General features: G+C 37.6%; 48 protein-coding genes and 1 tRNA gene (1 of these 49 running past the window's edge). 39 read left to right on the top strand and 10 right to left on the bottom strand.

The genetic code is table 11. The features are described from left to right. From H3T44_RS04080 to panB, 17 genes are all read left to right on the top strand, one after another. Positions 1-10: the 3' portion of an NAD(P)H-dependent oxidoreductase subunit E gene (locus H3T44_RS04080; protein WP_198196215.1), read on the top strand. Its footprint begins 626 nt before the window's first position; 10 of the gene's 636 nt are visible here — the last part of the coding sequence; its start codon lies beyond the left edge, outside the window; it ends in the stop codon at positions 8-10. Further along, positions 4-1,326: an NADH-quinone oxidoreductase subunit NuoF gene (gene nuoF / locus H3T44_RS04075; protein ID WP_155580338.1), complete on the top strand. Its 1,323-nt coding sequence runs from the start codon at positions 4-6 to the stop codon at positions 1,324-1,326. Before H3T44_RS04080 ends, nuoF begins: the two co-directional genes overlap by 7 nt. 9 nt (positions 1,327-1,335) lie before the next feature. Then, positions 1,336-3,399, top strand: coding sequence for an NADH-quinone oxidoreductase subunit NuoG (nuoG, locus tag H3T44_RS04070; RefSeq protein WP_198196214.1), 2,064 nt, complete (start codon positions 1,336-1,338; stop codon positions 3,397-3,399). Between the two features lie 4 nt (positions 3,400-3,403). Further along, positions 3,404-4,429, top strand: coding sequence for an NADH-quinone oxidoreductase subunit NuoH (nuoH, locus tag H3T44_RS04065; RefSeq protein WP_155565363.1), 1,026 nt, complete (start codon positions 3,404-3,406; stop codon positions 4,427-4,429). Then, positions 4,429-4,917 carry an NADH-quinone oxidoreductase subunit NuoI gene (gene nuoI / locus H3T44_RS04060; protein ID WP_110438946.1) on the top strand — a complete coding sequence of 163 codons (489 nt, stop codon included), beginning with the start codon at positions 4,429-4,431 and terminating at the stop codon, positions 4,915-4,917. Before nuoH ends, nuoI begins: the two co-directional genes overlap by 1 nt. Before the next feature lie 76 nt (positions 4,918-4,993). Continuing rightward, positions 4,994-5,728: an NADH-quinone oxidoreductase subunit J gene (locus H3T44_RS04055; RefSeq protein WP_198196212.1), complete on the top strand. Its 735-nt coding sequence runs from the start codon at positions 4,994-4,996 to the stop codon at positions 5,726-5,728. Further along, positions 5,725-6,045 (top strand): NADH-quinone oxidoreductase subunit NuoK, encoded by a 321-nt coding sequence (gene nuoK, locus H3T44_RS04050; protein WP_122123503.1) that lies wholly within the window; start codon positions 5,725-5,727, stop codon positions 6,043-6,045. The genes H3T44_RS04055 and nuoK overlap by 4 nt, the downstream gene beginning before the upstream one ends. 4 nt (positions 6,046-6,049) lie before the next feature. After that, positions 6,050-7,987 (top strand): NADH-quinone oxidoreductase subunit L, encoded by a 1,938-nt coding sequence (gene nuoL, locus H3T44_RS04045; RefSeq protein WP_122123504.1) that lies wholly within the window; start codon positions 6,050-6,052, stop codon positions 7,985-7,987. 26 nt (positions 7,988-8,013) lie between these two features. Beyond that, positions 8,014-9,438: an NADH-quinone oxidoreductase subunit NuoN gene (gene nuoN, locus H3T44_RS04040; RefSeq protein ID WP_198196210.1), complete on the top strand. Its 1,425-nt coding sequence runs from the start codon at positions 8,014-8,016 to the stop codon at positions 9,436-9,438. A gap of 18 nt (positions 9,439-9,456) precedes the next feature. After that, entirely contained in the window at positions 9,457-10,212 is a 756-nt protein-coding gene (locus H3T44_RS04035) for a biotin--[acetyl-CoA-carboxylase] ligase (protein ID WP_198196208.1), read from the top strand. Between the two features lie 3 nt (positions 10,213-10,215). Further along, a complete protein-coding gene (locus H3T44_RS04030; protein ID WP_122123507.1) occupies positions 10,216-10,986 on the top strand; it encodes a type III pantothenate kinase in 771 nt (256 codons plus the stop codon). A gap of 23 nt (positions 10,987-11,009) precedes the next feature. Next, on the top strand, positions 11,010-12,653 hold the full coding sequence (locus tag H3T44_RS04025) for a ribonuclease J (RefSeq protein WP_110438953.1): 1,644 nt from the start codon (positions 11,010-11,012) through the stop codon (positions 12,651-12,653). 71 nt (positions 12,654-12,724) lie between these two features. Further along, complete coding sequence (gene proS / locus H3T44_RS04020) at positions 12,725-14,047, top strand: proline--tRNA ligase (protein ID WP_198196207.1); 1,323 nt, start codon at positions 12,725-12,727, stop codon at positions 14,045-14,047. Between the two features lie 7 nt (positions 14,048-14,054). Further along, positions 14,055-15,314, top strand: coding sequence for a lipoprotein-releasing ABC transporter permease subunit (locus H3T44_RS04015; RefSeq protein ID WP_198196205.1), 1,260 nt, complete (start codon positions 14,055-14,057; stop codon positions 15,312-15,314). After that, complete coding sequence (locus H3T44_RS04010) at positions 15,307-15,996, top strand: ABC transporter ATP-binding protein (RefSeq protein WP_198196203.1); 690 nt, start codon at positions 15,307-15,309, stop codon at positions 15,994-15,996. The genes H3T44_RS04015 and H3T44_RS04010 overlap by 8 nt, the downstream gene beginning before the upstream one ends. Positions 15,997-16,012: 16 nt before the next feature. Beyond that, complete coding sequence (dnaE, locus tag H3T44_RS04005; protein WP_198196201.1) at positions 16,013-19,444, top strand: DNA polymerase III subunit alpha; 3,432 nt, start codon at positions 16,013-16,015, stop codon at positions 19,442-19,444. A 128-nt stretch (positions 19,445-19,572) separates the two neighbouring features. Then, positions 19,573-20,385, top strand: coding sequence for a 3-methyl-2-oxobutanoate hydroxymethyltransferase (gene panB, locus H3T44_RS04000; protein WP_198196199.1), 813 nt, complete (start codon positions 19,573-19,575; stop codon positions 20,383-20,385). 76 nt (positions 20,386-20,461) lie between these two features. On the opposite strand, the gene htpG is transcribed toward panB, so the two are convergent. Both htpG and H3T44_RS03990 read right to left on the bottom strand, forming a co-directional pair. Continuing rightward, positions 20,462-22,303: a molecular chaperone HtpG gene (htpG, locus tag H3T44_RS03995; protein ID WP_198196197.1), complete on the bottom strand. Its 1,842-nt coding sequence runs from the start codon at positions 22,301-22,303 to the stop codon at positions 20,462-20,464. Between the two features lie 113 nt (positions 22,304-22,416). After that, entirely contained in the window at positions 22,417-23,271 is an 855-nt protein-coding gene (locus H3T44_RS03990) for an N-formylglutamate amidohydrolase (RefSeq protein WP_198196195.1), read from the bottom strand. A 122-nt stretch (positions 23,272-23,393) separates the two neighbouring features. Here H3T44_RS03990 and H3T44_RS03985 point away from each other — a divergent pair. The 11 genes from H3T44_RS03985 (at position 23,394) to parC (ending at position 34,468) form a co-directional block, all read left to right on the top strand. Next, a tRNA-Val gene (locus H3T44_RS03985) sits at positions 23,394-23,468 on the top strand. Between the two features lie 131 nt (positions 23,469-23,599). Next, complete coding sequence (locus tag H3T44_RS03980; RefSeq protein ID WP_198196193.1) at positions 23,600-24,211, top strand: fumarylacetoacetate hydrolase family protein; 612 nt, start codon at positions 23,600-23,602, stop codon at positions 24,209-24,211. 69 nt (positions 24,212-24,280) lie between these two features. Beyond that, positions 24,281-25,282 (top strand): lytic transglycosylase domain-containing protein, encoded by a 1,002-nt coding sequence (locus H3T44_RS03975; protein WP_198196191.1) that lies wholly within the window; start codon positions 24,281-24,283, stop codon positions 25,280-25,282. Between the two features lie 68 nt (positions 25,283-25,350). Further along, positions 25,351-26,223 (top strand): SPOR domain-containing protein, encoded by an 873-nt coding sequence (locus H3T44_RS03970; protein WP_198196190.1) that lies wholly within the window; start codon positions 25,351-25,353, stop codon positions 26,221-26,223. A gap of 8 nt (positions 26,224-26,231) precedes the next feature. Beyond that, positions 26,232-27,470 (top strand): D-alanyl-D-alanine carboxypeptidase family protein, encoded by a 1,239-nt coding sequence (locus H3T44_RS03965; protein ID WP_198196188.1) that lies wholly within the window; start codon positions 26,232-26,234, stop codon positions 27,468-27,470. 20 nt (positions 27,471-27,490) lie between these two features. Next, positions 27,491-28,156: a dTMP kinase gene (gene tmk, locus H3T44_RS03960; protein WP_198196186.1), complete on the top strand. Its 666-nt coding sequence runs from the start codon at positions 27,491-27,493 to the stop codon at positions 28,154-28,156. Next, positions 28,137-29,090, top strand: a complete 954-nt coding sequence (locus H3T44_RS03955) for an AAA family ATPase (protein WP_198196184.1) — start codon at positions 28,137-28,139, stop codon at positions 29,088-29,090. Before tmk ends, H3T44_RS03955 begins: the two co-directional genes overlap by 20 nt. Then, positions 29,087-30,628 (top strand): methionine--tRNA ligase, encoded by a 1,542-nt coding sequence (gene metG, locus H3T44_RS03950; RefSeq protein WP_155569188.1) that lies wholly within the window; start codon positions 29,087-29,089, stop codon positions 30,626-30,628. The genes H3T44_RS03955 and metG overlap by 4 nt, the downstream gene beginning before the upstream one ends. Beyond that, complete coding sequence (locus H3T44_RS03945; RefSeq protein ID WP_198196181.1) at positions 30,628-31,419, top strand: TatD family hydrolase; 792 nt, start codon at positions 30,628-30,630, stop codon at positions 31,417-31,419. Before metG ends, H3T44_RS03945 begins: the two co-directional genes overlap by 1 nt. Before the next feature lie 14 nt (positions 31,420-31,433). Next, entirely contained in the window at positions 31,434-32,225 is a 792-nt protein-coding gene (locus H3T44_RS03940; RefSeq protein WP_155568049.1) for an MBL fold metallo-hydrolase, read from the top strand. 38 nt (positions 32,226-32,263) lie between these two features. After that, on the top strand, positions 32,264-34,468 hold the full coding sequence (parC, locus tag H3T44_RS03935) for a DNA topoisomerase IV subunit A (RefSeq protein ID WP_198196179.1): 2,205 nt from the start codon (positions 32,264-32,266) through the stop codon (positions 34,466-34,468). A gap of 87 nt (positions 34,469-34,555) precedes the next feature. On the opposite strand, the gene hemB is transcribed toward parC, so the two are convergent. Then, on the bottom strand, positions 34,556-35,548 hold the full coding sequence (gene hemB / locus H3T44_RS03930; protein ID WP_198196177.1) for a porphobilinogen synthase: 993 nt from the start codon (positions 35,546-35,548) through the stop codon (positions 34,556-34,558). Positions 35,549-35,563: 15 nt separating this feature from the next. Then, positions 35,564-37,015: an APC family permease gene (locus tag H3T44_RS03925; RefSeq protein ID WP_198196173.1), complete on the bottom strand. Its 1,452-nt coding sequence runs from the start codon at positions 37,013-37,015 to the stop codon at positions 35,564-35,566. 182 nt (positions 37,016-37,197) lie between these two features. On the opposite strand from H3T44_RS03925, the gene glyA reads away from it, so the two are divergent. From glyA to H3T44_RS03895, 6 genes are all read left to right on the top strand, one after another. Next, positions 37,198-38,490: a serine hydroxymethyltransferase gene (gene glyA / locus H3T44_RS03920; RefSeq protein WP_198196171.1), complete on the top strand. Its 1,293-nt coding sequence runs from the start codon at positions 37,198-37,200 to the stop codon at positions 38,488-38,490. A gap of 14 nt (positions 38,491-38,504) precedes the next feature. Further along, entirely contained in the window at positions 38,505-39,743 is a 1,239-nt protein-coding gene (locus tag H3T44_RS03915) for a glycosyltransferase family 4 protein (RefSeq protein ID WP_198196169.1), read from the top strand. Next, entirely contained in the window at positions 39,736-40,851 is a 1,116-nt protein-coding gene (locus H3T44_RS03910) for a glycosyltransferase family 4 protein (protein WP_198196162.1), read from the top strand. The genes H3T44_RS03915 and H3T44_RS03910 overlap by 8 nt, the downstream gene beginning before the upstream one ends. Next, positions 40,848-41,774, top strand: a complete 927-nt coding sequence (locus H3T44_RS03905) for a mitochondrial fission ELM1 family protein (RefSeq protein WP_198196160.1) — start codon at positions 40,848-40,850, stop codon at positions 41,772-41,774. The genes H3T44_RS03910 and H3T44_RS03905 overlap by 4 nt, the downstream gene beginning before the upstream one ends. Before the next feature lie 153 nt (positions 41,775-41,927). Continuing rightward, positions 41,928-43,142, top strand: coding sequence for an NO-inducible flavohemoprotein (hmpA, locus tag H3T44_RS03900; protein ID WP_198196158.1), 1,215 nt, complete (start codon positions 41,928-41,930; stop codon positions 43,140-43,142). A gap of 91 nt (positions 43,143-43,233) precedes the next feature. Then, positions 43,234-44,040, top strand: coding sequence for a DUF3108 domain-containing protein (locus H3T44_RS03895; RefSeq protein WP_198196156.1), 807 nt, complete (start codon positions 43,234-43,236; stop codon positions 44,038-44,040). On the opposite strand, the gene H3T44_RS03890 is transcribed toward H3T44_RS03895, so the two are convergent. Then, positions 44,041-44,727 carry an HAD family hydrolase gene (locus tag H3T44_RS03890; protein WP_198196154.1) on the bottom strand — a complete coding sequence of 229 codons (687 nt, stop codon included), beginning with the start codon at positions 44,725-44,727 and terminating at the stop codon, positions 44,041-44,043. 89 nt (positions 44,728-44,816) lie between these two features. On the opposite strand from H3T44_RS03890, the gene glmU reads away from it, so the two are divergent. The 3 genes from glmU (at position 44,817) to H3T44_RS03875 (ending at position 49,495) form a co-directional block, all read left to right on the top strand. Then, on the top strand, positions 44,817-46,136 hold the full coding sequence (gene glmU / locus H3T44_RS03885) for a bifunctional UDP-N-acetylglucosamine diphosphorylase/glucosamine-1-phosphate N-acetyltransferase GlmU (protein ID WP_198196152.1): 1,320 nt from the start codon (positions 44,817-44,819) through the stop codon (positions 46,134-46,136). Between the two features lie 16 nt (positions 46,137-46,152). Next, positions 46,153-47,976 carry a glutamine--fructose-6-phosphate transaminase (isomerizing) gene (glmS, locus tag H3T44_RS03880; protein ID WP_198196150.1) on the top strand — a complete coding sequence of 608 codons (1,824 nt, stop codon included), beginning with the start codon at positions 46,153-46,155 and terminating at the stop codon, positions 47,974-47,976. Between the two features lie 235 nt (positions 47,977-48,211). Continuing rightward, positions 48,212-49,495, top strand: coding sequence for an aromatic amino acid transport family protein (locus H3T44_RS03875; RefSeq protein WP_198196148.1), 1,284 nt, complete (start codon positions 48,212-48,214; stop codon positions 49,493-49,495). 48 nt (positions 49,496-49,543) lie between these two features. On the opposite strand, the gene H3T44_RS03870 is transcribed toward H3T44_RS03875, so the two are convergent. Together H3T44_RS03870 and H3T44_RS03865 are read right to left on the bottom strand one after the other, a co-directional pair. Then, on the bottom strand, positions 49,544-50,953 hold the full coding sequence (locus H3T44_RS03870) for a sugar porter family MFS transporter (RefSeq protein ID WP_198184969.1): 1,410 nt from the start codon (positions 50,951-50,953) through the stop codon (positions 49,544-49,546). 89 nt (positions 50,954-51,042) lie between these two features. Continuing rightward, positions 51,043-51,885: an undecaprenyl-diphosphate phosphatase gene (locus tag H3T44_RS03865; protein ID WP_155566763.1), complete on the bottom strand. Its 843-nt coding sequence runs from the start codon at positions 51,883-51,885 to the stop codon at positions 51,043-51,045. A 237-nt stretch (positions 51,886-52,122) separates the two neighbouring features. Here H3T44_RS03865 and H3T44_RS03860 point away from each other — a divergent pair, with 237 nt between their 5' ends. Then, the gene (locus H3T44_RS03860; protein WP_196424695.1) at positions 52,123-52,584 is read left to right on the top strand and encodes an MlaD family protein; all 462 of its coding nucleotides are present in this window, start codon (positions 52,123-52,125) and stop codon (positions 52,582-52,584) included. Between the two features lie 44 nt (positions 52,585-52,628). Here the strand turns inward: H3T44_RS03860 and surE are convergent, their stop codons facing one another. From surE to H3T44_RS03845, 3 genes are all read right to left on the bottom strand, one after another. Next, entirely contained in the window at positions 52,629-53,393 is a 765-nt protein-coding gene (gene surE / locus H3T44_RS03855) for a 5'/3'-nucleotidase SurE (protein WP_198196146.1), read from the bottom strand. 102 nt (positions 53,394-53,495) lie between these two features. After that, complete coding sequence (locus tag H3T44_RS03850; protein ID WP_198196144.1) at positions 53,496-55,223, bottom strand: ShlB/FhaC/HecB family hemolysin secretion/activation protein; 1,728 nt, start codon at positions 55,221-55,223, stop codon at positions 53,496-53,498. 21 nt (positions 55,224-55,244) lie between these two features. Further along, positions 55,245-55,862: an invasion associated locus B family protein gene (locus H3T44_RS03845; RefSeq protein WP_110438987.1), complete on the bottom strand. Its 618-nt coding sequence runs from the start codon at positions 55,860-55,862 to the stop codon at positions 55,245-55,247. 314 nt (positions 55,863-56,176) lie between these two features. Between H3T44_RS03845 and H3T44_RS03840 the strand changes: the two genes are divergently transcribed. After that, positions 56,177-57,671 (top strand): filamentous hemagglutinin N-terminal domain-containing protein (locus tag H3T44_RS03840; RefSeq protein WP_198196142.1); only part of this gene is annotated, 1,495 nt, incomplete at its 3' end.

Here is a 57,671-nt window from a genome sequence, read left to right as displayed (position 1 = left end):
ACGATGCTAGAATCTAAAGACCGTATTTATGTCAATTTGCATGGTCAGGATGACTGGAAATTGGCTGGTGCTCGTAAACGGGGTGATTGGGATAATACCAAGGCTATTTTAGCTTTGGGACGTGAAAAAATCGTCAAAGAGGTAATAGATTCAGGGTTAAGGGGGCGTGGTGGCGCAGGTTTCTCTACAGGTCTAAAATGGTCGTTTATGCCCAAAGGGGATGGTCCCTTACCTCATTATCTGGTAATTAATGGGGATGAATCAGAGCCTGGCACTTGCAAGGACAGGGAAGTTTTACGTCATGAGCCTCATAAAATTGTTGAAGGTGCGTTGCTTGCCTCTTTTGCGATAGGCGCGCATGTTGCCTACATATATATTCGTGGTGAATATTACCATGAAGCCAACAGACTGCAAGTTGCCATTGACGAGGCATATGAAGCGGGATTGATCGGTAAAAATGCCTGTGGTAGTGGTTGGGATTTTGATTTTTATATTCATCGCGGTGCAGGCGCATATATTTGTGGTGAGGAAACAGCCCAGCTTGAAAGTCTCGAAGGCAAAAAGGGGCAGCCGCGTCTGAAGCCACCTTTCCCAGCGGGTAAGGGATTATATGGTTGTCCGACCACGATCAATAATGTTGAAAGCATTTCGGTAACCCCTACAATAATGCGTAGAGGAGCCGCTTGGTTTTCAAGTATAGGGCGTAAAAACAATACTGGTCCAAAACTAATGGCGATTTCGGGTCATATTCAAACCCCCTGTGTATTTGAAGAGGCATTGGGATTGCCCTTGAAGGAAATTATTGAATGTCATGGCGGGGGTGTACGTGGTGGATGGGATAACCTTTTAGCTGTTATTCCGGGTGGTACGTCAATGCCCATGCTGAACAAGGAAGTGTGTGATACCGTTATAATGGATTTTGACGGTATGCGTGAAGTTGGGTCCGGGTTGGGAACGGCTGGCATAGTTGTGATGGATAAGTCAACGGATCTTATTAGGGCGATTACACGTATTTCTCAGTTCTATAAACATGAAAGCTGTGGTCAGTGCACTCCATGTCGGGAAGGATCCAATTGGGTACTGAAGGTCATGAAGAGAATGACAGAGGGACGTGCAGAAATAGAAGAAATAGATATGTTGATGGATGTAACGAAACAGATTGAAAACACAACAATCTGTGCAATGGGTATGTCTGTTGCCTGGCCTGTGCAAGCATTAATTCGTAATTTTCGTCCAATGATGGAACAAAGAATTATGGATTATAAGAAAACCCATGGTGGTGCTGTTCAGGTCCAGGTGCCTGTTGGAACGCCGGTATTGGGTTAGGAAGGAATTATGGTAAAAGTTATCGTTGATGGTATTCCTGTGGATGTTCCCAATGGTTCTTCAGTATTACAGGCCTGTGAGGCAGCAGGAAAGGAAATCCCTCGCTTTTGTTATCATGAAAAACTTTCTGTGGCTGGAAACTGCAGAATGTGTATGGTTGAGATAACCGGTTCTCGTAAACCTTTGGTTTCATCATGCTCACAGCCAGTAATGAATGGAATGCAGGTTTTGACTGACACAGAAATGGTCAGGGCAGCGCGTCGCAGTACGATGGAATTGTTATTAATCAATCATCCCTTGGATTGTCCTATTTGCGACCAGGGTGGTGAATGTGATTTACAGGACCAGGCAGTAGGTTATGGACGTGAATGTTCACGATTCAGGGATGAAAAAAGGGCAGTTACTGATAAGTATCTCGGACCGTTGGTTCGCACTGTCATGACACGTTGCATTCAATGTACACGTTGTATTCGTTTTATGAATGAAATCGCTGGTACGGCAGAGCTTGGCGGAATCAACCGGGGTACCAATCTAGAAATCACCCCCTTTCTTGAAGAGGGTATCAATACAGAACTTTCAGGAAATCTTATTGATGTTTGCCCTGTTGGGGCTTTAACGGCCAAACCAACCGCGTTCCGTTACCGTTCGTGGGAACTGAAAAATACTGATTCAATTGATGTGATGGATTCTGTGGGAACGAATATAACTTTACAAGTGCGAGGAAGTGAGGTTTTGAGAATTCTCCCCCGTCAAAATGATGATGTTAATGAAAGTTGGCTTGCTGATAAGGGTCGTTTCTCTCTGGATGGTTTGAAACGGCGGCGTCTGGATCGACCATGGATAAGGAAAGAAGGCAAACTTGTCGAAACTTCATGGAATGAGGTGGTCCAGGTTGTTTCCCAAAAATTAAAATCTACGAAAAAAGAGCGTATAGGCGTCATTGCAGGGGATTTATGTGATGCAGAAAGCATGTTCACATTAAAAAATTTGATGAACGATCTTGGAGTCAGCAATTTAGATTGTCGTCAAGATGGGGCATATTACGATACCTCTTATCGTGGACATTATGTTTTCAATAGTACAATTGCAGGAATTGAGCAGGCTGATGCTTTATTGATGATAGGTGCTTTTCCACGTCAAGAGGCACCTGTGTTGAATGCCCGTATTCGTAAAAGATGGTTGTCTCTTACCGAACAATTCCCAATTGCATTTATAGGTGAACTTATTGATGATCCTACGTATAAAATTGAGAATTTAGGAGAGAATCCAACTTTAATTGATTCATTGTTACGAAATGAGCTTGCCTTTAACGAAATTTTGAATAATGCGAAACGCCCAATGATTATTATTGGACACGGGGCATTGGTTCGTGAAGATGCAAAATTAATATTTGAAAAAACCTTGGCTTTGGCTCATAAAATTGGTGCCGTAACCGAAAATTGGAATGGATTCAATGTCCTTCATCATGCAGCCGCTCGTGTTGCGGGTCTGGATATGGAATTTTATCCTAAATCGGATTCACAAGATGCACGCTCGATGGTTACGGGTGGCACAGATCTTTTGTGGTTGCTTGATGCAGATGAAATTGATCTTTCAAAATTGGCTGCCGATTGCTTTGTGATTTATCAGGGACATCATGGAGATCAGTCTGCCAAACGTGCTGATATTATTTTACCTGGAGCCGCTTATACAGAAAAATCAGGTATTTATGTTAATACTGAAGGCAGAATTCAGCAGGGTAACAGGGCGATTTTACCTCCTGGAAATGCCAAGGAAGATTGGAAAATTATTTCAGAAATTGCCCAATCAATGAATATTGATCTTCCTTATTCCAATTTATATGAGTTAAGAACTTGCCTGGCACAGGCCTATCCTGTATTTAAGGAAAAGGGAGTAGTTAGAAACCAGATGTGTTCTTCCATAAATATTTCAGAAAAAAACTTTGAAAAACAATCTTTTAGGGCGATTATTTCAGATTATTTCTTAACGAATTCAATCAGTCGAGCCAGCCTTACAATGCATGAATGTTCAAAAACACGTGGTGCCAATTCATCGGCAAAAGCTGCGGAGTGATATCATGGAACATTTCTTTATTCATACATTACTCGGATCAGTTATCCTGATTATATTAAAAACACTGGCACTATTGGTTCCAGTGCTTGTCGGTGTCGCTTATCTGACTTGGTTGGAACGTAAAGTTTTGGCTGCAATTATGCTTCGTAAAGGTCCAAATGTTGTTGGTCCTTTCGGTTTGCTGCAACCCTTTGCCGATGCGGTTAAAATGATTTTTAAGGAAACGATCATTCCTGCCAAGGCAAATCGGGTCTTGTTTTTTGTCGCGCCAATTCTAGTCTTTACATTGTCCCTATTCGCATGGGCGGTAATTCCCGTGAATGATGGTTGGGCTGTTGCAAATCTTAATATTGGTATCCTTTACCTATTGGCGATTTCCTCCTTGGGTGTTTACGGAACTTTGTTGGCCGGCTGGGCTTCGAATTCGAAATACTCTTTATTGGGGGCCATGCGTGCCACGGCACAGATGATATCATATGAAGTCTCAATTGGACTTGTTATCGTTTCCGTTCTGTTGCTTGTTGGTAGTGCAAATATGAACGATATTGTCCTGGCACAAAAACATGTCTGGTTTTTCCTGCCAATGTTTCCCATGTTCATTATTTTCTTTATTTCATGTTTAGCTGAAACCAATCGTCCACCTTTTGATTTTTCAGTTGGTGAAAGTGAACTGGTGGCAGGTTTTTTTGTGGAATATTCCTCAATGGCCTTCGGATTATTTTTTCTGGCTGAATATGGCAACATGATTTTGATGTCTGCAATTACCAGCATCATATTTTTAGGTGGATGGTTGCCACCCTTTGATTGTGTGCCGTTTACCTGGATACCTGCACCTTTCTGGATGATAATTAAAGTTTTATTTTGTCTATTCTGTTTTATATGGGTAAGAAGCGCGTTTCCAAGATACCGTTATGATCAGTTAATGCGATTAGGCTGGAAAATATTCTTACCCTTTTCATTAATATGGGTTGTGCTTACCGCTGCGTTTGTAATGGTAACCGGCGTAGGGATATATGGAGGAGCTGGTTAATGGGTTTTATTGATAGAACCGCACGGTCTTTTTTATTATCAGAATTGTTGACTGGACTTGGAATAACACTACGTTATTTCTTCAAACCGAAGGCAACAATCAATTATCCTTATGAAAAAAGTCCTCTTTCACCACGGTTTAGAGGGGAGCATGCCTTGCGTCGTTATGCCAATGGAGAAGAGCGTTGCATTGCGTGCAAATTGTGTGAGGCAACGTGTCCGGCTGAAGCAATTACCATTGAGGCTGAAGAGCGGAATGATGGTTCGAGAAGAACTACCCGGTATGATATAGATATGACAAAATGCATCTATTGCGGGTTATGTCAGGAAGCATGTCCTGTTGACGCGATTGTTCAAGGACCCAATTACGAATTCGCCACTGAAACCCGGGAAGAGTTGATGTACGACAAAAGCAAATTATTGTCTAATGGGGATCAATGGGAAAGTGCCTTGGCATTGAGACTGGAGCAGGATGCTCCATATCGGTGAGGCAGGAAACATTTAAAATGAATAAATTAATTTATATATCGGGTCTTATAAAGATCTTTGATCAGGAATTAGGATAATGACACCGATTATTCTTTTCTATATTTTCGCAATAATTTTGCTACTATCAGCATCGATGGTTGTTTTTGCTCGAAATTCAGTTCATGCAGCCCTATTTCTAATTCTTGCATTCTGTAATGCCGCTGGATTATTCATGCTGGCCGGTGCCGAATTTTTGGCTATACTTTTGATAGCCATATATGCTGGTGCAGTCATGGTTCTGTTTATGTTTATTGTAATGACAATGCAAATAGAGCTGGTCCAGTTAAAGGAAGGAATGCAACGTTACATGCCTGTGGGTTGTATCATTGCTTTTATTCTTGTCGTTGAATTTATTATGATTGCCATCCATTGGCATGTTGATCCTGAATTGATAGGCAAGGGTCAAAATTCTGCGTTGCATGATATTTCGAATACCAAAGCATTGGGGGATATTTTATATACGCATTATGTTTTGTTATTCCAGATTTGTGGATTAATCCTGCTTGTTGCAATGATCGGTGCAATTGTCTTGACCCTGCATAAAAATCCTAAAAACCGTAGACAGAACATTATGCGCCAACATATGCGCGAACCTAGCCAAACTCTGGAAATTCGTGATGTGCCCTTGAATAAAAGCATTCAGGATATTGGCGGTTTCCTTCGTCCCAAAGAGACTTATTATGGTGTTGCACAAGAGGATTCCTTCGGTCCAAAACCTGGTGATAAAACCGATATTACTGAAAAAAGACAACAAAGGGAGCAAATGAAATGAATATTTTAAATTCTGTGGGGCTTGCTCCCTATATGATTGTCAGTGGTATTTTATTTTCAATTGGTCTGTTTGGTGTTTTTGCCAATCGGAAGAATTTAATTGTTATATTGATGTCTATTGAATTGATGCTTTTATCTGCAAATCTTAATTTAATTGCATTCTCTTCTTTATATAGCAATTTAACAGGGCAGATTATGGTTATGTTTAGCCTTACAGTCGCCGCTGCAGAATCTGCCATCGGACTTGCCATCATTATGGTATTTTATCGTAATCGTCGGTCGGTGGAAGTGCAAGATACGATGATGATGAAGGGGTAAAGAAATGACATCATCATTATTTATTACAGCTGTTATCTCACCCTTGGCTGGTTTTTTATGCGCAGGGTTAATGGGGCGGATAATCGGTGATTCATTTGCAAAGTTTATTTCTATTCTTGGAATGTCCATATCGGTTACATGTGCATGGCTTGTAACTTGGCAATTTTTTGCCAATCATATGGATAGTCAAGTCGTTCATTTCATGGAGTGGATCAATGCCGGTAATTTTCATATTAACTGGTATTTGAAACTGGACAGTTTGTCTGTCGCCATGTTGACGATGGTATCAAGCATATCCTTGTTAATCCATATCTATAGTATGGGATACATGTCGCATGACACGATGCCAACTTATCGTTTTTTTGCATATTTATCTTTATTTACATTCAGTATGATTGCCTTGATTACCTCTAATAATCTGGTTCAATTGTTTTTTGGCTGGGAAGGGGTAGGTTTATGCAGTTATTTACTTATTGGATACTGGTATATGCGTCCAGCAGCTATATCAGCCGCAATCAAGGCTTTTGTTGTAAATCGTATTGCGGATCTATTTTTTCTCGTAGGCATTAGTTTGCTTTTTATCACGACCGGTTCGGTTTTTTATAATGAAATATTTCAAAAATTACCTGATTTAGTTCAACTGCATTATCATTTATTGGGTTTTGATTTCCAGATATATGAATTTATTGCATTCCTGCTATTTGTCGGGGCCATGGGAAAGTCTGCCCAATTGTTTTTTCATGTATGGTTACCGGATGCAATGGAAGGACCAACGCCAGTTTCCGCACTTATTCATGCCGCAACTATGGTGACAGCAGGTGTATTCTTGATGGCAAGAATGTCACCCCTGGTTGAATTGGCTCCACATGTTAAGATATTCATTATTGTTATAGGATCATTAACAGCATTATTTGCCGGTTCTGTTGCTTTGGTACAATCAGATATTAAGAAATCCATTGCTTATTCAACCTGTTCTCAGCTTGGATATATGTTTGTCGCAGTTGGTGTGGGAACCTATCAAATTGCAGTATTCCATTTAACGACACACGCTTTTTTCAAGGCATTGTTGTTTCTTGGTGCGGGATCAGTGATTATCGCGCTTCATGATGAACAGGATATGTTCAAGATGGGTGGATTGTATAAAAAATTACCTTTGACTTGCATATTGATGTGGATAGGCTGTTTAGCATTGGGTGGAATATATCCATTTGCAGGTTACTGGTCAAAAGATGCCATTCTGGAAGCTGTTTGGGCAACCCAATCTTCCTTGGGATATGCGGCTTGGGTTGTATTGTTATTAACTGCGTTTCTTACAAGCCTATATAGCTGGCGGATGTTGTTTCTTGTGTTCCATGGAAAACCAAAACATAAGGAAAATTATGATCATGCAAAAGAATCTCCTTTCTCTATGACTTTACCCATGATCATACTTGGTGTTTCATCAATTATTGGAGGCATTATCCTATATCCTTATTATATAGGTTCTCAACAAGTTATATTTTGGGGAGGTTCAATTGTTAATGTTTCAGCTAATTTGCATATGATTATTGAGCAACATACACCTGCAATTATTGCATTAATGCCACTTATACTTGGTATACTGGGTATTTTAATCGCTTATTTATGTTATATAGTTAATCCGAATATCCCTATATCATTAGCTCAGTCAATGAAGGGGTTTTACCGTTTTCTATTAAATGCATGGTATTTTGATAAACTTTACGATGTAATAATTATCCGTCCTTATGCGGTTTTGTCTAAGGCATTATGGAAAATTGGTGAAAAAGATATTATCCAGGAATTTCCTGTCATACTGGCGCAATTTACAAATCGTTCTGCCAAAGGGATATCCTGGATTCAAAATGGTTCTTTTGCTTTATATGCTTTTACCATGGCAATTGGGTTGGTGGTTATCGTCGCCACTTTCCTGATCTATCAATGATATTAAGTTAAGTCAGGATAAATCCGATGAATTGGACGCTTGCTATTCCAGAAATTGTATTAACAATTGGTGGTCTTATTATATTGTTATTCGGGGCGCTGCAAAAAAAGGAAAATTCCTTTTTTCCCTCTGCCATTTTTTCCACGGCAATATTTATTGCCGCGGGATTTTTAACGTTAACCAATGCAAATGGGTTGGCATATTACGGGTTATTTGTAAATGATGAATTTTCCCGTTACATGAAATTGCTGGTTCTTATTGCAGGTTTATTAACAATTATTTTGTCCTTGGATTTTAATAAAAAAAATAAAACAACATATTTTGAATTTATAGCGTTGATCATTTTTTCCACGGTCGGTGCAATGGTTATGGTCTCCTCCAATAATCTTATGAGCCTGTATCTTGGACTGGAGCTATCTTCGTTATCTTTATATATTTTATGTGCAATTGATCGTAACAATCCGTTATCAGCTGAATCTGGGATAAAATATTTCATTTTGGGATCAGTCGCGTCTGCAATTTTACTTTATGGTATTTCAATGCTTTATGGCGTAGCTGGAAGTATGGAATATAACAATGTTCATAAAGCCATTGCAGCGGCAAATTATAATAATATGGGTTTTGTCGTGGGACTGGTTTTTGTTTTAATCGGAATATGCTTTAAAATTTCTGCAGTACCTTTTCATATGTGGACACCGGATGTTTACCAAGGTGCTCCAACGCCTATTACAACCTTTCTTTCGACGTCGCCAAAATTTGCAGCTTTTGCATTATTTTTACGGTTAATGACGGGACCTTTTGGAACCCTATCCTATCAATGGCAGTTTTTGATTGAAGTTATATCATTGTTATCCATAATTATTGGAAGTATTGGTGCTATATCTCAATTAAATATTAAAAGAATGATGGCTTATTCTTCAGTTGCACATATGGGATATGCAATGGTTGGATTAGCCGCAGGAAATTCAAATGGCGTTTTGGGAACGATCATTTACTTGACAACTTATCTTTTCATGAATGTCGGAACTTTTGCCGTGATTACATCTATGACACGAAAAGGTAAGGTTGTAGAAAACATAAATGATTTGGCCGGACTTGGTAAAAGTGATCCGGGCATAGCGGTTGCTATGGCAATTTTCATGTTTAGTATGGCAGGTGTTCCGCCACTTGCAGGATTCTTTGGTAAATTTATGGTTTTTTGGGCAGCTATTCAGGTTCATTTATATGTACTTGCAACAGTTGGAATTGTTGCCAGCGTTTTAAGCGCTTTTTTCTATCTTAGGATTGTCAAGATCATCTTCATGGATAAATCTCATGGACAACTTGATCATCGTTCATTATCAATTTCTTTTATGTCCTTTGGTATGAGCGCGTTAACGGTAATTTTTATCATATTTATGGGCCCAATGATGCATGTTGGACGCATTGCGGCTAAATCTTTGTTTAATTAATCATTTAAGTGTCTAAACGTGGAAAAAAGAAGGTTCTGGAAATTTGAACATTATTCCACGTTATCGTCTACCAATGATCACTGCATTGAGATGGCCAGATCAGGACATAAAACAAATCTGGCTGTTTTGGCTGACTCTCAGTCATCACCACGGGGAAGCCGTGGGCGCAAATGGATCGAACCTCAGGGTAATTTAGCCTTTTCTTTATTATATTGGCCAAGATCATCAAATATAAAATTGAATTGGATTCCGTTTGTTGCAGCATTATCTCTTTATGATGCTGTAAGATTTTACAGCAAAGTCGATCATGAATTATTTATTAAATGGCCTAATGATCTATTGTATAAAAACAGGAAAATTGGTGGAATTCTAATTGAAAGCAATATTTCCAAGACCAGTCAATTAGAATGGTTGGTTATGGGTTTTGGTGTCAATATCAATAGTTATCCTGATTTGAATAGAAAATTGGGTTGTTTAAAAGATTTTGTAACTAAACCACCCTTAGCAAAAGAGTTATCAAAGAAAATTATATATTATTTTGATTACTGGATAAATTTTTTAACAAATGACCAAGAAAAAATTATACGTGAGGCATGGATAAAGAAATCAATACCTTTAAATTCAAAATTAACTGTAAATTTACAGCAAAATAGTTGGGAAGGAATTTATTGTGGTATTGATGAACATGGGTTACTATTATTACAAACTGTAAAGGAAATGCGAAGTTTCTCTACGGGTGAAGTTTTTTGGTTAGATAATTCTCAGGATTGTTAAAGCGTGTTAATGGTCATTGATGCGGGCAATACCAATGTTGTATTTGCTATACATAATGGTGAAAAATGGGTGGGTTCATGGCGAATGAGTACAATTCCCAACCATACATCAGATGAATACGCCGCGACATTACTTATTTTACTGCAAGCATGTGGGATAAAAACTGATCAGATTGACAACATTATCATTGGTACTGTTGTTCCCCCGATTTTATATCAATTGAGATTATTGTGTCGACAATGGTTTGGCGTCGAACCTCTTATCGCTTCATCTGATCTGGATTGGGGATTCAAAATTTTAATTGATAACCCTCATGAAGTGGGTGTTGATCGTTTGCTAAATGGCCTAGCAGCTCATACTCTATTTGGGGGTCCTTTAATTGTTGTGGATCTAGGGACAGCCACAACATTTGATGTTATTGATGAAAAAGGAAATTATTGCGGAGGAATTATTTCACCCGGTCTTACTTTATCTTTGGAATCTCTACATAAAGCCGCAGCTCGATTACCAAAGATCGGTATAATGAAACCCATTTCCGTGATAGGCAAAGAAACAGTTAACGCAATGCGATCAGGTATATATTGGGGATATATAGGTCTTATTGAGGGTATCATAAAAAGGATTGGAGCCGAAGCTAATTGTTCCTATCGCGTTATAGGAACAGGCGGATTGGCATCCTTATTGGCAGAAGGTACCGATATTTTTGAAAAAATTAGTCTGGAATTAACGTTAGAAGGTTTAAGATTGCTTGCAAATCGTAATAAAACATCATAGTAAAAATAATAAAAAGGATAAACATGAATGAAACTGCAAACGATTTTGCCTTTCTTCCCTTAGGAGGAACAGGTGAAATTGGTATGAATTTTAATTTATATCGTCTTAATGGGTCATGGCTTGCATTTGATTGTGGCATTGGTTTTAGTGGTAACGACATGCCGGAAGCCGATATTCTGGTGCCTGATCCTGAGTTCATCATTCGATATAAAGATAGTTTGTTAGGATTGGTTATCACTCACGCACATGAAGATCATATCGGTGCGATAACATATCTTTGGGAAGCATTGGAGTGTCCAATCTATGCAACATCGTTTGCCGCTTCAATTATTAGAAGAAAATTGAGAGAGGCTAACTTACTGAATGATGTCACAATTCATCTGATTGATATTGGAGCCCGTATCAGAATTGGGGAATTTGATCTGGAATTTATACCTGTAACGCATTCTATACCTGAAGCGCAAAGTGTTGTAATTCGCACTCCTTATGGAACAGTATTACATACAGGTGACTGGAAATTCGATCCTGATCCTGTAATAGGTCATCCAACAAATCTTTCAAAATTTGCCGAGATAGGTGATGAAGGTGTTTTGGCAATGATTTGTGATAGTACGAATGCGATTGTCAGACGTGCGCCTGAATCAGAGGGTGCCGTCAGAAAAAGCATGGTTGATCTTATTGCTAATATCAGGGGAAGAGTTGCAGTAACTTGTTTCGCAAGTAATGTCTCAAGGATCGAGACGATTGCTTATGCAGCAAAACAGGCCAATCGCCCTGTGGTAATTATTGGCCGCTCTTTGCAGAATATTGAAATTGCAGCACGTGAAAATGGATATTTTCGGGGTATTCCTCCGTTTTATACGGAACAGAATATGAATGAAATTGATCAGGAAAATGTTGTATTCATTATTACGGGAAGTCAAGGGGAGGAAAGATCAGCCTTAACTCGTATTTCCTATGATACACATCAACATATATCTTTTGGTGTTGGAGATACTGTTATTTACAGCAGTCGTACAATTCCAGGTAATGAATTGGCAATCATGCGTGTACAGGATAATCTGGTGCGTCGCGGGGTCAGGGTAATAACATCCGTAGATCATTTGGTTCATGTTTCAGGACATGCCAGTCATGATGAAGTTACAGAATTATATAAACTGGTAAAACCAAAATACGGCATTCCTGTTCATGGTGAGTGGGTTCATTTGAATGCACAGGCGGAAATTGCCAAGTCTTGTAACTCTGAACCTATCCTGCTTGAGGATGGAGATATCATTCAATTGGCACCAGGACCAACCAAAATTGTAAATAGTGTACCTTATGGCCGCTTGACGGTTGATGGAAACAGGCTTTTATCCATAGATGGGAACGTATTGGCGGCACGTCGACGCATGCTTTATAACGGTGTTATTGTTGCAAGTTTTGCAGTGGATGATGAGGGTATGTTGTTGAGTGATCCAAATATAAGCGCGCCCGGTTTACTGGATCAGTATGATGATTGTGATCTTATTATTGATAATTTTGCCGATGCAATTGAACAATTGCCAAGAACAGTTCGGTTGAATGACGAAGAATTAATTGACAAATCGAAATCAATACTAAGACGTATTCTGGGGCGTAAGCTTGGTAAAAAACCGCTTATCGAGGTTCACGTCATACGGTTGTGATATTCTATTGATATTGAGTAATATTGATCGATTGTAATGTTTCATAAAAATATGGTTTTAATAGGATAAATATGCGTCTATCGTCCAGTTTTCTTCCAACTTTAAAAGAAGATCCAGCTGAAGCTCAAATTATCTCTCATCGTCTCATGTTAAGAACAGGGATGGTTCGGCAAATGTCTTCTGGTATTTATGCATGGCTGCCCTTGGGCTTAAGAGTTCTTGACAATATATCGAGAATTGTGAGGGAAGAACAAAATGCTATCAATGCACAGGAAGTTTTGATGCCAACTTTGCAATCGGCGGATTTATGGAAACGTTCTGGGCGTTATGATGCTTATGGACCGGAAATGCTTCGTATTGTCGATCGTCACAAACGTGATCTTTTATATGGTCCCACGAATGAAGAAATGATAACGGATATATTTGGACAATTTATAAAATCCTATAAAGAACTTCCACAGCTTTTATACCAAATTCAGTGGAAGTTCAGGGATGAAATTCGTCCACGTTTCGGTGTGATGCGTGGACGGGAATTCTATATGAAAGATGGATACAGTTTTGATCTTAATTATGAAGATGCCGTTGTAACCTATCATAAAATGATGCTTTCTTATCTCAGGACATTTCAAAGAATTGGTGTAAAAGCAATTCCAATGTTGGCTGATACAGGTCCGATAGGCGGGGACTTAAGCCATGAATTTATTATTCTGGCATCTACGGGTGAAAGCGGGATCTATTTTGATTCTGATTTCACGGAACAGAACTGGCTTGAAATGCCGGTTGATACAAATGATAAGGAATCCTTGGCCGCTTTCTTCCAACGTATGACACGATTTTATGCCGCCACTGATGAGAAACATGATCAGAATGAGTGGCAAAAAGTTCCAGAATCCAGACGCTGTGAAGGACGTGGAATTGAGGTAGGTCAAATCTTCTATTTTGGAACAAAATATACAGAGGCAATGAATGTTTCTGTGATAGGACCTGATAGTGACAAAATAAATCCTCACATGGGTTCTTATGGTATTGGGGTTTCCCGTCTTGTCGGGGCAATAATTGAATCATCACATGATGATCAGGGGATAATATGGCCAGATGCTATTGCTCCTTTCAAAGCCGTGATTATTAATTTGGGATTGAAGAATCAAGCTTGTAAAGATGCTTGTGAAGCATTGTATAAAATGGATCAAGAACAGTTTTTATATGATGATCGTGATGAACGGGCTGGAGTGAAATTTGCAGATGCTGATTTGATGGGGCACCCTTGGCAAATTATTATCGGTCCAAGAGGGATAGGTAATAATGTTGTCGAGATTAAACGTCGTGAAACCGGCGAAAGAACGGAAGTATCTATAGAACAGGTGATGAATTATATTTCCTCTTATCAAGGGTAATGGATTTATGTTTGGCTCTTTTGAAAGAATGGTTGCAAAACGATATCTTCGTGCTAGAAAAGGCGAGCGTTTTGTTTCAATAATAGCTATTTTTTCATTGATAGGAATAGCCTTGGGTGTTGGAACATTAATAGTCGTCATGGCTGTCATGAACGGTTTCAAGGCTGATTTATTGGGACGTATATTAGGCTTGAATGGAGATTTGAGTGTATACAGTCAATCTTATGATGGGCCAACCTCTTTAAGGGGATATAATAATTTATCCAACAGAATTGAACAAATGCCCCATATTACATCAGCCATTCCCTTTATTGAAGGACAAGTGTTGATAAGTGCTGGAAATTTCAACTCTGGTGGAATGGTTAGGGGAATGACAGCTTCTGGTTTGGAAAAACTCAAGGTCATTAGTAAAACCCTTGATCCAACAGTTTTGAAACAATTTCAAGGCGATGATGTCATCATTATTGGTGAAACTCTTGCTGAGCAAGCAAATCTGGGAGTTGGTTCAAGGTTAACTTTAATTTCACCTAAAGGGTCCGCAACAGTAATGGGTAATATTCCCAGAATCAAATCCTATAGAATCATTGGTATATTTGATTCTGGTATGCATGAATATAATTCCAGTTATGTTTTTTTACCGATGCAAGCTGCACAGAAATATTTTCAGCTTGATGATGAGGTAACAGGAATCCAGATATTCTCAAATGATTCAACCCATATTCAAGCTGTTACGCATCAACTTGAGAATTCGTTTAGAAATGATAATCTGAAATTTGTTGATTGGACTCAGAGCAACAATGCTTTTTTTGGAGCAGTGCAAGTTGAACAGAATGTGATGTTTCTTATTCTGGCGTTAATTATATTGGTTGCTGCTTTTAATGTCATATCCTCTTTGATTATGATGGTCAAGGATAAAACACGTGATATTGCAATACTTAGAACCATGGGGGCATCACGTGGTGCGATAATGCGGATATTCCTGATGTGCGGGGCATCTGTTGGGGTAACAGGAACACTGATAGGAACTGTATTGGGAATTTTATTTTGTAAAAATATAGAACATATACGTCAGGGTTTGCAAAAAATCACGGGAACAAATCTATTTAATCCTGAGGTTTATTATCTTGAACATTTGCCGGCTAAGTTAGATTGGGCAGATGTGATACAGGTTGTGTCAATGGCTTTGTTCCTTTCTTTACTGGCGACATTATATCCATCTTGGAAAGCAGCAAAAACGGATCCAGTTGAGGCATTGAGAAATGAATAATCAAGTCGTCCTCCAGTTAGATAAAATTTCACATGCCTATAAAAATGGTGATGGGAACCTTCAAATTTTGCACAATGCTGATTTTACGCTCAATCATGGTGAAATTGTTGCCCTGATTGCTCCTTCTGGTACGGGTAAATCAACCTTGTTGCATATTGCAGGATTGCTTGAAAAACCCCAAAAGGGCGAAATTATTATTCAAGGTCGAAAATCTTCCAGATTGAATGATCGGGAAAGAACGCAATTAAGATTAAATTCAATAGGATTTGTTTATCAGTTTCATCATTTGCTTGCTGAATTTACTGCCTTGGAAAATGTTTTGATACCACAATTGATAGCAAGGAGTTCTAAAACGAAAGCGGTAAATATAGGTAGGGACTGGTTAAAGAAATTTGGTCTTGGTCATCGTGTCGATCATTACCCAGGAAAGTTGTCTGGTGGAGAGAAACAGCGGGTCGCAATTGCACGGGCTATGGTAAATTCACCAAAAATTCTATTGGCGGATGAACCAACGGGAAATTTAGATGAAAAGAATTCCGAGCATGTTTTTAATTTGCTGTTACAGGTTGTACGTAGTGAAGGTTTGACGGCTTTGATCGTTACTCATAATCATTGCCTAGCCACCAAAATGGATCGGGTTGTTACCTTGCATGAGGGCAAAATAATTCCTTGTCATTTATAATAAGGTATAAAAATAGATGTCTCTTGCCTCTTTTATCCATCTTCGTAGCCATTCTGCATATTCACTAAGTCAGGGGGCTATTCGCATACCTCAAATGGTTAAGCTGGCCAAGACAATGAACATGCCAGCTATCGCAATTACGGATACAGGAAATCTGTTTGGAGCATTGGAATTTTCAAAAACCTGTGTTGATGCAGGCATACAGCCGATTATTGGATCCCAGATCGGTATTCCCGTTTTTGGTGAACAACCGCGTCATATTACAAATTGGCCAATTGTTTTGTTGGCCCAAAATGATATTGGATTGTTGAATTTACAATTTCTTTCATCAGAAGGTTTTCTAAAAGGAGATCCATCGGATCCCTTTGTCAATGTAGATACAATATGTGAACATTCAGAGGGTTTAATTCTTTTAACTGGAGGAACACGCGGGCCTATATTTCAATTATTATCTGAAGGTCAGGAAAAGCATGCATCTATGTTGCTTGAACAGTTTGCAAAAGCTTTTCCAGGGCGTTTGGCTGTTGAATTGCAACGTCATAATCTGGCTGAGGAAAAATCGGTTGAGCCAGGTTTAATTAATCTGGCAGACCGGTATGGCTTACCCCTTGTAGCAACAAATGAATGTTTTTTTCCGACTCCTGAATTGTACGAGGCGCACGATGCGCTAATTTGTATTGCGCAGGGATGTACTGTTGATATGCAGGATCGTTGGAGAGTTACACCTGAACACTGGTTCAAGCCACCGGAAATGATGTGCGCTCTGTTTTCGGATCTTCCTGAAGCATGCGGTAACACGATTGAAATCGCAAAACGGTGTGCAGTTAAAATTGAAACCAGAAAACCTATGCTGCCACATAGTAGAAAAATAAAGGCGGGGACAACGGCCGAGGATACGCTTGAACATATGGCAAAAACAGGTCTGGAAAAACGTTTGATATCCATATGCGATCTTACACAAGATCATCGCCAGAAATATGTGGATCGTCTTGATTACGAAATAAATATTATCAAGAATATGGGGTTTTCAGGTTATTTTCTTATAGTTGCTGATTTTATTCAGTGGGCCAAGGAACATGATATTCCTGTCGGACCGGGAAGGGGATCTGGGGCAGGATCCTTGGTGGCCTGGGCATTGACGATTACTGATTTGGATCCTTTGCGCTTTAATTTGCTGTTTGAGCGCTTTTTAAATCCTGAACGTGTTTCAATGCCGGATTTTGACATCGATTTTTGTCAAGACCGACGAGATGAAGTCATTGAATATGTAAGACAAGCCTATGGAACCAATCAGGTGGCACAGATTATAACTTTCGGAAAATTGGCTGCGCGTGCTGCTGTTCGTGATGTTGGTCGTGTTCTTGGATTTCCTTTTGGAATGGTCAATAAGGTTGCTGAACTCATACCAAACAATCCCGCCCATCCAGTTACCTTGAAACAGGCCATTGAAACTGAACCTAGATTGCAGGAAATGCAGGCAACAGATGAAAATATACATCGTCTTTTACAAGTGGCTTTGCAGTTGGAGGGATTATACCGTCATGCAGGTACGCACGCAGCGGGTGTGGTCATAGGGGATCGTCCGCTGGTTGAACTTGTGCCACTTTATCGTGATCCAAAAAGTGATATGCTTGTTACGCAATATAATATGAAATTTGTCGAACAGGTTGGGTTGGTTAAATTTGACTTTTTAGGATTAACCACCCTGACGATTTTGCAGCGAGCTGTTAAAATGCTGGAAAAGTTGGGACAACATATTGATCTGTCAAAAATTCCACTTGATGATACCCTGACTTATGAAATGTTGAGTCGAGGTGAATCCGGAGGCGTTTTTCAATTTGAAGGCGCCGGGATGCGTGATGTTTTGCGTCAAATGCAACCCAGTCGTATAGAGGATCTGATTGCCGCTGTCGCTTTGTACCGACCAGGCCCGATGGCCAATATTCCCGATTATTGTCGACGTAAGCATGGAGAGGAATGGCAATCACCGCATGAAAAAATAAGGGATATTCTTGAAGAGACTTATGGCATCATGGTCTATCAAGAACAGGTCATGCAAATTGCCCAGAGATTGGCTAATTATAGTCTTGGAGGGGCGGATCTCTTACGTCGAGCAATGGGTAAGAAAATTCGTTCCGAAATGGATAAGCAGCGTGAGATTTTTACTGAAGGTGCAACTAAAAATGGTATTGATCGGCAAAAAGCGATAGAGATATTTGATTTGATGGCGCGGTTTGCTGATTATGGGTTCAATAAATCCCACGCTGCTGCTTATGCTCTGGTTTCTTATCAGACAGCATGGATGAAAGCGAATTATCCAGTGGCTTTTTTTGCCGCGTGTATGTCACTGGCACGAGAAAAGACGGATAAGTTAGCCATTCTTCGACAAGAGGCCAAAAGAATTGGCATTTCTGTCTTGCCTCCTGATATCAACAAATCCGGTGCTGATTTTGAAATTGAGAAACAACCTGATGGCAGTTTGGCTATACGCTATGCATTAGCTGCAGTTAAAAGAGCGGGTTTTAGCGCCATGGAAGCCTTGGTTCACGATCGGGATGGTCGAGATTTCAAAAATCTTGCAGATTTTGCCGAACGCATTGATTATCAGAATTTAAATAAGGGCCAACTTGAAAATCTTGCCAAGGCGGGTGTTTTTGATTCAGTCGAAAATAACAGACATAAGGTTTTTGTATCAGCCGAAGTGATTTTACGGAGAGCCCATGCACGAAAAGAGGAAAAAGCAAGTGGCCAAATTGGATTATTTCAAAATGCCACGGCACAAATAGCAGAACCGTTAAAAATTAACAGTGTGGCTGAATGGCCCGAAATTGAACGGTTAACTTTGGAAGCTGAGGCAATAGGCTATCATATGACAGCCCATCCACTAGATTCGTTTAGGGCTTTACTGATCAAATTGGGAATACAACCGATAAATAATCTCGAAACAATTGCTCGTTCCGGAGAGGGAAGAATTAAACTTGCTGGCTGTATATTAAATTGTAAGGAACGTCCTACCCGTAAAGGGACCAAAATGGCTTGGGTTGGATTATCGGATAAAACTGGAGCCTGTGAGATAACTTTTTTTTCTGAAAGTTTGAACCGTTTCCGTGATTTGCTTGTAACTGGTAAAATGGTTATCGTAACGGTTGATTTAAGGTTGGATGCAGAAAATTTGCGTATAACGGCAAATCACGTGGAAGATCTTGAAACAGCGATATCCGGTTTGGTCAAGGAACTCAAAATATGGATTGATGACGTCCAAGCTGTAGAAACAATTTCAAAATTGTTGGAAAATACGCAGAAAGGCAATGGAAAAATCATTTTAATTCCCAATCTTGTTCAGCAACAAGAGGTGGAAATTTTATTACCAGGATACTATAATGTATCACCCGTTCTTGCACAGCATATCAAAGTGATCAATGGCGTTGAAAAAGTAGATCAATTCTAAAAAATAAAAAATTATAATAAAATTTTTTGAAATAATTTGTTAATCAGGCTGGTTTTAACATCATAAATGATAAATGGTCATTAATATTTTACAATAGGTTTAATCAGTTATAAATCATAGAGATTTGAATGATAGAGAATAAGATCAAAAGAATTACTGTTCCCCAGATATCGGCGAAAAAAAATAAGGAACCAATTGTTTCCTTGACCGCCTATACTGCTTCAGTTGCACAAATTGTGGATCCTCATGTTGATTTGATACTTGTGGGTGATTCACTCGGGATGGTCATTTACGGATTTGACACGACTTTGGCCGTGACAGTTGAAATGATGATCGAACATGGCAAGGCTGTTATGCGTGGATCAAAAAATGCGTGTGTGATGGTTGATTTACCTTTCGCCTCCTATCAGGAAAATCCGCAGCAGGCCTTTAGGAACGCAGCACGCATATTGCAGGAAACGGGTGCAGCAGCAGTGAAACTCGAAGGTGGGGAGGAAATGGCTGAAACCGTTGAATTTCTTGTCAAAAGAGGTATACCTGTTTGTGGACATGTTGGATTGATGCCGCAAGCTGTTCAAACCATGGGTGGGTTTAAAATTGCAGGAAGAAACACCAAACAAATTGAAAAAGTCATGCGAGATAGTAATGCTATTGCCAAAGCGGGTGCTTTTGCAATTGTTTTGGAGGGAGTGGTTGAATCAGTGGCAAAAACAATTACTGAACAATTATCAATTCCTACAATTGGAATAGGTGCTTCTCCAGCCTGTGATGGTCAAGTCTTGGTATGTGATGATATTTTTGGCGTTTTTCAAGGATTTAAACCAAAATTTGTTAAACGGTATGCCCAAATTGGTCAAACAATGGAAGAGGCAGTCAAATCATATGCCATGGAAGTCAGATCCAGAACTTTTCCAAGCGCTGAATTCTGTTTTGAAAAATAGACCAAATATTTCTTGTTTAAGGTTTTGAAAAAGGCGAGCATTCATTGATGCATCGCCATTTTTGATATATCTAGGATTATGCTAATGCGGCTGCAATACGTTTTGCAAATAATGTTGGATCAGATGGCATTTCCCCATCCTGTATTTTTGCAAGATCAAGCAGTATAAAAGCAGCTTCATCTATATTCTCACCTGAATTTACCTTCTTGATTAAAGATTTGATTAAATTATGATTAGGATTAATTTCCAGAACAGGTGGGGCTGAAGGAATTGAGCGATCATTACGACGCATTAAACGTTGCATCTGTAAATCGGGACCGTCCTCTTTTGCTGCCAAAATTACAGGACTGTCAACAAGGCGTGTCGTCATGCGAGCATCCGTAATTTTGTCTTTCAAACTTTCCATCAAAGTTTTTAAAAGTTTTTCTTCTTCCTCGCTGTTTGATCTTTCCTCCTTTCCCATAAGTTTATCGAGATCTTCCTTGGCACGGGTAATGCTGCGTAAAGGTTTTTCCTCAAATTTTCCAAACCGATCAGGCCAGAAAGCATCCACGGGATCAGTGAATAATAGGACCTCGATTCCTTGTGCCTTGAAACCTTCAAGATGAGGTGAGGTTTTTAAGACTTCAAGGGAATCTCCAGCCAAGAAATAGATGGCCTCCTGATTTTCTTTCATACGTTCCACATAGTCGGAAAGACTTGTCAAACCATCAACGGTAGATGAATAGAATCTTGAGATTTTGGCAATTGTATCATTGTTTTCATTGGGTTCCCAAAGTCCTTCTTTAAGAATTGCCCCGAAAAGTTCCCAAAACTTTGTATATTTTTCTTTATCTTCCGAAAGTTTTTTTAATTCACTTATCACACGGTTAACAAGGTTCTTACGAATACGTGCAAGAACGGGCGTGTTTTGTAGCATTTCCCTGGATACATTTAGGGGAAGATCTTCAGTATCCACAATCCCCTGAATGAAACGTAACCAAGGTGGAAGCATGTCCGCTTCATCCGTAATAAACATACGGCGTACATGCAATCGTACCTTGCTTTTTCTTTCTTGATCGACTGGTGCGAATGGAGAAACCATTCCGGGAATAAATAACAAAGAAGTGAATTCAATCACGCCTTCAGCATGCCATAAAAGCGTAGCCAATGGTTTGTCAAATAAATGGGTTACATGACGATAGAATTCATCTAGTTGTTCATCGGATATATCGCCACGTGGTTTTGTCCAGATTGCTTGACCTTCATTGGCGGATGTTTCTTTGTCATCCTGTTTAATCGTAATGGGCCAGGCAATATGATCTGCCCATTTACGGATAATATTCTCCAGTCGCATGCTTTCCAAATATTCTTCAGCATCTTTTTTAATATGAAGAATAACATCTGTACCAGGTGTATTTCTTGTTGAGGAAGCGATACTATACTTGCCTTTACCTTCAGAGTTCCATGCCCAGGCTTCATCCGATCCGGCACGTCGTGAAATTACCTCAACTTTATCCGCCACCATGAAGGCTGAATAAAATCCAACACCAAATTGACCGATGAGGTTAACACGATCTTCGGGTTTGGCATCCTTGAGCTGTTTTTCAAACGCTCTTGTTCCTGATTTTGCAATGGTTCCGAGATTTTGGATCATCTCATCTTTACTCATACCGAGACCATCATCACTGATCGTTAATAAATTTCCCTTTTTATCAACGGTTAAAATTATTTGGGGTTTATCGGGCAAGGCAACTGTTTGATTGGTAAGCGATTCAAAACGTCTTCTATCCAATGCATCTGCAGAATTGGCAATTAATTCTCTTAAAAAAATTTCTCTCTCTGAATAAAGTGCATGAACAACCAGATCCATAAGGCGTTCAACTTCTGCACTAAAATTGTGTTGTTCTTCAGCATGCGTAGATGTTGCATCACTCATTTTCACTTGTAAGCCTTTATCATATTTATGGGTTAAAATTAAATTTGAATTAATTATATAACAAAATAAACTGGAAATTAACGAAGACAATTAATAATTTTTTTTGGTAACAATTAAATTTTTAAAAATTCTTTCCACTGACTGGTAATCATAATCAGAAATTCAGTCATAATTTTTTGAATTCTAAAAAAATTTTCATTGAGTTGGAAACATTCTTCATTCAAATACAATTTTTTATTTATTTCAATTTGTAAAACATGAATATTTTTAAAAGGATTTCCATAATGACTGGTAATATACCCTCCTGCATAAGGTATATTTTTTTTCACTGTTAAGCCTTTTGATTGAAAATATCTAGCAGTCTGGTTTATTAACAGCGGGCAACAGCTTTTTGAAAAATTGTCCCCTAATACTATATCTGCAAAGGCAGGGGTTTGGATGCGTGGGGATGGCATTGAATGTACATCGAGGATGATGCCTCCATTAAAACGATTTTTAAAGTTATGAATGAAATTTTTAATTTGTTGATGATAGGAAAACCAATAATTTTGAATTAGTTTTTCAATATGAATAAATGAAAGATAATATTTGAAAATAACTTTTCCTGAATTACTGATTTTATGAACTGTTCCAATTCCGTTTTTTACCCGAGCGGATTCTGTATCACACCATGGGGGAAGTTGTTCTTTGAACATTTTTGGATCAAGTTCCCATGCCCATCGATTGAGATCACAGAAAATACGGGATAATTCTGCATTTAACAAACTTCCACCATAATTAGATACATGATGAAAAAGTTCATGGACAAAACTGTCTTCACTCTTGCGTAATTCATCCAAGGGTAATCTTGTTAGTTCAAGCAAATTCTGTGGATAGAATTGTCCAGAATGAGGTGAGCTGACTAAAAACGGTAAAACATTACTATCAGGTTTCTGTAAACGATATATTTTTGTTTTATGAATTGGCACAAAATAACCTTGCTAACGGAAAAAAAAGAATGATTTTATATAAAATATTTTATTTTTTTGCATTTGACCACTTGCGCTTTTAAACTAAGATGTGTATCAAGCAGTTTATCAAACGTTAAGATGGGCGCATAGCTCAGCGGGAGAGCACTACCTTGACATGGTAGGGGTCACAGGTTCAATCCCTGTTGCGCCCACCATCTTATCATAACCGTGAAAAAAACTAATCATCATTCAAAAATTATTGTCTTTCGTTTTTACGTATAATCATCATAATTTACCTGTATAATTTAAAAAACATCTAAAATTTCCTGTTTGTGTATTGGATAAAATGATGATTAATAATATTTATTGTGTTGGCAGAAATTTTGCTGAACATGCAAAAGAATTGGGAAATCAAATCGAATCTGTCCCCGTAATTTTTAGTAAACCCAACACCTCCTTGGTAGAGGGAGATTCAATTATCCTACCTGATTTTTCACAGGATATTCATTATGAAACAGAAATTGTATTAAAGATTTCCCAGGATGGTTTTAAAATTTCGGAGAACAAAGCCGAAAATTATTATGATGAAATCGCTCTTGGCCTTGATTTGACGGCTAGAGACCTGCAAACAGCATTGAAAGAGAAAAAATTACCCTGGTTTTTGGCAAAGGGTTTTAAAGATTCCTGTTACCTTTCCTCTTTTGTAAAAAAGGAACTGTTATCTCATCCTATTTGCTTTTCAATGAAATTAAATGGAAAAGAGCGTCAGAGAGGTAATAGCAATAACATGATATTTAATTTCAGCAAGATTATATCCTATATTAGCCAGTTTGTTCCATTAAAAAAATCAGATGTGATTTTCACTGGTACGCCAAAGGGTGTAGGCAAACTGAAATCTGGGGATCAAATATCACTCTTTTTGCAGGAAAATGAAATTGCTATAGTGAAAGTAAAATAATTACATAATTTTTAATTAAAATTATTTGGTAAGCCAATGTATTTTAATCGACATAAAAGGGTAATAGCGATGAGGCGAAGACAATTTTTGGCAAATTCTATTGGCACAGCAGTTATGGCAGTTGGAAGTGGAAAATTTGTTTTTTCGAATATACCCGCTTTTGCGAGATCATCATCCGAATATAAATCCTTTCTTTTCAATATATATCAACAGGCTGTTCAGCTAGGATTCAATGCCTCTATTATGAGGCATGCTTTGAATTATTCTTTACCGAATAAAAAAGTGATTGAACTTGATCATAAACAGCCAGAATTTGTCATGACATGGCAACAATATTACAAAAAAGTCATAACAAAAGAAAAAATAGAACAAGGTCGCAATAAATTTCATGAACTTCAAACGTTTTTGACTGCCCTTTGGCAGAGTTATGAAGTTGATCCTTCTATACTTGTTGGAATATGGGGAATAGAATCCTTTTATGGCAAATTTCTCGGAAAATTTAATGTTATTGATGCTTTGGCAACTTTGGCTTATGAAGGTAGAAGAGCTAAATTTTTCAAAATTGAGCTCATGAATGCATTAAGAATTCTTAATCATAGAAATATCAATCCCGAAAATATGATGGGCAGCTATGCTGGTGCAATGGGCCAGCCCCAATTTATGCCCAGCGCATATTTACGGTATGCGGTTGATTTTTCAGGAAACGGTCATCCAAATATTTGGACAAATGAAAAAGATGTACTGGCTTCAATTGCCAATTATCTGAAGAAAAATGGTTGGCATGGATCTGAACCCTGGGGACAAAAAATTTTATTGCCAAATGATTTCAATGGTTCATATATCGGACATCATGTTTCAAAAACACTTGGTGAATGGAAATCAATGGGTGTTAAGCGATCAGATGGTTCGGATTTTTCCCGTCTGGATATTTATGGCAGTATTTTGAAACCGGATGAGAAAAATAATAATGGTTTTATGATTTATCATAATTTTAATGTAATACGCCGCTACAACCCTTCGGATTATTATGCACTTGCAGTCGGATTGCTGGGAGATGCGATGGTTGCATAAAATGATTGTTTTTTTGTAATATAAATATAAAATAACAAAATATTAATTTCGTGAATTTGAATTATATCGTGAAAAAATATTTATTTTCTCTATTGTTGATAAGTATAGCCTGTTGTACCAAGGAAGAAAAACCGTTGCAACCAGCTCAGATTCACTATGTGGTTGGTCAACCTTATCAGGTTGGGGAACAATGGTATTATCCAGAGGAAAATTTTGCCTATCATGCAACAGGTTTGGCAGTTATATCCAAAAATCAGAAAGATAAAGTGACTGCTGATGGGGAATATTATGACCCGCAACGTATGACAGGAGCACATCCCACATTGCAATTACCGAGTATTATAAAAGTTCGCAATGTTGACAATGGTAGGGAAATTTTAATTCGTTTGAATGATCGTCCATCATCTTATCCTTCAAGATTGTTGGAATTGACGCCAAAAGCTGGTGGATTGTTGGGAATTTCAAACGGGCAAACAGCGAAAATCGAAATTGTTGAGGAAGAAAATCAAAGCCAAAATCTTGCTTTTGAAATGCCCAATGGTCCGCAAACGGAAATGAAAGTTAACACTGCGCCTTTGGATACAATCATGGTTGAAAATCTGAATGGCAAATCAAGCGAAAATGATGCGAAAAAAAAATCAGATCCCACTTTCCAAAAAGCATTAAATTCTTCATTAATATTAAAAGATTTGCCCGTCACTTTTACGCAAGGTCAAATTACAGGGGGGCAAATATGGATTGATTGTGGCTCTTTCACCTTGCGAATTTATGCTAATAAATTGGCGGCACGTATTGGTGGGAGAGTGATTTATAGTTTTGAAGGAGGGCGCAGAATATTGCATGTTCGTTCTGGTCCCTATCAATCAGTCGAAAGTGCTGATCAAAATCTTGATTATTTGTTAAAATCTGGCATTAAGGGTGCCAAAATTATAGTTGAATAGGAACAAGCGTGCATACTCGTAGATCAATATTGACTGGAATTAGTGGCGTAGCTGCATCTCTGGCTCTGATAGATTCAAATTCAGCAAGTGCCCGAAGAGCCATTCGTAAAGCGGCGGGAAGGAAATTCTCGTCAGCAACTCAAGAAACGGTTTCGAATGGTCCACCAGCCGTAACACCAATAGGTCCTTTTGACACGTTGGCACAATACGCCTTTATCATGGATTATAATACAGGTACCGTTTTGATGGATAAATTGGCAGACCAACCTATGCATCCGTCGTCTTTGACAAAAATCATGACCTGTTATATTGTTTTTGCCATGCTGCGAACCGGGCGTTTAAAACTTGATCAGTTGCTTCCCGTAAGTGAAAAAGCCTGGAAAATGCAGGGATCAAAAATGTTTGTTCCCCTGAATGGACAAGTTTCTGTCCAGGATTTGATCCAGGGTGTTGTTATACAGTCCGGGAATGATGCCTGTATTGTACTTGCCGAAGGAATTGCCGGATCTGAACAGCAGTTTGTATCCATGATGAATGAAATGGCGCCCAAGATGGGATTGCGGAATTCTCATTTTATGAACTGTACCGGATGGCCGGATAGCAATCATCTGATGTCTGCCCGTGATATTGCTCTGATAGCCTATCATCTTATTCATGATTATCCCGAATACTATCATTTTTTTTCCGAAAAAGAATTCACTTTTAATAAAATCACCCAGGGCAATCGAAATGTTTTGGTAGACAAAGGGCTTGCGGACGGTTTGAAAACAGGACATACTGATGCTGGCGGTTATGGATTATGTGCCAGTTCTGAACGGAATGGTCGTCGGGTCATAATGGTGGTCAATGGATTAACCTCGATGAATATGCGGGCCCATGAGAGTGAACGTTTGATAGAATGGTCTTTCAATCAATTTGAAAATGTTAAGTTATTCAATAAAGGGGATATTGTTGAACAGGCACCAGTTTGGATGGGAGCACAAGAAACAGTTCCGCTGGTTGCAGGTGAAAATCTTGTTTTAACCTTGCCTGTCGGGATGCGTGAAAAATTGAAGGTAACCCTTGATTATAATGCCCCTTTGTCCGCACCTGTTATGAAAGGACAAAATGTTGAGGCCTCTCTGTCCGTAAAAAATGGTGGAATTACTGCACAAGTTCCCATAATAGCTGGTGAGACTGTTGAAAAAGCTAATATTATTTCACGTATGATGAAAAATGTAAGCTATCGATTAACGAATAAAAATTAATTAACATTATTTTATTATTTATGTCAGGATATTTTATTACTTTTGAGGGCGGTGAAGGTGCTGGAAAATCTACACAAGCTCAATTATTGAAAGAAAAGCTGCAAAAAGATAATATTGACGTTCTCTTAACCCGTGAGCCAGGTGGAACAACGGGTGCCGAGGCCATTAGGAAATTATTGTTATTTGGGAATTGCGATTTTTCGCTTAAAGCTGAAATCCTGGCTCATTTTACCGCAAGGTGCGATCATGTAGATCAGGTCATAAAGCCAGCGCTGCAGCAGGGTAAAATAGTGCTGTGTGATCGTTTTATTGATTCAACACTGGCATATCAAGGTTATGGATTAGGTAAGGAAAATCCGGATATTTTGGAATTTATTCAAAAATTATCCAATTTGATAGATTTAATTCCCAATTTAACATTGATATTCGATGCCCCTTATGAAATGCTTATTGAGCGTTGTCTAAAACGTCAAACAAAAATTGACGCTTATGAACAACTCGGGTATGATTTTCATTATCGTGTTCTGAATGGTTTTCAACTGATAGCTAAAAATAATAAAAATCGATGTAAAGTTATCAAAGCTCATAAATTATTGCATGAGGTAACTCGGGAAGTTTACAATCTCGTCAAGCATAAACTATCTGAATCAAGATATAACAAAAACAATGACAGTAAAACTAGTTGACTCTTTATGGGGACATGAAAAGGAATATGATTGTTTCAAACAAGCCATTTTCCAGAATAAGCTTCATCATGCATGGTTGATATGTGGTGAGGTCGGGGTAGGCAAAAAAACTTTTGTCAATCATGTCATTCGTTTGATTCTTGGTAGCTCTGAAAATGTGTTGGCTAAGATAAAGGCGGGTAGTCATCCTGATTTATTAACGGTTAGTCGAAGAATAGATGAAAAGAAAAACCGTCTTCGTTCGGAAATTTTGATGGATGATATAAAAGCGGTTGGAACGTTTTTACGATTGACTTCTGCCAATGGCGGGTGGCGCATTGTCATTATCGAAGAGGCGGATTTGATGAATCAGAATGCGGCCAATAGCTTATTAAAAATTTTGGAAGAGCCACCAGATGCTGCTTTAATTTTTTTGATCACTGCACATCCAAACCGTTTGTTGCCAACGATTTTAAGTCGTTGTCGTAAATTAACGCTTCATCCCTTATCAAATACTGTTTTATTAGAAGCCTTGATTAAATTAGCCCCCGAATATTCTGAGGCAGAATATCAAAAAATAATTACCCTGTCTCAGGGAACGATCGGTAAAGCATTATCATTATTGAATTCTGACGCCTCAAATTTGCAAAATATTGTTGATGCCTTTTTCGAGAAGCCTTTCAAAGGAAGTGAGCTGAATGAAAAAGTTAAGTATATTTTACAAAAAGAAGATGGATTTTCTGTTTTTTTTAGCTTATTGACAGATAAATTCAATATGCTGATCGGTGAGGCTATAAAATCAAGGCGGGAACGATTTGGCAATCCATCTCGAACAGTAATGGAATGGATTGATATTTGGCAAAAAATTTTAAAATGGCATAAAGATACAGAATTTTTTAATTTGGATAAAAGACAAACCCTAATTTCCGATTTCGAACTAGTAAGTGAATTATGAAAAACCATTATATGATAACCACCCCGATTTATTATGTAAACGGGTTACCCCATATTGGTCATGCCTATACCTCAATCGCTGCGGATGTTTTGGCCCGATTCAAACGATTGGATGGATATGATGTATTCTTTTTGACGGGTACTGACGAGCATGGACAAAAGGTAGAGCAGGCTGCCCACAATAATGAACAAACATCGGAAGTATTTGTAAATGAAATTTCTGCAAAATTCAGAAATATGGCTGATCAGTTAAACATATCATATAATGATTTTATACGAACGACCGAGGAACGTCATAAAAGAAGCTGCCAGACTTTATGGAAAAAAATCGCTGATGCTGGTCACATTTATCTTGGCGCTTATGAAGGGTGGTATTCACTCAGGGATGAGTGTTATTATAGTGAAGATGAACTAACGACTACAGCAGATGGACAAAAGATTGCGCCCACAGGGGCACAGGTCAAATGGTTAAAAGAACCATCCTATTTTTTTAGATTGTCTGCCTGGCAAGACAAGTTGTTGGAATTTTATGAATTGCATCCAGAATTTATCGGCCCAGAAAGTCGTAAGAATGAACTGTTAAGTTTTGTAAAATCTGGTTTACGTGATTTATCCATCAGTCGTACGAGTTTTAAGTGGGGTATTCCAGTTCCAGGCGATAAGGATCATGTCATGTATGTATGGTTCGATGCGTTGACAAATTATATTTCCGCATTGGGCTATCCTGATACGGAATTATCAGATCGGTGGCGTTTTTGGCCAGCAGATTTGCATTTGGTGGGGAAGGAAATTGCACGTTTCCATGCGTTGTATTGGCCAGCTTTTTTAATGGCGGCGGGTTTGGAAGTTCCCAGACGAATATTTTCGCATGGCTGGTGGACTGTTGAAGGTGAAAAAATGAGTAAATCAGTAGGAAATGTTGTTGAGCCTATTGAATTGATCAATGAGTTCGGACTGGATCCTGTCCGATTTTTTCTTTTGCGTGAAGTTCCTTTCGGTGGAGACGGAGACTATAGCAGACAATCCCTGATCAATCGCATGAATAATGAATTGGCCAATGATCTGGGTAATCTTGCACAGAGAACTTTGACTCAAATTACCAGAAATTGTGACGGTATTTTACCAGATACTGGAAAAAGATTGGATGTGGATATACAGTTGATAGCAAAAGCTAAACTGTTGCCGATTTTATTAAGGGAACAAATGGACCGTCAGGCTTTTAATGAATCTTTGGAGGATATTTGGAAGGTTATACGCGCTTCAAATGCATATATCGATCATCAGGCGCCATGGAAATTGAAAAAAACTGATTTCGAGCGTATGAAGACTGTTTTAAGAACCTTGGTTGATGTGTTGCGCGAAATTGCCACTTGTTTACAGCCATTCATGCCTAATAGTATGGATAAATTATTGACCCAGCTTGGGGTTGGTAAAAATGAACGTAATTTTTCAGATCTTGAAAAAGAAATTCATTCAGGAATAAAATTACCTTTACCTTCTCCTATTTTTCCTCGTTATACGGAAGCTGAACAAATCTGATGCATCTGGTTGATTCACACTGCCATCTTGATTTTTTTGATGATGATGAAAAAAAAGCCATTATAGATCGTGCAACACATGCAGGTTTGGGTGAAGTTGTAACAATAGGAACGCGTTTATCAAATGCGCGGCAGCAAATAGGAATAACCGATTATACAACTGATCATTTGAGTGTATGGTGCACGATTGGAACTCATCCTGAATATGTGATGGATGAACCTTTTTGTTCTGTTGACAGAATTGTTGAATTAACCAATCATCCCAAAGTTATAGGTATAGGTGAAACCGGACTTGATTATTTTTACGGTAAACAAGAGGCTTTTGAACGACAGAAAGAATCTTTTGAAAATCATATCCGTGCCTCACAACAAACTGGATTGCCTGTATGTATTCATGCCCGGGATGCAGATGATGATATTGCCAAAATCTTAAAGAGAGAGACAGAAAAAAGGGGAGGATTTCCATTTTTAATTCATTGTTTTACATCTAGTATGAAACTGGCCGAAACAGTTCTAGGTTTGGGTGGATATATTAGTATTTCAGGTATAATCACTTTTAAAAAAGCCCAGGATTTACGCGATATCGTTCTTCATTTACCTCAAGATAAAATTCTTGTTGAAACTGATTCTCCTTATCTGGCTCCCGTACCATTTCGGGGCAAACAAAATGAACCTGCATATGTTTATCAAACAGCAGAATTTATGGCAAAATTGTTGGCGGTTGATTTTGAAACGTTTAAAAAACAAACAACAGATAATTTTCATCGTCTTTTTAAAAAGGCGTCTTTTTAAAGGTAAATTGTTTAATGAAAATCACTATTCTGGGATGCGGAGGTTCGGGTGGTGTCCCATTGGTAGGAGGTGATGATGGTCAGGGGAATTGGGGAATATGTGATCCCCTGGAACAAAAGAATCAACGAACTCGATCCTCTATCGTTATTGAGTTGAATAATGGCAAAAGAATTCTAATTGATTCAGGTCCTGATATACGAACTCAGTTATTGAGAGAAAAAATTGGCAGGGTTGACGCTGTCATTTATTCTCATGCACATGCAGATCATATTGCTGGTCTGGATGAATTGCGTTCAATCAACAGAGTTTTGGGTAAAGCCTTACCAATATATGCAACGAAAGATACATTATCTGAATTGAAATCAAGATTTGCCTACGCATTTAAGCCATGGAAAACCCAACCATATTTTTTTCGTCCAGTTTTGGATGTTCATCAGATTGATTATTATGATAATTTCATGATTGAAAATCAATCTATTCAAACATGTGAACAGATACATGGTTTTTGTAAATCCATGGGCATACGATGTGGTGATGTGGCATATTGTACCGATGTGGTTGGGATTCCAGAACAAGGGTTGAAAATTTTATCCAATCTTGATCTGTTTATTGTGGGATGTTTTCAACGGAATGAACATCCTGCCCATGCATGGATTGGCAAGGTTCTGGAATGGAAAAAAATTATCAAGCCAAAAAGAACGATTTTAACGCATATGGGACCTGATATGGATTGGAATTGGCTAAAGGCAAATCTGCCGCCGGACATCGAAGTTGCCTATGATGGACTAATTCTCTATTCTTCGTAATCATACAAATAATAAATTAAAACATACAAGAGTATAATATGACTGCTGCATCTGACGGTTTAATCAAGGACGCTCCCTTTGCAAGGGCATTAAGTGAACGCTATCTGGCCTATGCCCTGTCAACAATAATGTCGCGTTCATTACCAGATGTAAGGGATGGATTGAAACCTGTTCATCGTCGTTTGATATATGCCATGCGTCAATTGAAACTTGATCCAAAGTCAGGATTTAAGAAATGCGCCCGTATTGTTGGGGATGTTATTGGTAAATATCATCCCCATGGGGATGCCGCTGTCTATGAAGCGCTCGTTCGTCTAGCACAGGATTTCGCTGTACGGTATCCCTTGATTGAAGGACAGGGAAATTTTGGATCCATTGATGGTGATAATGCTGCGGCCATGCGTTATACTGAATCCCGTATGACAAGAATTGCCCAGTTTTTATTGCAAGGTATCGATGAAGATTGTGTTGATTTTCGTGATACCTATGATGGAGAGGAAAAAGAACCCGTTGTTTTACCAGGTGCATTCCCAAATCTTTTGGCAAATGGTGCAAGCGGAATTGCTGTTGGAATGGCAACAAATATTCCCCCACATAATGTGGGTGAAATTTATCAGGCCGCTATGATCCTTATTAAAAATCCTGAAGTTTCTACACAGGATTTGTTGCATTTTGTAAAAGGTCCAGATTTTCCAACAGGAGGGAAAATTGTTGAAAATCAAAATGTTATTCAACAAACTTACGAAACTGGTCGAGGCTCATTAAGGCTCAGGGCAAAATGGGAAATTGAACATGGCCGATTTGGAACTTGGGTTATCGTTGTTAAGGAAATACCCTACCAAGTGCAGAAATCCAAATTGATTGAACAGATAGCCACTTTGATGGAACAGAAGAGGCTTCCATTATTGGCAGATATAAGAGATGAAAGTACTGATGAAATACGGCTTATATTAGAGCCCAAAGTTAAAACAGTGCAGCCAGAAATTTTAATGGAATCCATGTTTAAACTGACTGTCTTGGAAAACCGGTTTGCTTACAACATGAATGTGCTTGATCGCAATGCCGTTCCTAAATTGATGGGATTGAAAGCCATTTTGAAATCATGGTTGGATCATCGTTATGAAGTTCTCAAACGTCGAAGTCAATATCGGTTAAATGTTATTGAACAGCGATTGGAAATTCTGGAGGGTTTATTAGCGGTATATCTAAATCTTGATGAAGTTATTCGTATAATTCGAGATGAAGATGAAGTAAAAACTGTTTTGATGCAAACTTTCAATCTGTCGGATGTTCAGGCCGAAGCCATTCTCAATATCCGTTTGAGAAGTTTGAGACGATTGGAAGAAAATGCAATAAAAAATGAATATGCACAACTCACCAATGAAAAATCTAATTTAAAAACGTTGCTGGCAAGTGAATCTCTTTGCTGGAAAGAAATCAACAAAGAATTGAAAGAGGGTTTGAAAACGTTCGGTCAGTCCGATGATGGTTTGAGAAAAACGGAAATTTCTGAAGCACCTAAAACAATAGATGTTATGGATATTCTGGAAGAGGTGGAACGTGAACCTCTGACAATTATTTTATCCTCCAAAGGTTGGATACGTGCTTTGAAAGGACATAATCTTGACAGTGATAAGCTGAAATTCAAAGAAGGGGATCATTTATTTAAAATATTGGAATGTCATAGTAATGATCGAATTTGCATTATCGGTAGTGAAGGTAAATCATTCAATATAAAGGCATTAGATTTACCAAGAGGCCGAGGTGATGGTCAACCCATACGTCTTCTTGCAGACATAGCAAATGATGCTGAGGTTATTGAATTTTTTATTTTAGATGAAAAAAAGAAATATGTTCTTGTTTCAACCTCAGCAAAGGGATTTGTCATTTCTGGGGAAAATCTTGTTACTGAACGGAAAACGGGTAAACAAGTTCTAACTTTAAAGGATAATGAAAAAACATTCGCTTGTCTTGAAGGTAATGGAAATTATATTGCCATTGCGAATTCATCCAGTAAATTTCTGATATTTCCACTAGAACAAATTCCTGAATTAAAAAAGGGTAGTGGTGTTCTATTACAGAAATTGGGTAAAGGAAAACTGAAACTGGTTATAGTTTTTGATTCTGAGATTGGTTTTACAATGCCTGGTCAAACAAAAGTCAGAAATTTTGAAATATTGGAAAATTATATAGGTAATCGTGCATCTGTTGGACATAAATCTCCTAATTGGTTGAGAATTTAGTCTTATTTTAGTCCAAAGGATATTTATAAAATAATTAATTAATTAATTAATTAATTAATATTTAAAATACCCCTTTATAGATAAAAATTATAACTGTTTTAATAATTTTGCCGCTTCTGGAGCAAAATAAGTCATAATCGCATTTGCTCCAGCTCTCTTGAAACAGAGAAGCGTTTCAAGAATAGCCTGATTATTATCAAGGTAATCATGGTTAATCGCGTTTTTCAACATGGCATATTCACCAGAAACCTGGTAACTGACAATTGGAATATTGAATCTATCTCTTACCATTCGGATTATGTCTAGATAGGGCAATCCCGGTTTGATGATAACTGAATCAGCACCTTCTTGAATATCAAGTTCGACTTCAGAAAGAGCCTCTCGACTATTGGCAGGATCCATCTGATAAGTTTTTTTATCGCCTTTTAAAAGTTTTCCTGATTCCAGCGCATCTCTGAAAGGTCCATAATAAACACTGGCATATTTTGCGGCATATGACATGATTCGTGTATTAACAAAATTATCATTGTCCAATGCCTTTCGGATTGCCGCGACCCTACCATCCATCATGTCAGAAGGCGCGATAAAATCCATACCTGCTCGGGCTTGATTAATCGATTGCCTGACTAGTATCTCTATGGTTTCATCATTGGCAATATAACCATTTTTTATTATTCCGTCATGGCCATGGCTGGTATAAGGATCAAGAGCTACATCCCCGATTAATAATATTTCTGGAAATCTTTTTTTAAGTTCTCTTGATGCACGGCAAATTAGATTATCGGGATTATAGGCTTCCTTTCCCTCTGGATCACGTTTATCGTTGGTGGTCACAGGGAATAATGCAAGCGCGGGGATATCCAGATTTGCAGCAGGTTCTATATATGCAGCCAGACGATCAACAGTAACCCGTTTAATTCCAGGCATTGAAGAAACTTCTGTTTCAATATTGTTGCCCTCAATAATAAAAATTGGCCAAATCAAATCATCTTTACTCAATTTATTTTCAGCTACCAGACGACGCGTTGCAGAATCAATTCGATTGCGTCGCATACGAGTCAGAGGAAAGCTTCCAATCATGGTATCAATCCTTAATTAATTATGAAATTTCTGTTGTAATTTACTGTGTTTATGACCATAAAGCCAATAAATAATTATACCTATGAACATCCATCCCCCAATTGTTAACCATGTTATATTGCTTAGGGAATACATCAGCACACAACAAACCAAAGTGCCAAGTATCGGTATGATATCGCCACCTGGCACTTTAAAACGCCGGGGGAAATCTTTATGGGTTCGACGTAAAATCATTACAGATATACATACGAAAAAAAAGGCGGATAATGCACCTATAGAGCACATTTCACTTAAAATTGAAATAGGAATAAAAGCAGATAGAATACAGATAAAAACCATAAAAAACATGTGTGATAGATGAGGAGTTTTATGGTCGGGATGAATAACAGAAAAGAATTTGGGAATCAAACCGTCTTTAGAAAGAGTAAAAAAGATACGTGTTTGACCTACAAGAAGTAATACAAGAACAGGAAAATAACCAATGATGATACTGAATTTGATTACGGGCTGTAACCATTTATAAGGGGTGTGATCAATGGCTGTTGCCACAGGTGCGCCATTGCCAAGCAATTGATGAAAATTGACAAGCCCGACAATAACAAATGCAAACGTGACATAAATGAGTGCTGTAATTGTAATGATTATTAAAATAGCTTTCGGGATATCCCTTGATGGATTTTTAACTTCCTGTGCAGTAGAAGCTACACTATCAAAACCTATATAGGCAAAAAAGATCATGCCGGCAGCTTGAAAGATTCCTGAAATGCCAAAATGACCAAATTGACCTGTATTTTCTGGGATAAAAGGCTTGAAATTGTCAAAATCAATATAGGAAAATCCAAAAGCGATAACAGCAAATACAACAAACAACTTGATCAAAACAATCATATTGTTCATTCGAAAGGATTGTTTAATCCCTTGTATCAGATAAAGAGAGAGAAATATGATGACAAATGTGGATGGAAGGTTCAATATCCCAGAAATATTCTGGCCGTCTATATTGATTTTCTCTAGTGGTGAAGCGAAAAATTGATAGGGTAGGTGTAAGTGAAAACTTATCAGAATTGACTTTAAATATTGTGACCAACTTACCGCTACCGCTGCTGCTCCGACAGAATATTCAAGCACCAAATTCCATCCAACAATCCAGGCTATAAATTCTCCCATAGCGATATAGATATAACTATAAGAACTGCCCGATTCTGTAATCATTCCAGCAAGTTCACTGTAACATAATCCTATGAATGAACATGCCAATGCTCCTATTAGGAAAGAAAGAAGTACGGCGGGACCAGCATGTTCTGATGCAGCAATACCTGTAACCGTAAAGAGTCCGGTTCCAACAATTCCACCAACGCCAAAAAAAATCAGACTAGGCATGCCGATTACGCGCGCCAAACCGTTTTCATGCTGGTTATTTTCTATGGATTTTTTTCTAAATAGTGATTTTCTCTTGGATAGATCCATAGAATAGCCCTTTTTTAAAATTTATCACAATATCGTGTAAAGTTCTTAAAATAAATCATATTTTTTTGGAATTTATTTTTTCAGTAATAGCGTATTATCTTACATATTTAATTGCAGAAAATCACAAAATTGAATATTTAATAGAGAGTCTCTTAAATATGTAGTTTTCTAGGAATCCATGAATGTCCGAAAATAATTTATATCATCAATTTTTTCAATCTGATGTTTCTCAAACAGATCCTGAGGTTTACGCAGCTTTAAAAAGCGAACTTACCCGTCAACAGGACGGTATTGAGTTAATAGCAAGTGAAAATATTGTTTCCAAGGCAGTTTTAGAGGCTCAGGGTAGCGTATTGACGAATAAATATGCTGAAGGATATCCCGGACGTCGTTATTATGGCGGATGTGGTGAAGTTGATAAGGTAGAAGTTCTGGCTATTGAACGAGTCAAGAAAATTTTCAACGCGCAATTTGCCAATGTTCAACCACATTCCGGTGCGAATGCCAATCTGGCTGCATTTATGGCTACTGTCAAACCTGGTGAAAAAGTATTGGGAATGAATTTGGCAGCGGGTGGACATTTAACCCATGGTGCGGCACCTAATTTTTCTGGAAAATGGTTCCATGCACTGCACTATGGAATTAGAAAAGAAGATGGCTTGATTGATTATGACGAGCTCGAGGCGACTGCAAGAAATGAAAAACCACGTTTGATTATTGCAGGTGGATCTGCATATCCCAGAATTATTGATTTCGCCCGTTTCAGAAAAATTGCCGATGAAGTTGGTGCTTTTCTGATGGTTGACATGGCTCATTTTGCCGGATTGGTTGCGGCAGGCCTTTTTCCAAACCCAATGGATTACGCTGATATTGTTACCAGTACAACGCATAAAACTTTACGTGGACCTCGTGGAGGAATTGTTTTAACAAACTGTCCCGATTTGGCTAAAAAAATCAATTCAGCAGTATTTCCCGGATTACAGGGTGGTCCATTGATGCATGTCATCGCTGCAAAAGCGGTGGCCTTTGCTGAAGCAATGCGTCCAGAATTCAAGGTCTATCAAAAAGCGGTGGCAAACAATGCCCGTGTATTGGCAGACACCTTGATTGAATGTGGATTTGATATTGTTACAAATGGTACGGACAGCCATTTGTTACTTGTTGATTTGCGCCCCAAGAAAGTAACGGGAAAACAGGCGGAAGAAAGTTTGGAAAGAGCGGGAATAACCGCAAATAAAAATGCGGTTCCTTTTGATCCGGAAAAACCGGCCATTACTTCTGGTATTCGTCTAGGTAGTCCAGCAGGGACAACTAGAGGGTTTGGTGAAGCAGAATTTCGTGAAATTGGTCTCTTGATAAATGAAGTTCTAACCCCATTGGCAAAAGCCAAAGATAATGATAACAGTTTTGCGGAAAAAGCTGTTCGCAATAAAGTCATGGCTTTATGTAAACGCTTTCCCATATATAAACAGTAATTATTTCAAGGGTATTGCAGATTCAGCCATTTCATAAATTATGGCGTTTATTGCCCCCATATCAGCGAAGATTTTATCTAAGCAAAGTGGGGGGGATATTAGCACCTTCCATATCATCAGAACCCTTTTGTGATCAAAGCGTAATTATAATTGGTGAGTTTTCAAAAGCTTCTGGTTTGGGTGAAGGTGCGCGTATAATGTATAATGCACTCAAAAACGAAAATGTTACTGTCCAGAAAATCGATATTGACCCCTATGGTTTTTCTTATACAAAATATAAGGAAGCGTGTAGAATTTTATCAGTTTATCCATACGCATCATTGATTTTTCATATCAATGCCCCACAATTGGCATTTGCATTATTGAATTTACCTCGTTTTTTATTGAAGAACAGAAAAATTATAGGTTATTGGGCATGGGAGCTTGAAATTTTGCCAAAAGAATGGGAGGTGGGTTTCAGATTTGTTCATGAAATATGGGTACCTTCTCGTTTTGTCGCAAAAGCCGTTAAACATTGGGCTAATAAATATCAAAAAAAGATTACGGTTGTTCCTCATCCTATTGCAGCATATCCTGTAGCAATTGCGTCAAGTCTAACTCGTGAAAGTCTTGGTTTACCCCAAGCAACTTTAAATATATTAACATCTTTTAATCTTTCTTCATCTTTTGTTAGAAAAAATCCTATAGCCGCAATCAGGGCTTTTAGAAAAGCGTGTGAAACAATAGCGCATGATAAAATTAGCCTTATTCTCAAGGTTTCCTATATTAATGATTTCCGTCAGGATTTTAATGAATTAAAGAAAGCGATAGATGGACAAAAAAATATCATTCTTTATACTAATTTATTGACAACAGAGGAAAATAGGGCGCTTATATTTCATTCTGATATTATTTTGTCACTTCATCGTAGTGAAGGTTTTGGGTTGGTGCCAGCAGAAGCTATGCAATATGGAAAAGCTGTTATTTCCACTAATTGGTCTGCAACTAGTGAGTATATTGATGAAAACTGTGGTGTTCCTGTTAATTACAAACTGATACCTGTAAAAGACCCACGAAAAGTATATGAATTGCCGAATGCCTTGTGGGCTGAACCTGATATTGAATTCGCCGCTAAAAAAATTAATGAATTGTTTTACAATGAAAACTATCGTAATAATTTAGGTGTTTTATCTAAAAATAAAATTAAAACGATATTTAATTCAAAATTTTTAAAAAAAAGATTTAATAATTATTTGGTAAGAAATAATGGATAAATCATTTAATATTTTAGTATGGCAATGGGGTAGAAAGGGAGCGGGACCAAAAATTGCTGTTGAATTGTCAAATGCTTTAAAATCAATTAAAAATTTAAACATTCTACTATCCTTATCCGATCGGGCTGAAATTATTGATTATAATCCGGAATGTCAAATTGGTATAAAGTTTAAAACATATTCATCAATATTGGGATATTTAATACGATGGATAGAGTCTCCTTATTGGATATTGTATTTGATATATCATCTTAAAAAAAATAAGGTAGACTTGGCCATATGCACAATGCCGGGATTATTAGACATGATTATGATTTCGGCCTTGAAAATATTGAAAATCCCATGTGTTGTAATTATTCACGATGCTTATCCTCATCCGGGGGATGGATATCTTTTTCAACATTTTTTGCAAAGACAGTTGATTAAAAATTCAGATTTGATCGTAACTTTTACTCAATACGTATACAATCAATTAAATAAAAGGAATTTTTTATCAAAATCAAAATTTATAAGGGTATGGCATCCCCCTTTAAAATATGATTATGAAAATATTTCTGTTTCAAAAAACAAAAATGAAATACATCTTTTGAATTTTGGTCGTCTTTTGCCTTATAAAGGGTTTAATCTGTTAAATGAGGCTTTAAAACTAGTCAAATCGGATAGGTCTTATATAGTTCGTATAGTAGGGCAGGGTCCAAAAAGCAAGGTTTTAAAACTGTTAAATCGTAGAAAAAATGTATATGTCGAAAATAGATGGGTTCCGGAAAATGAAATTGCATCCATTTTTGAATGGGCGGATGCTATAATCTTGCCGTATGAGGAGGCCAGTCAAAGTGGTGTTTTGGCCATTGCCCTGGCGTTTTCAAAACCCGTTTTAATAACAAGGGTAGGAGGATTAATGGAGCAATGCAATCATAAAGACCTTGTTTTTTTATGCAATCCCAATCCTGAAGATATAGCCAAAAATATTGAGAAAATTCTGGAGTTGCCTTTTCCGTTAAAAAGAGAATATATGGATACGTCACATGAATGGAAAAAAATGGCAAAGGATTTAATTTCGCAAATAAACGAGAAATTCAATTTTCATTTAAAGTTAGATACTCGATGACAGAAGTTTCGATTTTGACAGAAAATTTTGCTGGAATGAAAACGCAAGCCCTTGGGTTTGTTAAAAGGGCACAATTTGATTACAGTTTTCATCAGTTAAAACCTAGATTTCCTTGGAAATTTATTTCGGCACCCTTTTGGCCCAATCCTTTAAAAGCGGTATTTCCTTTTCAACCAAAAGATAATTCTGTAATTGTAAGCGTAGGAAGTGTGGGGGGTGTTGTAAATGCCGACTTACGCAAGGAAAATCATATAGCCATACATATACAGAATCCGCGTATCGCATTAAATAAATTCGATCTTATCATTGCCAATCCACACGATAATATTAAAGCGGATAATGTTCTTGTATCGCGTAATGCATTGCATCATATAACTCCCTCATTGCTGTCTGAAAATTTGCATTATTGGAATTCCATTCTTCATGATCCGGTAAAACCATTGGTAAGTGTCTTGCTGGGCGGAAATAATGGCAGATTCAAATTTGGTGAAAAAGAAGCTGAACAGATTGCTTATCAATTAAAAAGGCTTGTTACCAAAAACAATATTTCACTTGCGGTGACTCCTTCAAGAAGAACGAATCCTTCAGCTTTAAAAAGATTAAAAGAGATATTATCACCATTTAGTGTATATATTTGGAATGGTGAGGGAGAAAATCCCTATTTAGGATTACTGGCATGTGCTGATTATATATTGGTTACAATTGATAGTGTTTCAATGGTTTCTGAGGCTATTGCCACTTCTGTACCAGTAATGATCTTGCCATTGCCCGGTAAATCAAAAAGAATTTCTTCCTTCATCAATTCAATGATTAATGAAAAACGAATCAGGATGTTTGAGGGGAAACTTGAAACATGGCGTGTCACCTCGATTGATGACACAGATGAGATCATCAATCAAGCAAAGTTAAGACTAAAATTATAAAATTTTATTAATAATTTACTTTTTTTTTTTCTTAAAAAGAGTATATTGAATACATCTTTAATGATTTATCTTAGTTGTAACAGGGTTTATCAAGATTTTTATTAAAGATGTATTTTAAATATATTATTTAATTAAAATTAAGGGTCACTATAAATGCTAACCGAAGCTCAAAAAACGCTTGTTAAAAATACAGTGCCAGTTTTAAGAGAGCATGGCATTGAACTAACTTCCTATTTCTATAAACGGATGTTGAATAATAATGCTGAACTTAAACAGATTTTTAACCGTGGACATCAAGAAGCCGGAAAGCAACAACATGCACTTGCTACGGCTGTTCTGGCATATGCAGAAAACATCGATAATCCAACCATACTAGAAAATGCTTTCATTCATATTGCCAATAAACATGTAAGCCTGAATATTCGGGCGGAACATTATCCTATTGTTGGGGAACATCTTCTGGCATCTATTAGTGAGGTATTGGGTGAAGCCGCTACCGATGATCTAATCGAAGCTTGGGGAGCTGCCTATCAACAATTGGCTCAACTGTTAATTGATATTGAATTGGGCATATACAAAGAACAGATTAGGGAACATGCATGGACAGGTTGGAGAGGATTTAAAATAGTCAAGAAAATTCCTGAAAGCGAACAAATCACGTCGTTTTATCTACAACCGGTTGATGGGGGCAAGCTTCCGGAATTTTATCCTGGACAATATGTTTCAGTTCGAATTTATGTCCCAGAATGGAATTTAATTCAGCCGCGTCAATATACATTATCTGATTCTCCTGGAAAAGATACGTTGCGTATTACAGTTAAACGTGAAGATGGTAAGGGGAAAACTCCGGCAGGTAAGGTTTCCAATCTACTTCATAAGAGTTATGATGTTGGAGATATCATAGATCTGTCTGCACCAGCAGGAGAATTCTATCTAAATCAGCAAGGGAAAAATCCGATTATTCTTATGAGTGCCGGGGTTGGAATTACTCCCATGTATTCCATGCTGTCTTATCTGCATGAAAAACAAAGTAATCGTTCTGTCCATTTCATTCACGGAACACATAATGGTAAACAACATGCCTTACGTGAAAAAGTAAATGAAATTGTTGAAAAAAGTCCCACTTTTAATCGCTTTATTTTTTATTCAAAACCTGATGGTGAAGATAGACAGGGAATAGATTATGACTATCAAGGGCGTATGGACATCAATAGGATAGATCAGTCAATTTTTGATAAAGATGCTGATTATTATCTTTGTGGACCTGTTGAATTCATGAAAGATGAGGGTAAAAAATTGAAGGAAAAAGGTATTCCACCTGAAAAAATTCATGTTGAGGCTTTTGGAACAGGGGCTTTTAGCATTTAATCAATTAAATGTTTTACCATGATAATTATATACTTTTTTTAGAATATTCTATACTCTGTCTATAGAAGACATCTTTTGAAAGAGAGTAGTCATGGTAAAATATTATAAAATGTTAATATTGTGTATTTTGTCATGGATATTTTTTGATAATTCGCTTGTAAAAGCGCAAAATAGTTTAAATTTTCCTAAACCGGTTAACTTGGTATTTGATGTGTATAACAAGAATTTACATGTTATTGTTATAAAGGCATCGTACGTATTAATATCGGACAATTATTTTGCAAAAGCTCATTTTAATTCTGCAGGTGTTATCAGTCTTTTCCTAAATCTGGATATGATGTCATCAGTTCAAGGGAAAATCGATAATAGTAATTTGTTACCAAATGAATATAAATCATCTGGAAAATCCAAAGGTAAGAAATTTGTTGCTAATATAGATTTTAGCCATAAACAAAATGTAAAGATAGAAAAACTTGATCCTGCAATTGAAGACAATCGTGATGTTGTGACTGAAAGTCAAAGGAACAACAGTATAGATATCTTAAGTGCAATGTTGCAATTGATTCAGCGGGTCAGAGCGAATAAAAACTGTAACGACCAATTCAAGATTTTTGATGGCTCTCGTATATTCACGTTTCAAAGTAAGGCGGCTGGTACAATGCCTATACCATCTTCGTGGACAAGCCCCTATAAGGGAGAGGCAATATTTTGTAAGGCGGTGGCTCAACAAACGGCTGGTCTCAAACGTTCACGTCACCGCGCTCTATCAGCACAACCCCAACCTGGATATTTATGGTTTAAAGAGATTGACAATATAGGAATGTTACCTGTCCGTTTTGAATTTAACAATCCAAAAATGGGAAATGTAATAGTAATTCTGAGACAGGCTACAAAATGATCAAGGTTTTTTATCAATCATTTTCTCAGCAATTATCGGCACATCCTTTATGGAGCGGGCACGCATGGTTGCTTCTTTTCCAATACACAAATCACCATAGCCCCATTCAGCAAATATGCTTCCCGTAATGTGGGCGTTCTTTGCGACAAGAATATCGTTTAGGTGATCACCTACCATTACAGTTTTAGTTGGTGAAACTTGAAGATAATTGATTATTCCTAAAAGATGAACCGGATAAGGTTTTTTATCTGCAAAACAATCACCTCCAGCGATAAAATCAAAATATGATTGCAGATTGAGTTTTTCCAAAATATTCTTGGCTGCTTGCGTAATTTTATTGGAACATAAAGCTATTTTCCAACCATTTTTTTTAAATTTTATTAGAACTTCTTCCGCCCCTTCAAAGGGTTTGGAAAGATCGGCCGCATGTGGGACATAATCCTTGACAAATCTTTCAATAGCCTCATTTCTGTCAATAAAACTTGCCTCTTTTCCTGCATTATCTAGAATTTTTTCAACTGTCACCTTAATTCCGTCACCCAATGTAGAACGCACTGATTGTGTACTGATAGGAGGCAATCCATAGGATTTCAGCAAAGTCTGACAACTGCGATCTATATCTGGAAGACTGTCAATTAAGGTTCCATCCATATCAAATACGATCAAGGGATAAGGTTTTATATTCATAATTTTTGTTTTAAGCCTCATTTGGGATATAAAAAGTGTAAATATTTTGATAGTATGACATAAATTTTTTACAAATATCATGACAGACAATGCATAAATTATCAAATTCCACCACGGAAACCGTTGCAGTTATTCTGGCTGCAGGAATGGGAACCCGTATGAAATCTTCAAAACCAAAGGCAATGCACCCCATTGCAGGGCTTCCAATGATACGTTTATTATTAAATCAGGTCGAAAAGGTTTTTGATCGAATTATTGTGGTTTTCGGTCCGCATATGGAGACTCTTGCCGATCTTGTAAAACCGCATCAGGTTGTAATCCAGAAGCACAGATTGGGAACCGCCCATGCCGCATTGCAGGCAGAGGCCTATTTTGGAAAGGGTATTGTCACTGTTCTAAATGCTGACAATCCCCTGATACGGGAAAATACATTACAGCGACTTATTGATGAGAAAAAAAAACCAAAAACTGATTTGGTTTTATTAGCTATGGAATGTAATGATCCCAAGGCTTATGGACGTGTGATTGAAAATAATGGTCATGTAATAAAGATTGTGGAAACACTTGATGCCTCTGACGCGGAAAAAAAAATAAAATTGTGCAATTCTGGGGTAATATGTGCGGACGCACTGTATTTTTCCAAATGGCTGAAAGAAATTGAAAATCATAATGCAAAAAAAGAATATTATATTATAGATATTGTTTCTTTAGCAGTTAGGGAACATAAGGTGGTAAAGGCTCTAAGGGCTTCAGAAACGGAACTTACAGGGATCAATTCGCAATCTGAATTGGCTTTTGCTGAATCCATAATTCAAAAAAGATTGAGAAAACAGGCGATGGATAACGGGGTGACAATGATTTCACCGGAAACTGTTTTTATGTCTTATGATACCAAGATTGAAAATGATGTAATTCTTCATCCCAATATTGTTTTTGGCAAAAATGTGGTCATTCGTTCAGGGGTTGAAATCAAATCATTTAGTCATCTTGAAGGCTGCGAAATTAAACAAAATGCCATAATTGGTCCATATGCTCGTATCAGACCTGATACGGTGGTGGGTCAGGATGCGCATGTCGGTAATTTTGTGGAATTGAAAGCTACAGCTTTAGGTGACGGGGTGAAAGCAAATCATCTTTCCTATCTTGGTGACTGCATTGTTGGTAAAAAGACAAATATTGGTGCAGGAACGATAACCTGTAATTATGATGGGTCGAGAAAACATAAGACGGTCATTGGAGATGAGGTATTTGTCGGTTCTGATGCCATTCTTGTTGCTCCTGTAGAAATTGGTAATAAAAGTTTAATTGCGGCAGGAAGCGTGATAACGGATGATGTTCCTGATAATGCCAAAGCATTTGGTAGGGCCAGGCAGGTAAATAAAAATAGCAAGGTTACATTAAAAAACTGATATTAAAGGGAAGTTTATGTGTGGGATTGTTGGAATACTAGGAAACCAATCTGTTACTCCTCTGATTATGGAAGCTTTGCGTCGTCTGGAATATCGGGGATATGATTCTGCAGGGATTGCAATATTGGATCATGGCCTGTTAAATCGTCGTAGAGCTCCTGGAAAACTTGATAATTTATCGAAATTACTTTTGTCTTCCCCAATAAGCGGCAATCTGGGCATTGGTCATACAAGATGGGCAACACATGGAGCCCCCACGGAAAACAACGCGCATCCTCACATGACGGATCGTGTGGCTGTTGTTCATAATGGAATTATTGAAAATCATGTTGCATTAAGAAAAGAATTGACAGAGCTAGGACAAGTGTTCAAAAGTGAAACGGATAGTGAAACAATTGTGCAGCTTGTCGATTATTATCTGAAACAGGGATGTGCACCCCAAGAAGCTGCCTTCAAGGCTTTGAAAAGGCTTGAGGGAGCTTATGCCATTGCGATGATTTTTTCCTGTGATGATAATCTTATAATCGGGGCTAGACATGGTGCCCCACTGGTTGTCGGATATGGTGATCATGAAATGTTTGTGGGGTCTGACAGTCTGGCAATCGCACCTCTTACCACAAAAGTTGCCTATATGCCGGATGGCGTATGGACTGTTTTGACACGAGAAGGTGCTGAATTTTTTGATATGGAAGGTGGAAAAGTTGAATGTCCAATTCAAAAAACGGCGTTGATGTCAGGGGTTGTCGGTAAAAATGGTTACCGTCATTATATGGAGAAAGAACTTCATGAGCATCCAATTGTCATAGGGCAGACTTTAAGGCGGTTTGTCGATCCATCATCCCATAAAATAATATTGCCTCATATGCCATTCGATTTATCAACGTTGAAAAGGGGTATAATTACGGCATGTGGATCAGCATTTTATGCTGGTCTTATTGGACGTTATTGGTTGGAGGAATATGCCAGGTTGCCCATTGATATAGATGTTGCAAGTGAAATTCGCTATCGCAATCCTCCTGTTGAAAGTCAAGGGATGGGATTGGTCATATCGCAATCAGGAGAAACGGCCGATACCTTGGCAGCCTTGAGAAATTTAAAAAATGAACATCAAAAAATAGTTTCTATTTTAAATAATGAATTCAGTACTATAGCCAGAGAAAGTGATGTTGTTCTCGGTACGGATGCTGGTGTGGAAATTGCTGTCGCCTCTACAAAAGCGTTTACAGCCCAATTGACAGTATTATCATGTCTTACCCTTGTTATTGCTCGTGAGAAAAATAAGATTACCCTTGAAAATAAAAAAGTATGTTTGACTGCATTGATGGATCTCCCCAGTCGTGTTGCTGAAGTTTTGCAAATGAAAGATAAAATTCAGGAAATTGCCCATAAAATTGCTGATGCTCAAAGTGTGATTTATCTGGGAAGAGGGATAATGTATCCTGTTGCAATGGAGGGTGCGTTGAAACTGAAAGAAATCTCGTATATTCATGCTGATGCCTATGCCGCAGGTGAAATGAAACATGGCCCGATTGCTCTGATTGATCAAACGGTTCCAGTCATTGCGGTTGTGCCTTCCGGTTTTTTATTTGAAAAAACACTTTCAAATTTACAGGAAGCAAAAGCAAGGGGTGGACATATTATTGCTTTCACTGATGCAAAGGGTGCAGAGGCATTGTCAACCATTGCAGAACAGATTATTGTTTTGCCTACAGTTCATGCTTTTGTAGCGCCAATCCTTTATACGGTACCTGTTCAGATGCTTGCTTATGAAGCTGCCATTTTAAAAGGCACAGATGTTGATCAACCCAGAAATCTTGCAAAATCCGTAACTGTTGAATAATTAAGATCAATAACAGATAGATTAAGTTATATGTTCCTTAAATTATTAAATATCATTTATTTTGGGAGCATATAAATACATATTTCTATACAAAATCACTGCGTAATCGTAACTGATATATTTTTCATATTTTCCAATTTTCCTACGAGGGAGAGTTAAATAATATTTTTGAATTTTTTTTTCATCCGATTTATAAAGCGTTAATCATACTCAATCATAAAAAAGTAAAGCTTTAATGATAAATAATCAAATTTTAGATAAAATGCCCAAATGGCGTTCAAGTGATACAGTTTGGATGTTGAGTCTTTATGGAACGGCGATCGGTGCAGGAGTCCTTTTTTTACCGATTAACGCTGCGGCTGGTGGATTAATTCCTTTACTTTTATTGACTATTCTTGCCTTTCCAATGACATTTTATGCACATCAGGCTTTATGTAGGTTTGTATTGTCGGGATCCGAAAATGATTATGGTGATATTACCGTTGTCGTTGAAGAAAAATTTGGAAAAAAAATTGGGTATTTAATCACATTATTTTATTTTTTTGCAATATTTCCTATTTTATTGGTTTATGGTGTAAGTCTTGTTAATACTGTTCAAAGTTTCATGCAACATCAACTTGGATTGACACCACCGCCCAGAGCGTTGACTTCGTTTTTTTTAATCAGTTTTTTGATAATGATCGTTCAGTGTGGTGAAAATCTGATAGTCAAAATAATGTCGACCCTGGTCTATCCATTTGTTGCAATTTTAATATTGATTTCTTTATTTCTTATTCCGCATTGGAACCTGAGTCTTTTCAGGGATATAAGTTTATCTGGAGCATCACGGGAGGGAGGCAATGGAATGTTTCTAACATTATGGCTGACGATACCTGTTGCGGTTTTTGCATTTAATCACTCACCGATTATTTCTTCCCTAGCTGTTACCAAAAGCAAAGAGTATGGTCGATGGGTTGAACCAAAATGTTCACAGATTATCAAATACAGTAATTTGATGATGGTAGTTACAGTATTATTTTTTGTATTTAGTTGTGCTTTATGTCTGAGCCCAGCCAATTTAATTGAAGCGAAAAAGGCAAATATCACCATTCTTTCCTATTTGGCTAACCACTTCCATACCCCTTTTTTAAAATTTATAGCGCCAATCGTTGCTTTTGTAGCAATTTGCAAATCCTTTCTTGGCCATTATCTTGGGGCGAAGGAAGGATTTAATGGGGTTTTGGAAAAATCATTATATCATTTTTTTGGGAAAAACATTTCCCGTAAAACTTTGGATCGATGTGCGTTATTTTTTGTATATGTAGTTACATGGTTTGTTTCAAGCAATAATCCCAGTATTTTAGGTATTATTGAATCCATTGGTGGACCAGTTCTTGCTGTTATTTTATTTATTCTTCCTATGGTTGCCATTCACAAATTACCTGAATTGGCAAAATTTAAAGGAAAATCAAGCAATATTTTTATAACCATAATGGGATGTATAGCTATATCAGCCGTTATTTACCAATTTTTTATTTGAACGGATTTCATCAAAGCGATCTATTATAAAATGCTGATTATAAAAAATTTATCTGCCAATTTTTCTTAAGGGTTGACCTTCCATTAAATTTTCTTCGATTTGCTCCAGACTAATATTTGACGTTTCAGGTACAAATGCGAAAATGAAAACGATAAATATCAGATTTAGGCAGGCATATAACAAAATGGTATGTGAAGCACCGAATGTATTGATCAATGTCAAGAAAGTGAATCCCACCCAAAAATTTGCCAACCAATTTACCACTGTTGAAACAGCAATACCAAAATCACGTCCTTGCAAAGGTTGTATTTCGGAACATATCGTCCAGATTAAAGGCCCTGCAGACATGGCAAAACCGATAATAAACATTAGTAGCATTGTAACACAGCAATATTGAAGATAAGAATTTGTTTGGATATTATTATCTAAAAGAAAACTGACAGACCCCAATCCAATCGCCATCATCGTAAAACCGATATACAATATTGGTTTTCGACCCGATTTATCACATATTCCGATGGCAAGAAAGGTTGCGAAAACATTTACCAGACCAACTAAGGCTGTAAACCATAACCGTGCATGACCGTGATATCCCATATTGGCAAATATGCGAGGGGCATAATACATAATAACGTTCATACCTGTAAATTGCTGTATAATCTGTAAACAAATACCCAATAGAACAGAACGTTTGAAATTCGAGTTATAGAGAAATAAATAAAATCCTTTTTGGGAATTTTCCAGTTGCATTTCAATATTTTTAATTTCTCTCTTTATTAGGGTATTATCATTATTTCTAATAGAGGATAAAACATTATAGGCTTCTTTTCTTCGACGATGCATTAATAACCATCGTGGACTATTTGGTAAGATTAGAAGACCCAGTAAAAATATGGTTGCGGGAACGGCCAAAATTCCCAGCATCCATCGCCATGCTCCATAATATCCGAATATAGTGTCGGAAATGAATGCCATGAATATTCCTACCGTTATCATTAATTGATAGGTTGATATCATTGCACCCCTTTTTTCTTCCGGTGCAATTTCAGCCAGATACAATGGGGCAGTCATACTGGCGATACCGATTGCAAATCCTAGAACAAATCGCCACATGATGAGGTCAGAAACACTGTTGGATAAGGAACAACCTATCGAAGCGGCGATAAAAAAGGTTGCACTTACGATCAAACAGCGATTTCGTCCAAATTTGGCTGAGGCCCAACCGCATATTAAAGCACCAAAAGCGGCTCCAAACATCATGATACTAACTATTTTTTCAATATCATGGTCATTTGCTGAAAATTCAATTTTAATAAAATCATTTGCGCCAGCCATAACACCAATATCCAGGCCAAATAAAAGTCCGGCCAATGAAGCAAATAGATCAATTATAAAAAGGTTGTTAGGAGAAAAAAAATTCGTTTTGTTTTTTTTTAAGGAAAGATCCGAGGGTTTCATTTTTCCTCCCGAAAAATTTATTTGTTCTTTTTTATTTAAAAACTTGTTTGACAATCATCACAATTCACATAAATGTGAATGTGATTCATTTAATACATCAATACAACAAAACCTATTATGCCTAATGCACAACAATAATATCCAAATGGTGTTAGAGCCCATTTCTCATTATTTTTGAAATATTTCATAAGAAATGCTGTACTTAGAAGTGCTGTAATACATCCGATGATTGTCGCAATACCCATATGTAAAATATTGTCAAAAGGAATTTGCTGTTTGTAGATTTTCCAGCTTTGATGAGCAGAAGCCGCCAAAATTACCGGAAGAGCCATTAGAAAGGAAAATCTTGCAGAATTTTCATGAGATAAATTTCGAAGCAATCCAGACACAATGGTTGACCCCGAACGTGATATCCCTGGAAAGAAAGCCAGACATTGAAATAATCCAATAAATAAAGCATCTTTTACTTTTAAGTCAGCTATTGCAATCGTTTTGTCTACCGATATATTTTTTCTGAGTTTATCAACTATAAAAAGCATTATTCCGTTACATACCAAGAAAATTGACACTATATCGGGTGTCGAAAAAAGGTTTCTGATCAATTTTTCAAAAAAGGCACCGATGAATATTGCGGGTAAGGTGGCAACAATAAGAAGAGAAAAAATATAAAAACTTTGACGTTGTATTTCTTTTCCATCCTTACCTAATGCACCCTTGAAAAGGGCACTCCAATCTTTCCAGAAAAATATTAGAAGAGCAAAAGCGGTGCCGAAATGAAGCATCACCATAAATGGCAAAAACGTTGGATCTTGAGCGTGAATTTGCCATCCTAGCAGAGCGGGAACTAAAACGGCATGACCAAGGCTGCTGACAGGAAAAAGTTCCGTTGCACCTTGTAGAATGGCAATAAAAATGGCCTGAAGAAAAGACATGAAGTAACCTTTTTTCGATATTATAAATCGTTTAATATATTTTATCAGGCATTTTAAAAAATTAAATCATATAGTTATTGATCAATACGTATTATTAGAAAATAATAATTCAGAGATTTAAGGGATCATGACAATTTCAAACATTGAAAATTAATAGTGTATTTTGACGTTTTATTTTATTTTTTAAAATTATATTATTTATTGATGTTAGGTTGGAATGATAAAGGGTAGATGTTAATGATTAAACAAAGAAATGTTAGTGCATATATGGCTAGCACTTTTGTTTTGATAATTGCTATCGGATTTTATGCATATTCTAGATTTATATTATTTGGAACCGGAGAGGATCGATATACTATTGAAGCTCAATTTTTTTCTTCCAATACGGTTAACCCTGGTGGAAAGGTTATTTTATCGGGTATTCCAGTTGGGGTTATAAAATCCATCAATCTTAATAAAAAGACATTCATGTCCGAAGTTAAAATGGATATTAACAAAAATATTCATTTGCCCACTGATAGTCAGTTTGTCATTTCATCAATTAGTATGACGGATGATGGCGTTATAATCATTAAACCAGGAAAAAACAGAGATTTTATCAAGGCTGGAAATAAAATCAGTAATACAATGCCTTATGTTAGTCTGGAACAGCAAATCAGTAATTATATTTTCGGAAGTATGAGTGTCGCATCACAATAATAATGAATTGAATATTATTACTTGCAATGCGACGAATTTTGAATTTATTTCTTGAGTTGATTCAATAAATCAAAATCTGTTCTTTCATATGTCAGAGGAGTGATTGAAATTGATTTATTATTGATGGCTTGTGTTTCCGTTCCTATTTTATCTTCCTTGATTGGTCTGTCAAAATTAAGCCAGAAATATTCGTTTTGTCGTAAATCTTTTCTTTTAACTGGAACAATATTCTCAATATATCCCAATCCTTGTGTCGTGTATTCTATTGTATTCACTTCATTATATTGGCAATCGGGAAAATTGATGTTGATACACCCATTTTTTAAATTCTTTTTATGTTCTAAAATTTGTTCTATAATTTTTGCACCGAAATACTCCGCTGTATTCCATTGAACAGGATACCCATCTCTGAAATTCTGACTAAGAGCAATTGAAGGTATTCCCAATAAGGCACCTGTCATTGCTGCGCCAACAGTACCTGAAAATATGGTTTCAATACCAAGATTGCTTCCCCGATTCACGCCAGATAAAACCAGATCAGGACGTTGGGGTAAAATTTCTTGAATCCCCATTACAACACAATCACCCGGTGTACCGGATATTGCAAAATGATTATTTGATTTTTCCATTATGCGTAAAGGGTGATGAATACTTATAGATTGAGCAGTCCCGCTTTGATCCCGCTCTGGAGCAATAACCCAGATTGTCTTGGCAATTTTCGATGCTATGTTTTCCAGAATTTTTAAGCCAGGTGCATCAATGCCATCATCATTTGTTAAAAGAACATTATTTAATAGTTGAAAATTCATTTTTAATCCGATTATTATCTATTCAATTTGAATGAAATATTAACGGTAAAGGGTAAATTATTTTATGGGTAAAAACCATACCCATAAAATGAATAGATCAAATTACAGTCTGACACCGACATTGAAAAGTGCAATCCATCCTTCTGGAGGAAGACCCGCCGTTGTGAGTGCGTGTGTAAGGGAGGCGTTCCAGAATATATTGCCTGAGGATTTGCGAATACCGAAACCTGCACCGGCAAGGTTGCCTCCTTTTTCTGTTTTTGGCATATCGCTGTATGTAAATACACCCCGTGTCATTCCGACATCGAGAATACCGTAGAGTTCGGTATTTTTTATCAGGGCGTTGCAGAAGAATTGATATCCGCCACAATCCATATTTTTTGTGGGAATGAACCATGAGAGGTCATTACGCATGTAAATTCCTGCATTTCCGATCATGGTTTGTTGCATAAAACCTCTGACCGTATAGGGTCCGCCAATTTGCATTTGCTCATTCGCATATTGGTTTTTAGTGCTATATTCCCCGTGGATGGAAGTATGCCACATAAAATTATCAACGATAGGTTGATATCCATCGATATCCAAACTTGGCTTTACATATTGCGTATGGGGATTATATCGACCTGAATTATCGATCCAGGACTTTCCTCCCATTGCCCCCCCCAAACCGATTTTCATTCCGACACTGACATACCATGTTCCACCCCAAAGATGCATTGACTCACTGGCATTAAGATTCAGGAATGAGAGTTTTGCACTTTGCGTGTTCATTTTGGAATGATTGAGATAACTGTCAAAGGATTTCAGCTCATAGGTAGCTTGTAATGTTGTAACACCGATGGAATTACGAGCGACAACTCTCGAGGCACCGATATGGAAATCTTTTTGGGTCGTATCGTATCGTCCTTGTCCCGGCCAGTTGAAATGTAGACGATAGAAATCGTCATAGCGATACCATCCTCCGAAGAATGTCCATGGTCCCAGAGGGATTGAGCCTTCAGCGGTAAAAAAGGAATTGTGTCCATCTCCCTGACGTGAATTGAGTGAATGATCATATTCTACAGTCCACATATCCAATAATCCGAAAAGGTCTTCGGCAGTAACCATGGTTCGTCCGATAGTTCTTCCCGAATAGCTTTGTCCATTATTGTCAACTGTCAGCTGACCATGAAGAATACCTGGATCATGGGCATTGATTTTAACCACTGATGTGCCCGGTTTTTGCCCAGGTGCAATTTTCATTGTGGCAGCCCAGTCAGGCAGACGGTTCATCTGATCCATTCCCTGTTCCAGATCCCGCAGGTTTAGAATTCCGCCCTTAACCCATGGAAAAGCCATGGTTTCATGGTTTTTTGCAGACACTCCCTCGAATTGGAAGTCTGAAATTTTTCCATCCACCACAACAATATGCAATTGACCTGACTTGAGATCTTGTTGAGGCAGATAGGCCCGAGTTGTTACAAATCCATGATCAATATAGGCCTTGTTGAGCTTGTTTAGGACAGTATTCATATCATCAAGTGACATGCATTTGTTTTGCCATGGTCTGGTGATATGTTTGACTGGCAGTTGTGAGAGGTTTTGTGTATTAACGACGATGATGGAATTGATATGCACACATGCCTTACCATGCAATGCAGGGGCCTGATCCTGGTTTACCTGTACATTGCTGGAGGGTGGAGGTAGGGTCTCCATTAAATGTTGTCGTTCTTTATGTTGCAGATATTGTTGATATTGATTAAGATTTTGTGCAAATCCCTGTATGTTTATAAAAAAAGTACAGGGAACGACGATTAAGAATAATCGTAGATATACAGTCTTAAAATTCATTTATCTTGTATCTGGACGGAATTACGGATTTTTCTTGTTAACCATCTCATCCATTGTTTTAAGAATGGAAGGAACATTATCAATATTAAAATTAATGGTTAATGTTGTTCCGTTGACGCGATGAATGACCAGATGGGCAAGTTTGTTTTTGGTCAATAGCTGTTGAAGGTCATTATCAATAGCTTTGGTTGCGATACATCCGTTTGTCGTACAGGCAGCCCAAGGCAATTCGACAGGTTTTGCACGATCGAAAGTTAAATTGGCTGGACTTTGTAAAGAGAATCCAAGGGGAACAACCACTGTAAATTGAAAGGGTACAGGTTTTGACAAATCGTTACTTTGCTTAACTTTTTCCAACAAAAGAGAGGCGATAGGGCTTTGGCTGTTGTTGGGCCCTTTGGTTAATAGGTTTTGTTGAGCGATACATCCCTGGGACACGGTTTTATTGTTCTGTTCCGTGGCGTTTGGATAGGCACAATGAATATCCCAGCTGCCTATTCTTTGATTTACGGTAATGGGGGAAATTGCAGAACTATTTTTACTATCAGATGCTTGTTTACTTGTTTTTTCTGCAGCGAATCCATGAGTGGAATTTAACAAAGCGATTGTAAGAGCGCTTAATAAAAGCAATTTTTTCATAAAAAACCCTAACCTTAAAATATTGACCGCTATTCCCACAATTACTTATGGAAAATTGGTTTAAATAAAAAATAATAAACACTGTGTTATATTAAAAAAATAAAATTTTCATGGTTATAAAATTATAATAATACTAAAACTTATCAACGGTTTTCGATTATATATAAAATTATTCTTTTTAAAATACATTTTTAATAATTTTAAATAAAAAATTATTGTTGCTTCGATCTAAATTATATATATCATATCAAGCTTTGATTAATTCTTAGAATTTATTTTTAAATATTTATTTTAGTATTCCTATTAGGTACCCTATGTTTAAAACTAAATATAATCCCTTTTATATTTCTCGGATTTTGCTAATAAAACGTCTAAAATACACGATTGTGACGGGATTATTCTTGGGAGGGAACCTTTTTTCAACCTTTCCGGTTTATGCCGGGCCCAGGCCCGCTTCTAATATAGTGGTTGATCCAACAGCCCCGGTAAATAAACGGCCATCTATTGATGTAACGAATAATGGAATTGATCAGATCAATATTGCACATCCCAATAATGCTGGTGTTTCACATAATCTTTTCAACCAGTATAACGTTAATGAATCGGGTCAGATTTTAAATAATTCCTCCACAATAACCAAGACAAAACTGGCTGGAAAAATCACGGGCAATCCCAACCTGAATGATAATCATAACGCTAATTTGATTATTAATGAAGTGACTGGCCGTTCTCCAACCAGATTGCTTGGATATACTGAAATCGCTGGTAAACAGGCTGCCCTGGTTATTGCCAATCCCAGTGGAATCACTTGTGCGGGGTGTGGATTTGTCAATACGACAAGAACCTCTTTTGCAACAGGTAAGACCCAGTTTGATCAGGAAGGCCACCTGCAGTCTATCAATATAAATGATGGAGAAGTGGCATTTGAAGGAAAAGGCGGGAATTTTGCCGAAGTTCCCGTTTTGGATATTATCAGCCGTAAAGTTAGGATTGAAGGACCTGTAAATGGTCAGGATATTAAAATCACCGCAGGACGCAACATTTATGATTATGTAAATGGAACTGCAACGGCGCAAGAACCAGATAACAGTCAAAGACCAGAATTTGCTATTGATACATCTGTGTTGGGCGGGATGACGGGCAATCATATTCAAATGATGGTTAACGAAAAGGGAGCCGGAGTCCGTGTAGATGGCCGTATGGCATCTACGGCTGGCGACATGCAGCTGACTGCTGATGGAAAATTGCTTATTAATGGTGAAATGTCAGCCCGCAACAATTTACATGCCAAAATTGATATTGTTGAAAATACAGGGACGATAGGGGCTGACAAACAGCTCTCTTTGCAGGCGAATTCCTTGACAAATTCTGGAAAGATTATTGCCAATGGAAATGATAGGAATCAACTTTCAATCCGAGATAATCTAACAAATTCCGGATCGATTCTAAGTCAGGCAGAATTACAATTGACTGCGCAAAACATCAATAATACCCAATCAGGTATGATTAACTCCCAACAAAATCTTTTCCTGTCCGGCCATGATGTAGTGAATAATGGGCAAATGAATGCTGTGAATGGATCTTTACAGGGAATTTTTCAGGGGAATGTAACTAATCATGGCACCCTTGTTTCCAACAATATGGTAAATCTTTCTACGGCTGGTCGTTTTGACAACAGTTCAGGCCAGATTGGCTCTCTGAGCAAAGGGAATGTAACGGTTCATGGCGGGGATATCAATAACCAGTCCGGCCTGATCCGTACGGGTCAGGGGAATGTGTCATTGACAGGCTCCTCACTTGACAATGGCA

This window comes from Commensalibacter sp. M0355, from assembly GCF_016101365.1.
GTDB lineage: Bacteria > Pseudomonadota > Alphaproteobacteria > Acetobacterales > Acetobacteraceae > Commensalibacter > Commensalibacter melissae.
The sequence above is the reverse complement of the archived record's forward strand: the minus strand, read 5'-3'. Positions and strand labels throughout refer to the sequence as shown.

Coding starts and splice junctions, on each gene's coding strand:
- nuoF (WP_155580338.1), top strand. CDS start 4: ATGCTAGAATCTAAAGACCGTATTTATGTCAATTTGCATGGTCAGGAT.
- nuoG (WP_198196214.1), top strand. CDS start 1,336: ATGGTAAAAGTTATCGTTGATGGTATTCCTGTGGATGTTCCCAATGGT.
- nuoH (WP_155565363.1), top strand. CDS start 3,404: ATGGAACATTTCTTTATTCATACATTACTCGGATCAGTTATCCTGATT.
- nuoI (WP_110438946.1), top strand. CDS start 4,429: ATGGGTTTTATTGATAGAACCGCACGGTCTTTTTTATTATCAGAATTG.
- H3T44_RS04055 (WP_198196212.1), top strand. CDS start 4,994: ATGACACCGATTATTCTTTTCTATATTTTCGCAATAATTTTGCTACTA.
- nuoK (WP_122123503.1), top strand. CDS start 5,725: ATGAATATTTTAAATTCTGTGGGGCTTGCTCCCTATATGATTGTCAGT.
- nuoL (WP_122123504.1), top strand. CDS start 6,050: ATGACATCATCATTATTTATTACAGCTGTTATCTCACCCTTGGCTGGT.
- nuoN (WP_198196210.1), top strand. CDS start 8,014: ATGAATTGGACGCTTGCTATTCCAGAAATTGTATTAACAATTGGTGGT.
- H3T44_RS04025 (WP_110438953.1), top strand. CDS start 11,010: ATGAATGAAACTGCAAACGATTTTGCCTTTCTTCCCTTAGGAGGAACA.
- proS (WP_198196207.1), top strand. CDS start 12,725: ATGCGTCTATCGTCCAGTTTTCTTCCAACTTTAAAAGAAGATCCAGCT.
- H3T44_RS04015 (WP_198196205.1), top strand. CDS start 14,055: ATGTTTGGCTCTTTTGAAAGAATGGTTGCAAAACGATATCTTCGTGCT.
- H3T44_RS04010 (WP_198196203.1), top strand. CDS start 15,307: ATGAATAATCAAGTCGTCCTCCAGTTAGATAAAATTTCACATGCCTAT.
- dnaE (WP_198196201.1), top strand. CDS start 16,013: ATGTCTCTTGCCTCTTTTATCCATCTTCGTAGCCATTCTGCATATTCA.
- panB (WP_198196199.1), top strand. CDS start 19,573: ATGATAGAGAATAAGATCAAAAGAATTACTGTTCCCCAGATATCGGCG.
- htpG (WP_198196197.1), bottom strand. CDS start 22,303: ATGAGTGATGCAACATCTACGCATGCTGAAGAACAACACAATTTTAGT.
- H3T44_RS03980 (WP_198196193.1), top strand. CDS start 23,600: ATGATGATTAATAATATTTATTGTGTTGGCAGAAATTTTGCTGAACAT.
- H3T44_RS03975 (WP_198196191.1), top strand. CDS start 24,281: ATGAGGCGAAGACAATTTTTGGCAAATTCTATTGGCACAGCAGTTATG.
- tmk (WP_198196186.1), top strand. CDS start 27,491: ATGTCAGGATATTTTATTACTTTTGAGGGCGGTGAAGGTGCTGGAAAA.
- H3T44_RS03955 (WP_198196184.1), top strand. CDS start 28,137: ATGACAGTAAAACTAGTTGACTCTTTATGGGGACATGAAAAGGAATAT.
- metG (WP_155569188.1), top strand. CDS start 29,087: ATGAAAAACCATTATATGATAACCACCCCGATTTATTATGTAAACGGG.
- H3T44_RS03945 (WP_198196181.1), top strand. CDS start 30,628: ATGCATCTGGTTGATTCACACTGCCATCTTGATTTTTTTGATGATGAT.
- H3T44_RS03940 (WP_155568049.1), top strand. CDS start 31,434: ATGAAAATCACTATTCTGGGATGCGGAGGTTCGGGTGGTGTCCCATTG.
- parC (WP_198196179.1), top strand. CDS start 32,264: ATGACTGCTGCATCTGACGGTTTAATCAAGGACGCTCCCTTTGCAAGG.
- hemB (WP_198196177.1), bottom strand. CDS start 35,548: ATGATTGGAAGCTTTCCTCTGACTCGTATGCGACGCAATCGAATTGAT.
- H3T44_RS03925 (WP_198196173.1), bottom strand. CDS start 37,015: ATGGATCTATCCAAGAGAAAATCACTATTTAGAAAAAAATCCATAGAA.
- glyA (WP_198196171.1), top strand. CDS start 37,198: ATGTCCGAAAATAATTTATATCATCAATTTTTTCAATCTGATGTTTCT.
- H3T44_RS03910 (WP_198196162.1), top strand. CDS start 39,736: ATGGATAAATCATTTAATATTTTAGTATGGCAATGGGGTAGAAAGGGA.
- H3T44_RS03905 (WP_198196160.1), top strand. CDS start 40,848: ATGACAGAAGTTTCGATTTTGACAGAAAATTTTGCTGGAATGAAAACG.
- hmpA (WP_198196158.1), top strand. CDS start 41,928: ATGCTAACCGAAGCTCAAAAAACGCTTGTTAAAAATACAGTGCCAGTT.
- H3T44_RS03895 (WP_198196156.1), top strand. CDS start 43,234: ATGGTAAAATATTATAAAATGTTAATATTGTGTATTTTGTCATGGATA.
- H3T44_RS03890 (WP_198196154.1), bottom strand. CDS start 44,727: ATGAATATAAAACCTTATCCCTTGATCGTATTTGATATGGATGGAACC.
- glmU (WP_198196152.1), top strand. CDS start 44,817: ATGCATAAATTATCAAATTCCACCACGGAAACCGTTGCAGTTATTCTG.
- glmS (WP_198196150.1), top strand. CDS start 46,153: ATGTGTGGGATTGTTGGAATACTAGGAAACCAATCTGTTACTCCTCTG.
- H3T44_RS03875 (WP_198196148.1), top strand. CDS start 48,212: ATGATAAATAATCAAATTTTAGATAAAATGCCCAAATGGCGTTCAAGT.
- H3T44_RS03870 (WP_198184969.1), bottom strand. CDS start 50,953: ATGAAACCCTCGGATCTTTCCTTAAAAAAAAACAAAACGAATTTTTTT.
- H3T44_RS03865 (WP_155566763.1), bottom strand. CDS start 51,885: ATGTCTTTTCTTCAGGCCATTTTTATTGCCATTCTACAAGGTGCAACG.
- H3T44_RS03860 (WP_196424695.1), top strand. CDS start 52,123: ATGATTAAACAAAGAAATGTTAGTGCATATATGGCTAGCACTTTTGTT.
- surE (WP_198196146.1), bottom strand. CDS start 53,393: ATGAATTTTCAACTATTAAATAATGTTCTTTTAACAAATGATGATGGC.
- H3T44_RS03850 (WP_198196144.1), bottom strand. CDS start 55,223: ATGAATTTTAAGACTGTATATCTACGATTATTCTTAATCGTCGTTCCC.
- H3T44_RS03845 (WP_110438987.1), bottom strand. CDS start 55,862: ATGAAAAAATTGCTTTTATTAAGCGCTCTTACAATCGCTTTGTTAAAT.